Below are 55895 nucleotides of genomic sequence, written 5' to 3'. Positions count from 1 at the left end.
CGTGGCGGTCGGCATGGCGATCCCCTCCGGCGTTTCGGTGTTCACCGCCGAGCGCTCCCGCGTGATGCTCCAGCGCGGCACCGAATCCATGGTGATCGGCCCCAAAAGCGTGGTCGCGGTGGCGGAGCGTCCGGGCGAAGGCCTGTCGACGACCGTGCTGGAGAAGGCCGGCACGGTGTCGTTCGACGTCGAAAAGCAGAACGTCCAGCACTTCTCCGTGGAAACGCCGATGCTGGCCGCCGTCGTGAAGGGCACGCACTTCACCGTCTCGGTGGCGCAAACCGCCGGCGGGGTCGCTGTGCAGCGCGGCACCGTGCAGGTGACCTCGCTGAAGACCGGTCAGATGGCGGACGTGACGGCCGGACAGCACGCCAGCGTCGGCTCGCGAGGCCTGTCGGTCGCCGGGGCGGGTCGACATTCACCCGTCACCCTCGGGGCACCCAGGGCGGCCGTGGTGGGGGCGCTGTCGCCCGCAGCGCCGGTCGGGACGCCCGCCGCCGTGGCCAAGGCCGCCCCGGCTGCCGCGGCGAGTGCCGCCGCGAGTGCAGCCGCTGCGAGCCATGGCGCAGGGTCGGGAAGCAACTCGCCGATCGGCAACGGTTCGGTGTCTCCCACCGCGGCCGAAACCGCGGCGACGGGGACCACCGCGGGACAGGCGGCGAGCGCCACGGGCCCGTCCAACCCCGCCGCGGCCACGGGAGGGCCGGCATCCCCGACCGCACAGACGACCGCCGGAAGTAGCGCCGGCTCGAACACGGCCGCGTCTCCTAATACGGCAGGGACGGCCGCCACGGGCACCGCCTCCACGGGCACGGCAGGAACGGCGGCCACGGGCACGGCAGGAACGGCGGCCACGGGCACGGCAGGAACGGCGGCCACGGGCACCGCCTCCACGGGCACGGCAGGAACGGCGGCCACGGGCACCGCCTCCTCGGACACGGCAGGGACGGTCGCGACGGGCACCGCCCCCACGGGCACGGCGGGGACGGCGGCCACGGGCACCGCCTCCACGGGCACGGCGGGGACGGTCTCGACGGGCACCGCTTCCACAAGCACGGCGGGGACGGCCACTACGGGCACCGCGTCCACAAGCACGGCGGGAACGGCCGCGACGGGCACCGCTTCCACAAGCACGGCGGGGACGGCCATTCCGTCTGCTCCCTCGGTTCCCGCCCAGCCCACGACATCGCCGGCCCCAGCCGTCCCCGCGCAGCCTGCGACACCGCCGGCTCCGGCCGTCCCCGCGCAGCCCGCGACACTGCCGACCCCGGCCGTTCCCGCTCAGCCTGCGACCCCGCCGGCCCCGGCCGTTCCCGCCCAGCCCGCCCAGCCCGCCGCGGCGATCACGATTCCCGGGATCACCATCACGGTTCCTGGGATCACCGTCACGCTTCCTGGCATAACCGTCGCTGCTCCGCCGACGGCTAAGGCGACGCCTGAAAAGTCGAACGACGGCAATGACACCGGCAACAAAGGCACAGGGGACAACAAGAAGGGCAAGGGATTGAGCAGCAGAGTCGCCGCGCTCGGCGGCGGGACCGCCGACAACGCGTCGGCACGGGTTGCATCCCGCCAAACCGCCGCAGCCCCAGCGTCGAGACGGAGCGGCGAGGGGGATGGCACCACTGGTCCGGGCCGCCATTCGCGGGACGCTTCAGCCGGAAACAGCGGCCCGTCCAGCTTCGGTCACGCCGGCAGCGAGGACGGAGGGCAGGCCGGTCGCGGCATCGGTGGCCGGAACGGAAGGGCCCGTGATGGCGTCGTGGGCCGAACCCGCGGGGCCGAAAACCGCTCCGGCGAGGCCATGAGTCCTGCCGGAGGCGGTTCGCCCGAGGGACGGGCCGCGGCGGCAGACGCGGCGCGCGCCGGCGATGCCGCTTCCCAGGCCGGAGGACAGGCAGAGGCGGGCCAAGCGTCCGCCACCGCGGCGAATCCGGGTGCGACCGTCGGCAGGAGCGACCGCGGCACGCCGAACGGAGATGGCGCCCGTGGCGATGGCGGCAGAGGCTCGGCCACCCGCGGCGGCGAGTCCGGGAAGGCCGGCGAGGGCCGAGGCGGTGCGGCGGGCCATGGCAGAGGGGGCGGCGATGGGGCGTCCGGACATGGCGGCCACGGCATCGGCGGCGCCGGCAACGCAGGCGGAAACAGGGGAGCCGGCAACGCGGGCGGCAACGGCGGCGCCGGCAACGCGGGCGGAAACGGTGGCGGCGGAAACGCGGGCGGAAACGGCGGCGCCGGCAACGCGGGCGGAAACGGCGGCGCCGGCAACGCGGGCGGAAACGGCGGCGCCGGCAACGCGGGCGGAAACGGCGGCGCCGGCAACGCGGGCGGAAACGGCGGCGCCGGCAACGCGGGCGGAAACGGTGGCGGAGCGGGCAACGGTGGCGATGGCGGGCACGGCGGTGGACGCGGAGGTCACGGACACGGCCGCGGCCCGGGCGGCAGCGGAGGCGGCGGCAACGGGTCGGGCGGAGGCGGTGGGCACGGCCGATGAGGCCTGAGCGCCCTGCCGGCGTCGAACGGCGGCGGCCCCTGCGCCGGCACCGCGCCGCGCTGGCCCGGATGTCCGCGGTCGCCGTCGTGGCGGCGCTCTGGTCCTGCGGTGCCCTCACGACCCTCGACCATGCGGCCGGCGACATGCGCTTCGCGGCCTGGAGCCGGCGCCCGTCGGGCCAGCTCCTCATCGTCGACATCGATTCGGCGAGCCTCACGATCGACCGCAGCTGGCCGTGGAGCCGCAACCTCTACGCCGACATCGTCGACCGGCTGCGGGCGGCCGATGCCGCCGCCATAGCGCTCGACGTAGACCTGAGCACCCCGGGTGCGGCGGACGGCGACGCGGCCTTCGAGCGGGCGCTCGAGCGGGCCGACGGCTCGGTGATCCTGGCGTCCCTGCTGGACCCCATGGCGTCGGACGACGACGCGCGGCCGCTGCGCATTCCCATCCGGCGTTTCGCCGACCTGTCCTGGCCGGCCCTGGTGAACCAGGGCAACAGGAACCACGGCATCGTGCGCGACATCGCGCGCTTCGAACCGGTGTCGGACCCGCGCCTCCTGCCGCAGACGAGCCTGCCCGGCCTGTCGACGGCGCTGGTCGCTCCTCCCCCCAGCCCGGATCGAACGTTCACCATCGACTACGGCATCGACGCGGCGCGGATCGACCGCGTGTCGGCCGACGCGCTGCTCGGCGGGCGCGTGGACCGCGAGCGGATCGCTGGCCGCAAGGTGCTGATCGGCGCCACGGCGCCGGAGCTGGGCGACTTCGTGTCCGTGCCGCGCTTCGGCTTCGTGCCCGGCGTCACCCTGCACGCCCTGGCGGCGGAAAGCCTCGTCCAGGGCCGGGCGCTCCGCCCCGTCGCCCCCTGGCTGACGCTGCTCGCCTGCGGGCTGCTGCTCGCTGCGGCGAGCACCCTCGGGGGGCGTTTCAGGCTGGCCGGGCACCTGGCGACGCTGCTGGCCGCGGCGCCGCTCGGCGAAGGCCTGGCGCTCGCCCTACAGCACACCGTGCCGCTGCTCCCGGCCACGGCGCCCCTCCACGCGGGCCTGCTGTGCTTCGCCCTGATCGCGGTCGCGGTCGAGATCGACGACAGGCGGGTCGGCCTGCTTCGGTCCCGCTCCGAGGCCGAGCGGCTGCGCACCATCCTGGGCCGCGTCGTCGCGGACAACTTCGCCGGCATCGTCGTCGTGGACCACGACGGCGCCGTGCGGGCGATCAGCGCCGCAGCGGCGTCCATCATCGGCCTGCCGCCCGGCCTCGACGGCCAGATGCACTACGGCGCCGTCCTGCCGGGCCCGCTCGCGGCGGCCTGCGCGGAAGCGTTGGAGGGGGCCGCGGACGGCGGGCCGGGCGGGGTCCGCCCGGCCCCCATGCGCGAGATCCGCTGCACGGTGCGGGGCGGCGTCGGCGTCATCCTGAACTGCGTCGTCACGCCGTCGCGGGTGCCCGGGCCCGTGGGGCCGGACGGGCGGCTCGGGCCGGAGCGCAGCGCCATATGCCTGTCCTTCGCCGACGTGACGGAGGCGCGCGCCGCCGAAGCCCGCCTCATCACGATGGCGAAGGTCGACGCGTTGACGGGGCTCAGCAACCGCCGCGTGCTGGTCGAGGGCGTCGAAGCCGCGTTGGCGCGGCCGTCGCAGGGCGGCGTGACCGCCCTCCTGTTCTTCGACCTCGACCGTTTCCGGATCGTCAACGACCGGCTCGGCCACGCCGGCGGCGACCAGTTGCTCGTCGCGGTGGCGCAGCGGCTCGAAGGCTTCGCCGACGGGGGCGACCTGCCGGCCCGACTGGGCGGCGATGAATTCGCCGTGCTGGTCGCGCGCCCGTCCGAGGCCGAGGTGCGGCGCTTCGCCGACGAGCTCGTCGCCGCCGTGGGCGGGGTGCACGTGCTCGGGCCCTACGAGGCGTCGATCGGGATCAGCGTCGGCGTGGCCCTGGCGACCGGGGGCGGCGAGGCCGCCACGCTGATGCGGGAAGCGGATGCCGCCATGACGGCGGCGCGGGCCGCGGGCGGCGACCGGGCCGTCGTGTTCGATGCCGCCATGGAGCGGGGCGCCGAGGACGACCGCGCGCTCGAGCAGGATCTCCGCGACGGGCTGCGGCGGGGCGAGTTCCTCGTCTTCTACCAGCGGCAGGTCGACCTCGCGACGGACCTCATCACCGGCGTCGAAGCGCTCGTGCGCTGGCCTCACCCCGTGCGGGGCTTCGTGTCGCCGGCGAAATTCATCCCCATCGCGGAGCGCACGGGGCTCATCGAGGCGCTGGGGGCGTGGGTGCTGCGCCAAGCCTGCCACGACGCCGCGGGCTGGCCGGAACCCATCACGGTGTCGGTGAACCTGTCGGCGATACAGCTGTCGCGCGGCGACCTCGTCGCGACCGTCTTCGACGCGCTGACGGCCAGCGGGCTGCCGGCCGAACGTCTCGACCTCGAGCTGACGGAATCCCTCCTGATGGAGAACGACGGCGCCGCCCGCGACCGGCTCGACCGGCTGCGCGCCGCGGGCATCGGGCTGTCGCTCGACGACTTCGGCACGGGCTTCTCGTCGCTGAGCTACCTGCGCACCTTCGCCATCGACAAGCTGAAGATCGACCAGAGCTTCGTGCGCGGGCTGCCGGCGGACCGGCCTGCCGCGGCCATCATCGCGGCCGTGGTCAGCCTCGCCGGCAACCTCGGGCTTCGCGTCAACGCCGAAGGCTGCGAAACGGCCGAGCAGCTCGCGCAGCTGAAGGCTCTCGGCTGCGACGAAGTGCAAGGCTGGTTCCACGGCCGCCCGGAGCCGTCCGCCCTCATCGTGCAGAGCCTGCTGGAGCAGCGCGAGCGCGCCATGCCGGCCGTGGCCGAAGCTTGACGGGCCTGCCCGCCCGGCGCCGCGACGGGGTCGGACGGACCCGGCCGATGCCCGCAAAAGGGCCGGGGCCGCCCCGAACCGCCTTTCCGGCGGTCGGTCGCCACCCTATGCTCCCTCGTCTCGCATCCCAACGACGAGCCAGGACCAACGATGAACGATCCCGAAGCGGCCCGCCCCAAGCGCCGCACGATCACGGACCAGGAAGCGCTCCAATTCCACTCGCAAGGCCGGCCCGGCAAGCTGGAGGTCATCCCCACCAAGCCGATGGCCACCCAGCGCGACCTGTCGCTGGCCTATTCGCCCGGCGTCGCCGTGCCGGTGAAGGCCATCGCCGAGGACCCGTCCCGCGCCTACGACTATACCGCCAAGGGCAACATGGTGGCGGTGATCTCCAACGGCACCGCGATCCTCGGCCTCGGCAACCTCGGCGCGTTGGCGTCCAAGCCCGTGATGGAAGGCAAGGCGGTGCTGTTCAAGCGCTTCGCCGACATCGATTCCATCGACCTCGAAGTCGACACCGAGGACCCGGACGCCTTCATCGCGGCCGTGCGCTACCTCGGCCCGTCCTTCGGCGGCATCAACCTCGAGGACATCAAAGCACCGGAGTGCTTCATCATCGAGGAGCGCCTGCGCGAGCTGATGGACATCCCGGTCTTCCATGACGACCAGCACGGCACCGCCATCATCGCGGCGGCCGGCATGCTGAACGCCATGAAGCTCACGGGCCGCGACATCCGCGAAACCAGGCTCGTGTGCAACGGCGCCGGCGCCGCCGGCATCGCCTGCCTCGACCTCATCAAGGCCATGGGGTTCCAGCCGCAGAACGTGCTGCTCTGCGACACCAAGGGGGTGGTGTACCAGGGCCGCGAAAGCGGCATGAACCAGTGGAAGTCGGCCCACGCGGTCCACACCGACAAGCGCACGCTCGCCGACGCCATGGAGGGCGCCGACATCTTCTTCGGCCTGTCCGCGAAGGGCGCGCTGACGGCCGAGATGGTGCGCAGCATGGCGCCGAAGCCCATCATCTTCGCCATGGCCAACCCGGACCCCGAGATCACGCCCGAGGAGGCCCACGCGGTGCGCAACGACGCCATCGTGGCCACCGGCCGCTCGGACTACCCGAACCAGGTCAACAACGTCCTGGGCTTCCCCTACATCTTCCGCGGCGCGCTCGACGTTCGGGCCACCACGATCAACATGGAGATGAAGATCGCGGCCGTGCACGCGCTCGCCGACCTCGCCCGCGAGGACGTGCCGGACGAGGTGGCGGCGGCCTACGGCGGCGCACGCCCCCGTTTCGGGCGCGACTACATCATCCCGGTGCCCTTCGACCCGCGGCTGATCCACACCGTGCCGCCGGCCGTCGCCCGCGCCGCCATGGACACGGGCGTGGCCCGCCGCCCCATCGTCGACATGGCGGGCTATGCGGCGCAGCTTTCGGCCCGGCGCGATCCCGTGGCGGGCGCGCTGCAGCGCATCGTCGAGCGCGCCAAGCGCTTCCCCAAGCGCGTCATCTTCGCCGAAGGCGAGGAGGAGCAGGTGATCCGCGCGGCGCTCTCCTTCACCAACCAGGGGCTCGGCACCGCGCTGCTGATCGGCCGTGAGGACCGCATCGCCAAGACGGCGGCCGGCCTCGGGCTCGACATCGCCGAGCAGCGCGGCATTGAGATCCACAATGCCCGGCTGTCGCACCGCAACGCCACCTACGCGCAGTTCCTGTACCAGAGGCTGCAGCGCCGCGGCTTCCTGTTCCGCGACTGCCAGCGCCTCATCAACACGGACCGCAACCATTTCGCCGCCGCCATGCTGGCCAACGGCGACGCCGACGCCATGGTGACGGGCGTCACGCGCAACTTTTCCGCGGCGCTCGCCGACGTGGCGCGCGTGATCGACCCGAAGCCGGGCCACAGGCTGATGGGCGTGTCGCTGGTGCTGTCGCGGGGCCGCACCGTCTTGGTGGCCGATACAGCCATCACGGAGATGCCGGAAGCCGAGGACCTCGCCGCCATCGCGGTCGAGGCGGCCCGGGTGGCGCGGCGGCTCGGCTACGAGCCCCGCGTGGCCATGCTGGCCTTCTCGACCTTCGGCCACCCGCCGGGCGAGCGCTCGCAGCGCGTGCAGGACGCCGTGAAGCTGCTCGATGGGATGCACGTCGACTTCGAATACGACGGCGAGATCGCCGCCGACGTGGCGCTGAACCGCGAGCGCATGGCCGCCTACCCGTTCTGCCGGTTGAGCGACGTCGCCAACGTGCTGGTGATGCCGGCCTTCCACTCGGCCTCCATCTCCACCCACATGCTCCAGGAGCTCGGCGGCGCCACGCTGATCGGGCCGATGATCGTCGGGCTCGACCGGCCGGTGCAGATCGTGCCGCTCGGCGCGCGGGACAGCGACATCGTCAACATGGCGGCGCTGGCGGCCTTCAACATCGGGGGGTGAGGGGGTGGCGCTGGACACGTCGTCGTTCCGCCATGCCATGGGTCGGCTCACGTCCGGCCTCGCCGAGGCGCGGGCGGAGCCGGGCCCGGCCGCGAGGTGGTGCGCGACGGCGTGATCCAGCGCTTCGCCTACGAGCTCAGCCACGAGTTTCTGCGCCGGTTCCTCGAGGAAACCGAGCCGGCGCCGGAGGGCATCGGGGAGCGGAGCTTCCCCGCCCTGACCCGGCTCGGCTCGGAGCGCGGTCTGCTCCTCGACGGCTGGGACGTCTGGAGCGGCCATCGCGAGGCGCGGTGAACGACGAGCCACATTGACGACAGCGAGAAGGCAGCCGAAGTCTGCTCGGACGCCGTCCGCCGCGACGTCGAGAGCCACGCGGTGCCGTTCGCCACCCTCGCCGCCGCCACGCCGTCCGACCGGTGAGGCCCGATGGCGGTGAGGGATTCGGCAAGCTTTCTTCCCCACGCTCGGGCGCCATGACAGCCGCAGCGCCCCTCGCCGCCCCGACCTCCCCCGCGCCGCCCGACGCCGTCTCGGTGCGGATCGAGAGCGCGACCGATCACGCCGAAACGGCCGCGCTCGCCGCGGAGGCCTTCGCGGCCGAGGCCGGCCGTTTCACGCCGGAAGGGCTGCGCTGGCTCTACCGGGACGCCTATGGCGAAGGCGCGACCGTGCTGGCCGCCTATGCGGGGCCGCGCAAGGTCGGCCACCTCGCCCTGCTGCACCAGACCGTGACGGTGGACGGCCGGCCGGAGCCGGCCGTGGCGCTGGTCGACGTCTTCGTCCTGGAAGCCTTCCGGTCGCTGGCGACGCTGGTCGGGCTTTACCGCGCCGCCGAGGCGGCCTGCCGCGAGCGCGGCGTGCGCCTGATCCTGTCGGTCCCCAACGCCATGGCGGCGGACGTCAACGCCCGCATCCTGCGGCTCGCGGAAGCCGCGCGGCTCGACGTCCGGGTCGGCGTGGGCGGGCTCCCGGTCCCGGGCGTGCCCGTCGTTTCGCACCGGGTCGCCGACCTCGGGGCCGAGCGGGGCCGGCGGATCCTCGCCCCGTTCTGCGGCGGGACGCAGACGGGGCTCGGCTGGACGGCCGAACGGCTGTGGGGCCGGCTCGGCCGGCCGGGCGCCGGCTACGCGCTCCATGTCGGCGAGCGCCTGCTGGCGGTGTCGGCTCGGCGCCGGGCGCGGGGGGCGCCCCATGCCCTGATCTGCGCGCTGCTGCCCCGCCACGGCACGACCGTCGGGCGCCGCGACGTCGCCGCCGTCACCTCGGCGGCCTGCCGGCTCCAGCGCCGGCCGCTGTTCGCCTATGCCGGCATCAACGACGCGGTGCCGCTCCCCGGGCTGCTCCTGCCCGGCCGCCTGCGGCCGTCGCCGATGGTGCTGCAGATGCGCGACCTCCGGCGCGACGCGGCGCCGTTCCGGATGCAGCGCTTCGAAGCCATCGATTTCGACCTCGCCTGAGCGGGTCCGGACAACCGCGCCGCGGCGGGCCGTTCGAGCGCGCCGGCGACGCCGCCGGGCCCGCGTCGCCGCCACGGTTCCAGGGTCGCGTCCCGGCACGGCTGCCGCAGACCTCAGCGGTCCGCCCGACGGTCGCACGGTGGACAGCGGCGGCGCCCACCGTGCGTCCCGCGCCCGATCGCGGTATGGTGGCCCATGGCCGCCATCCGCTTCATCGATCGCCACGCCGACGCCGCAGCACCGGCCGAGCCGGTGCCCGCGCCGCCGGCGGCGAGCCTCGGGCCCGACGCCGCGCCCGACCGCGTCACGCCGATGATGGCGCAATACCTCGGCATCAAGGCGGACCACCCGGACGCCCTGCTGTTCTACCGCATGGGCGACTTCTACGAGCTGTTCCTGGAGGACGCCGTCGTGGCGGCCTCCGTGCTCGGCATCGTGCTGACCAAGCGCGGCAAGCACCAGGGCGAGGACATCGCCATGTGCGGCGTCCCCGTCGAGCGCTCCGACGACTACCTCCACACGCTCATCGCCCGCGGCCACACGGTGGCGGTCTGCGAACAGACCGAGGATCCCGCCGAGGCCAAGAAGCGCGGCTACAAATCCGTGGTGCGGCGCGCGGTGGTGCGCATCGTCACGCCCGGCACCATCACCGAGGAACGGCTGCTGGAGCCCGGCCGCGCCAACCTGCTCGCCGCCCTGTCGCGCGTGAAGGGGGCGGGCGACGCCTGGATCTACGGGGTCGCGGCGGTCGACATCTCTACCGGGGCCTTCGCGGTGGCCGAGGTGCCGGCCCCGAACCTCGCCGCCCACCTCGCCCGCATCGAGCCGCGCGAAACCGTGGTGCCGGACGGCTTCGCCGACGAGCCGGAGCTGCGCCACGTCCTCGACGAGGCGCCCGGCGCCGTGACCCGCGTGGCGCGCGACGCGGCGGACCCCGCCGCGGCGGAACGGCGGATCGCCGAATGGTACGGCGTGTCGACGCTCGACGGCTTCGGCGCCTTCACGCGCGCCGAGCTCGCCGCCGCAGCGACCGTCCTCCATTACGTGGCCCGCACCCAACTCGACGCGCGGCCGAACCTGCAGCCGCCGGCCCGGGCCGAGCGCGGCCTCGCGGTGGAGATCGACGCGTCCACCCGCGCCAACCTCGAGATGACGCGCACGCTCGGCGGCGAGCGGCAGGGATCGCTGCTCCACGCCGTCGACCTGACCTCCACGCCCGCCGGCTCTCGCCTGCTGGCCGAGCGGCTCGCCGGCCCGTCGACCGACCCGGACCGCATCGGGCGCCGCCTCGACGCGGTGGGCTTCGCGGCCGCCGACCGGCGGCGGCGCGCGGAGGTGCGGGCGACGCTGAAGCGCGCGCCCGACATGGCCCGCGCCCTGTCGCGCCTGAGCCTCGGCCGGGGCGGCCCGCGCGACCTCGCGGCCCTGCGCGACGGCCTCGCCGCCGCCTACGCGCTGTCGTGCCGTCTGTTGGACGAGCCTGAGCTTCCGGCCGAACTGGCCGAAGCCGCCGCCGGGGCCGGGCGCATCGACGCGTCGCTCAGCGTGCTGCTCGGCGCCGCGCTCGCCGACGACCTGCCGCTGCTGGCGCGCGACGGCGGGTTCATCCGGGCCGGGCACGACCTCGCGCTCGACGAGGCGCGCGAGCTGCGCGACGACACCCGCCGCGTCGTGGCGGCGCTCCAGGCCCGCTACGTCGAGCACACGGAAATCCGCACGCTCAAGATCAAGCACAACAACTTCCTCGGCTTCTTCATCGAGGTGACGGCGCAGGTCGGCGAAACCTGGCGCGTGCCGCCCCACAACGCGCTCTTCATCCACCGCCAAACCATGGCGGGCGCGATGCGCTTCTCGACGACCGAGCTCGCCGAACTCGAAAGCCGGATCTCGTCCGCGGCCGACCGCGCCCTGGCGATCGAGCGCACCCTGTGGGACGGGCTGGTCGCCTCCGCGCTGGCCGAGGCCGAAGGCATCCGCGCCGCCGGCGACGCTTTGGCGGCGATCGACGTCGCCTTCGCGCTCGGCGAAGTCGCCGACACGCGGGGCTGGACGCGGCCCGCGGTCGACCGGTCCCTCGCGTTCCGCATCGCGGGCGGGCGCCACCCCGTGGTGGAAGCGGCGCTGCGGGCCCGGGGCGTCGACTTCGTCGCCAACGGCTGCGACCTGTCGGGCACGGAGGGGCCGGCGCGGGCCAAGACCACGGGCGGCCGCATCGCCGTGGTGACCGGGCCCAACATGGCCGGCAAGTCGACCTTTCTGCGCCAGAACGCGCTGATCGCCGTGCTGGCCCAGGCGGGCTCCTACGTCCCGGCGGCGGAAGCGCATATCGGCGTGGTCGACCGGCTGTTCTCCCGCGTCGGCGCCGCCGACGACCTGGCGCGCGGCCGCTCGACCTTCATGGTCGAGATGGTCGAGACGGCGGCGATCCTCAACCAGGCGACCGGGCGCTCGCTCGTCATCCTGGACGAGATCGGCCGCGGCACCGCGACCTTCGACGGCCTGTCCATCGCCTGGGCGGCGATGGAGCACCTCCACGACCGCAACAGGTCGCGCGGGCTCTTCGCCACCCATTTCCACGAGCTGACCCAGCTCGGCCACAAGCTGCCGCGCCTCGCCAACCTCACCGTCAAGGTCACGGAATGGCAGGGCGACGTGGTGTTCCTGCACGAAGTGGTGCCGGGCGCGGCCGACCGGTCCTACGGGATCCAGGTGGCCAAGCTCGCCGGGCTGCCCGCCACCGCGGTGGAACGGGCGCGCACCATCCTGGCCGAGCTGGAGAAGGGCGCGCGCTCCTCGCCGGTCGAACGCCTGCTCGACGACCTGCCGCTCTTCGCCAACCTCAACACCCCCGCGCCGCCCCCGCCCGAGCCCGTGCGGGACGCCCTGCGCGACGCGCTGGCGGCGATCGACCCCGACGAGCTGACGCCGAAATCGGCGCTCGAAGCCCTCTACGCGTTGAAGCGCGCGGCCGGGGACGGCCGCCAGGACGGTTGAGGGCGCCGGGGCGCCACCAGGCGGCGCCGCGCTTCGACGACGGGCAGGAGGGTGAGGCCATGAACGATGCGCGGTCCCGGGCCCTCGTCGCCGCGCTGGCCGCCGCGCTGGCGGCCTCAGGGTTCGGCGCCGGGACTGCCGCGGCTCACCCGACGGCCGAGATCCTCGACTGGGGCCCGATCGTGGGGCGGCGCGCGCCAGAAGCCCCGTTGGGCACGGGCGGCACCGGCCTGGCGCCGGCCGTGCCGATGTCCCACCAGCGCTACCTCGACCGCACGGACGCCATCGAGGCCCGGCTGTGCCGCAGCTTCGGCGTGAAGCTGCGGATCCTGCCCGGCGCGGGCGAGCCGGAGCCCGGCGCGGTGGTGGTGCGTGTCCTCCACCCGACCTTCACGGGGCCGGACGGCGCCACCAGCGCGGAAGACGACTTCGCCAGCGCGATCGTCTTCGGGCAGACCCACGTGGGCTTCACCTTCGACCACGATTGGGAGATGCGCCCCGGCGATTGGACCTTCGTGGTCGCGGCCGGCGGGGCGATCGTCGCCACGAAACGCTTCCACGTCGCGCTGCCGCCGCCGGGATCCCCGACCTCGGACTGCGGCGGCGGCACCTCGTGAGGCGGCCGGCGAGGCTGGATCTCCCGCCCCCGGGAGGCTAGACAGCGCGACGCTCCCGAGAAGGACCCCTGCCGTGACCGTCCAGTTCCCCGACCGCCTGTCCGTCGACCCCAACAGCCCGCACTACGACGAAGAGGTGCTGTCCAACGACGTCGGCATCCGCTTCGACGGCAAGGAGAAGACCAACGTCGAGGAATATTGCATCAGCGAGGGTTGGATCAAAGTCGCCGCCGGCAATGCCAAGGACCGTTTCGGCCGCCCGATGACGATCCGGCTCCGGGGCGTGGTGGAGCCCTACGTGCGGGGTGGGGAAGCCGAAGCCTGAGGGTCGCGCGCCCGGAAGCGTGCCGGGCCGGCGCCTCGCCCCCGTCGGCATCGGCCGGAACGGCGACGCCGCCACGGCTCCTCCCCCGGCCCGACCGCCATTCCCGGAGGCTCCCTCGCCGCCCGACCTGCCGTCCCGCCTGCGCGGCACGCTCGCCGACCCGGCCGTGCTGGCCGGACGCGCCGCGGCGCGGGGTGCCCCCCATGTGGCGGCGCTGGAGCGCTTCGCCGCGGAGCTTCGCACCCGCCACGGTGAGGTGCCGGACGCCGACCCCTTCGACGGCGGCGTCGACGCCCGGCTCCTGCTCCTGCTGGAAACGCCCGGCCCCGGCGCTTCGCCCCTGCGCTTCGTGTCCCGCGACAACCCGACCGGCACGGGCGCCAACATCCGACGCTTCACCGGGGACGCCGGGATCGCGCGCGCCGACACGCTGGTGTGGAACGCCGTGCCCTGGGTCATCCACGCGCCCGGGGCCCGCAACCGCGCGCCGCGCCGGGGCGAGGTGGCGGCGGGCCTGGCCGAACTGCCGGCCTTCCTCGCCCTGCTCCCGCGCCTCGCCGTCGCGGTGCTGGCCGGGCGGGTCGCCGGCGGGGCACGGCCGGTCGTCGAGGCCGCCAAGCCCGGCCTGCGGGTGATCGAGATGCCGCATGCGAGCCCCACAATCGTCTGCACCAGCCCGGCGATCCCGGCCCGCATCCGGGCCGCGCTGGCCGAAGCCGCCGCGGCGCTGGCCACGGCGCCCTGAGGGGCGCAGCGAAGAATTTACCATCCGCGTGCCACGGTCGCCGGCGAGCCAAGGAGGCCCCCCCGGTCATGCCAGCGCAGATCCTCATCGCCGACGACGACGGGATCGTGCGCGACATCATGGCCGCCGTGCTGAGCGACCGGGGCCACGCCGTCACGGTGGCGGAGGACGGCGCGCTGGCGCTGGCCACTCTGCGGCGCGGGCGCTTCGACGTGGCGGTCCTCGACTACCACCTCCCCTTCATCGACGGCGCCACCGCGGCCCGGCGGATCTGCGCCGACGGCGGACCGGCGGCCGGAACGCGCTTCATCGGCGTCACGGCCGACCCCGGCGGGCTCGAGCTGCGCGACGCCGAAGGCATCGTCTTCGACGCCATTGTCCAGAAGCCGCTGAACCTGCCGGCCTTCGTCGACACCGTCGAGGGGTGCCTGTCCGACCTGCGCCGCGCCGCGGCCGAACGGCAGGTGCTCGACGCTTGGCGGGCCCACGGCTTCGAGCGCCGGCCGCGGGCGCGTTTCGCCGGGGATCCCGGGCACGATTGGCGCCTGCGGCTCGGCCGCGCCTTCGACCTGTCGCGACCGGGCAACCCGGACGTCGTGCTGCTGACCGAGGAGTTGCGCGTGGGCGAGCTGGCCGAGCTGCGCACGGCGGGCAACCTGTTCGCCCTGCCCATGGTCGACGTGACGGGGCGCTGGGGGCGCCTCGCCGACGCCGCCTTCGACGTCGAGGACCGGGCGGGGTGGGACGAGGTCGCCAGCGTGGCGCAGGGCTTCGCGGCCCGGCGCTCCCAGCTGGCGGCGCGGTTCCTGTCCGCCGCGACGCTCGCCGACCAGCTGCTCGCCTACGTGTTCGTTTCGGGGCGGGACCTCGTGCCGGTGGACCTCGACGCGGACGAGTGGACGCCGACCTATCCGGGCTTCTTCCCCCTGCGCCGCGTGCGCGACATCGCGGAGAAGCTCGTCCACCACGGCCTGCTGGCACGGGAGTCCCTCGACGACGAATGGCCCTTCGCGCCGCCGCGCTTCACGCTGACGACGGCGGCGCTCGCCTGCCTGACGGGCGGCGTTCCCGACGACGGGCGCCTGCGCCGCGGCCAACGCTGAGGCCGGCCGGCAGCGCGACGCCGTCGGGAGCGCCGGACATGGAAAAGCCGCGGGACCCTCACGGGCGCCGCGGCTCAAATCGTGCTCCGAAGAGCTAAAGCATTGTCAGCCGTTGTGCGGCCCAGAACTCGTTACGCGGACTTCACCGAAGAGAAGACCAGAGCCCCACACGGCGTGAAACAATGAGACACTAGATCACCTCCTTCCAGTTGGTTGACGATGACTTGATGATACACGGCTTTCGGCCTTTGGCAAGCGGCTCGTGACGAGACAAAATGCCGGAGCCCGACGCTTCGCGGGCGGGGTTGACAGGCCCCGGACTCGGACCGGGGCTTCCTTCACAGGAAGGTGAGCTGCCCGCCCGGCGCCGCCGTGATGGCCGGGGCGGGAAGGGGCTTCGGCTTGGCGGCGGCCTTCGGGCGGGGCTTGCGGACGGCGGCGGTGGCCTTCGGGCCGGCGGCGATGCGGGCCTTGGCCTTGTCGCGCGCCTTGGACTCTTCCGAGTTCGGGTCGTCGTTCAGCCACTTGCCGCGCTTGATCACCTCGTTCACGCGGCCCTGGTTCACCCCCACCTTGAAGGCGATCTCCTGCTGGGTCATGCCGGTCGAGCCGTGAAGCTCCAGGATGCGGCGCGCGAGCTCGGGCGTCATCTTCTGGCCGGTGAGGCGGCGGGCCGGCGCCACGGTGGAGCGGCGCGCGCGGTCCCGCTCCTTGAGGCCGGCCAGGATGGCCAGCGCCATCGACATTCCCTGCTCGCGCAGCGCGTCCTCGAATTCCTTCAGCGTCGCCATGGCGTGACCTCGTGCGGTTCCCTGTGGAGAACCTAGACACGTTCCCCTTCTGTTCAACAGTTCTCCACAGGTTATCCACAGGTTCGCGCGGAATCCGGCCTTGCCTGTGGCGCTGGTGCCGTCAGGGCAGCGGGGGCAGCGCCCCGCGGATGTCCTGCAGCGGGGTCAGCGGGATCTCGACGGTGCCGCGGTCCGGCCGCTGCAGGTCGAGCGTCACCGTGATGACGCAGGACAGCAGCAGCGCCATCACGGCGGCCGAAGCACGGCGGTTCGCCCCCGCGGCGCCGGCCCCGTAGCCGGCGAACCCCATGGCGACCAGGGCCGTGCCGGCCAGGATGCCGTAGATCGTCATGGGCACGTGGTTGCGGAGCGCCGTGGTGCGCCGCTCCACGGCGTCGTCGAGCGCCGTCAGCGCCTGGCTCATGCGGGTCGCCGGCAGGGAGCCCGGCTGCGCCGCGACCGCGGCGCCGAGGTGGCCCCACATGCGGGCCGACACGGTCGCGGATTCGGCCACGTCGGCGTCGAACTTCGCCGGGTCGTAGGGGACGCCCAGGCCGAGGGCGAGGTCCAGCGCCCGGCGCAGGTCGTTGACGATGGCGGCGCCGTCGTCGTCGGGCAGCAGCGGCGCCAGGCGCGCGGCGTTGCGCAGCGCGTTGGCCTCGTCGAGGACGACGGCGCGGCGCATGTCGTAGCGCATCAGCGCCATCGAGTAGGTGAAGGCGATCAGCAGCGCCAGGAGCGCGAAGGCCGCGGTGGCGATGGTGCCGGCCTCCTTGTCGCGCGGGCCGTCGTGGCGGGCGCCGAGCCGGTGGCCGGCCTCGCTCGCGGCGACCAGCGCCAGGAACAGCACCGCCAGCAGCGACGGCAGCGACAGGGACTGGACGAGTTCGAACACCGAGGCGGCTCTCCCGACGGGCGGCCCTGGCCCTCGGGCCGTCCGCGCGCCATCTCACAGGGAGCGGCGGGCGTGCAGGACGCATCGCCGCCGCCAAGCGCCGCGCCAGCGGGGACGCGCCGTCCGGCTGGCCGGAGGCCGCCGCTCCTGACCGCTGGTACCAGAACCCCTTTGTCCGCCGGAAGTCCACGTCCCCATGTCCGACCTCCGGTCCCTGCTCGCCATCGACACGATCTACCTGGAGCCGGCCGTCGAGGGCTACGGGCGCGGGCGCGAGATCCTGGCGCGGTTCCCCGCGGCCCGGCGCATCCCGGTCGAGTCGCATTGGCGCATCCCCGAACTGCACGGCAACGCCGGCTTGGCCGAGGACTGGCTGCGCACCAAGCGGTCCGCGCTGGTGCTGGGGGTTAAGAAGGGCCTGGCGATGCGCCCCAACGGACGCAGCGCCGACTTCATCGCGCCGTCCACGTCGAACGGCTGCGCCATGGCCTGCGCCTACTGTTACGTGCCGCGCCGCAAGGGCTACGCCAACCCGATCTCGCTCTTCGTCAACTGCGACGACGTTTGCACCGCCATCGCCCGCCACGCGCTGAAGCTCGGGCCGAAGCGCGAGCCGAACCAGATCGACCCGACGGACTGGGTCTACGACGTCGGCGAGAACGGCGACCTTTCCGTGGACGCCCTGCTCAGCGACAACGTGCGCGACCTCGTGGCCATGTTCCGCCGCACGCCCCACGCCAAGGGATCCTTCGCCACCAAGGCGGTGAACCGCGACCTGCTCGCCTTCGAGCCGGGCGGCAAGACCCGGGTGCGCTTCTCGCTGATGCCGGAGAAGGTCGCCCGGGTCGTCGACGTGCGGACGAGCCCGATGGCGGAGCGCATCGCCGCCATCGACGACTTCGTGCGCGCCGGCTACGAGGTCCACGTCAACTTTTCGCCGGTGATCCTGTACCCGGGCTGGGAAGGCGACTACCGCGCCCTGTTCGAGGCCGTGGACGCGGCGCTGTCGGAGCCGGCAAAACGCCAGCTCAAGGCCGAAATCATCATGCTCACCCACAATGCGGCGCTGCACGAGGTGAACCTGCAGTGGCACCCCAAGGCCGAGGACTGGCTGTGGACGCCCGACATCCAGGAAACCAAGACCAGCGAGGGCGGCGGGGTGAACCTGCGCTACCGCGCCGGCTGGAAGGGCCGCTGGCTCGCGCGGTTCAAGGCCCTGCTGGCCGAGGTGATGCCCTATTGCGAGGTGCGCTACGCGTTCTGACGCCCGCGGCCCCGAGCGCCGCTCGCTTCCATGGGCGGGGATGGGCGGGAACCGAAGAGGCGACTGGCCGGCCGGGCCTTCCCATCCGCCGCAGCACGGACCGGGAACCGAATCCGCCGAAAGCGCGTCGGATTTGAGCCACGCGGCCGAACGATGCCGCGCGGCATCGAGGGAACGGGGTTCATGGATCACAGCAAAGAGGCCGCCGTCAGGGCCCGCGCGTACCAACTTTGGGTGGAAAGCGGCTATGCCGACGGCTACCAGGACCAGCATTGGCGGCAAGCCGAGCGGGAAGTGGCCGAGAAGGACGGCGATGGCGCCGACGGGACCGGCGGAGCCGTCCGGGCCCCGCAGCCCCCGTCCGCCGGGGCCGGGCGCCACAGCGACGGCATAAGCCGGCACCCGTCCGTGCTGGATCCGGGGCCTGGCCGCTAGAACGTCGTGGCCTGAGGTCCTCCCCGACGATGGGGGAGGACCGTCCGCGTGGTTTCGGGGCACGTTCGGGCACGGATCCCGTCCCCGGGCTCCGGCCACGCCGCCCTCCGATCGTCGCCGTCGACCGAGGGAAGCGGAACCCTCCTTGGAACGGCACCGCCGGTGTCCCCGGCAGCGCCCTGGTCTCACGCCGTGGCGCGCGCGGCCTTCTTGGCGGCCCGCCGGCGCTCGTGCAGCACGAACTCCGTGTAGCCGTTCGGCTGCGCCCGACCCTTGAACACCAGGTCCGACGCGGCGCGGAAGGCTTCGCCGTCGAAGCCCGGCGCCATGTCGCGGTAGTCCGGGTCGGCGGCGTTCTGGCGGTCGACGATGGCCGCCATGCGGCGCAGCGCGTCGCGCACCTGCGCTTCCGTGACGATGCCGTGGGCGAGCCAGTTGGCGACGTGCTGGGCGGAGATGCGCAGCGTCGCGCGGTCTTCCATCAGGCCGACGTCGTGGATGTCCGGCACCTTGGAACAGCCGACGCCCATGTCGACCCAGCGCACCACGTAGCCCAGGATGCCCTGCAGGTTGTTGTCGAGCTCCTGCTGGACGGCGTCGGGGGCCCAGTTGGAATCGGACACCGGCACGGTCAGCAGGTCCTCGAGGCGGGCCGGGGCGCGGCTCTTCAGCTCGCCCTGCACCGCCGAAACGTCCGTCTCGTGGTAATGCATGGCGTGCAGCGTCGCGGCGGTGGGCGAGGGCACCCAGGCCGTGGTGGCGCCGCTCTTCGGGTGGCCGCCCTTCTGCGCCAGCATGTCGGCCATCCGGTCCGGCGCCGCCCACATGCCCTTGCCGATCTGGGCGCGGCCCGGCAGGCCGAGCTTCAGCCCGACGTCGACGTTGTTGTTCTCGTAGGCCTTGATCCAGGAGGTCGCCTTCATGGCGTCCTTCCGCACCATGGGGCCGGCCTCCATGTCGGTGTGGATCTCGTCGCCGGTGCGGTCGAGGAAGCCGGTGTTGATGAACACCACGCGCTCCTTGGCGGACAGGATGGCGCGGGCGAGGTTGGCCGAGGTGCGGCGCTCCTCGTCCATGATGCCCATCTTGACGCTGTTCTTGGGAATGCCGGCGAGCGCCTCGGCCCGCGCGAACAGCGCGTCCGTCAGCGCCACCTCGTCGGGACCGTGCATCTTCGGCTTGACGATGTAGATCGAGCCCGCGCGGCTGTTCAGCCTGAGTTCGAGGTCCGCCTTGGCGATCAGCACCGACACGGCGGCGTCGAGGAAGCCTTCGGGCGTTTCGGCGCCGTCCATCGTCACGATGTCGGTGAACATGTGGTGGCCGACGTTGCGGATCAGCATGAGGGAGCGACCCGCCACCGTCACGGCCGCGCCGTCCGGCCCCGTGTAGCTGCGGTCGCCGTTCATGCGGCGCTCGACGGTCTTGCCGCCCTTGGGGAAGGACGCCGACAGCGTGCCCTGCACCAGGCCGAGCCAGTTGCGGTACAGGTCGACCTTGTCGTCCGCGTCCACCACGGCGACCGAGTCCTCCATGTCCATGATGGTCGACACGGCGGATTCGAGCACGACGTCGCTGAGCCCCGCCGCGTCGCCGCGACCGACGGGCGTCGTGCGGTCGAAGGCGAGCTCGATGCCGAGGCCGTTGTGGCGCAGCAGCACCGCCTTGGGCTCGGACGCGTCGCCGGCATGGCCCACGAAGGCGTCGGGTTTGGCCAGCCCGACGGTGCGGCCGTCCTTCAGCTTGGCCTGGACGGCGCCGGACACGACCGAAAGGCCGGCGAGATCGGTGTAGGACGCGCCGGCGAGCGGCACGGCGGAATCGAGGAAGGCCTTGGCGTGGGCGATGACGAGCGCGCCGCGGGCTTCGTTGTAGCCCTTGCCGGTGATGGCGGCGTCGCCCTCGTGCGGCACGGCGTCGGTGCCGTAGAGCGCGTCGTAGAGCGAGCCCCAGCGGGCGTTGGCGGCGTTGAGCGCGTAGCGGGCGTTCGACATCGGCACGACGAGCTGCGGACCCGCCATGCCGGCGATCTCGGGGTCGACGCCCGTGGTCGACACCGTGCCGGCTTCGGCCTCGGGCAGCAGGTAGCCGATCTCGCGCAGGAAGCCGAGGTAGTGCGGCTGGTCGAGCGGCTGGCCGCGGCGGGACCGGTGATAGTCGTCGATCTTGGCCTGGAGCGCGTCGCGCGTCACCAGCAGCGCCTTCAGGCGCGGGCCGAGGTCGCGCAGCAGGGCGGCATAGCCCGACCAGAAATCCTGGCTCGCCACCCCGGCCCCGGGGAACACGTCCGCTTCCAGAAAGCGCGCCAGCGGCTCCGCGACGCTCAGACCCGCGATGTCCACCCTGCCCATACCGGCCTCCCCTGCTGTTGATCCCGTCCGCCCCATGTGACGCGGCGGAGGCCGAGACGCCAGGGGAGCGCCGCGCAAAAGTGATTTGCGGGCTGCACGCGCCCCGCGCTCCCGCCGCGGCGGCGCGCCGGCGTCACCGTCCCGGCAGGCTCACGTCGGCGAAGCCGGCCGCTTCCATGCGCAGGTGCACCCTGTTCTGCAGGTTCGTGTCCTGGCGCTTCGCCAGGAGCCCGACGTTGTCCGCCACCGCGTCGCACAGGGCCTCGACCCAGGCGCGCTCCCCGCGGCCGAAGTCGTTCAGCACGAAGCCGTGGACGAGGTTCTTGTCGCCCGGGTGGCCGATGCCGAGCCGCAGGCGGCGGTACTCGTTGCCGAGATGCGCCGTGATCGAGCGCAGCCCGTTGTGGCCGGCGTTGCCGCCGCCCGTCTTCACGCGCAGCCTGCCGGGGGGCAGGTCCAGCTCGTCGTGGAGCACGGCGACGTCCTCCAGCCCCAGCTTGAGGAACCGCGCCGCCGCGCCGACCGACTGGCCGGAATCGTTCATGAAGGTCGTGGGCTTGAGCAGGACGACCTTCTCGCCCTCGACGATGCATTCGGCCACGAGCCCCTGGAACCGCGCCCGGAACGGGGACGCGCGGTGGGCCCGCGCGATGGCGTCCACCGCCATGAAGCCGATGTTGTGCCGGTTGCCGGCATGGGAGCCGCCGGGGTTGCCGAGGCCGACGAGGAGCAGCATGGCGCGGGATCCGTTGTCCAGACACGAAAACGCCCGCCGGAGCGGGCGTCGTCCGAGGCAAAACGCCCGCCGGAGCGGGCGTCGTCCGAGGCAAAACGCCCGCCGGAGCGGGCGTCGTCCGAAGCGTGACGGGGTGGCGCGCGCCGCGTGTCGAGCAGCGCGCGCTGGCGGTCGGGCGCGCCGACCGCCGCCGTCCTCACTTCTTCGGGGGGGCCTTCTTGCCGCCCTTGGCGCCGGCAGCGGCCTTGGCCTCGGCGGCGGCCGCCGCGGCGGCGTCGGCGGCGTTGGCCTCGGCCAGGCCCGACGGCGCCACGATGGTGGCCAGCGTGAAGTCGCGGTCGCGCAGCACCGGCGCGCAGCCCTCGGGCAGCGTCACGGCGGAGATGTGCAGCGACCCGCCGATGTCGAGCGTCGACAGGTCGGCCGTGATGCTGTCCGGGATGTTGTCGGCCGGCACGAGCATCTCGATGGTGTGGCGCACGATGTTGATCGTGCCGCCGCGCTTCATGCCGGGCGACGCGTCGACGTTGACGAGGTTCAGCGGGATCTCGAGGCGCAGCTTCGAGCCCGGCTTCAGGCGCATGAAGTCGACGTGGAGCGGCTGGTCCTTGACCTTGTCGAGCTGGTAGTCGCGCGGGATCACGCGCTCCTTGCGGCCCTCGATGTCGACCTCGTAGATCGTGGTCAGGAAGTGGCCGGCGTAGATGGCCTTCTGGGCGTCGCGGAACGCCAGGCTGATCGCTTCGGGCGCGTCGCCGCCCCCGTAGATGACCGCCGGCACGCGGCCTTCGCGGCGGACGCTGCGGGAGGCCCCCTTGCCGAGCCCGCTGCGCGCCACGGCCGCGATGGTCTTGCTCGCTGCCATTGTTCTCAAGTCCTCGAAATGCGAAACGGCCGCCCGATGCGGCCGTGCTGTTTCGCGCCCGTGCCTCCAAGGGTGTCGGCGGGCGGAAGCCCGGTCCTTACGCGCCGTGGGCCGCGAAGGCAACCCGGGCGGGAGGTCCGGTCAGCCCGGCAGGTCCCCCAGGCGGATCGGCAGGCTCCTGAACCGCTCGCCCGTGGCGTTGAACACCGCGTTGGCGATGGCGGCGTTGACGCCGATGATGCCGAGCTCGCCGATGCCCTTCACGCCGGCCTCGTTGGCGGCGGGATCGTCGTCCTCGACCAGGATGGCCTCGACCTCGGCGATGTCGGCCGAAACGGGCACGTGGTACTCGGCGAGGTCGCGGTTGACGTAGGCGCCCGTGCGGCCGTCGACGACCGTGGCTTCCAGCAGCGTCCCGCCCAGCCCCCCCACCATGCCGCCGACGAGCTGGTCGCGGGCGAGGCGGGGGTTGAGGATGCGGCCGGCCGCGAAGGCGCCGAGGAGCTTCGCCACGCGGATCTCGCCCGTGACGGCGTGGACCCGGACCTCGGCGAACTGCGCCCCGAAGGCCCAAGCCAGCGCGGACGGCTGGCCGAGCGCGTTCCGGCCGCCCTTCAGGTTCTCCATCATGGCGGGCTTCAAGCCCGGCGGCAGGTGCTCGTGCTCCACCGCGACGCGCCCGCCGGCCGCCGCCGCGATCGCCGCCAGCGGTTCCGAGCGCCCGTCGGGCGAATGGAGCGCCCCGCCGGCGAGCCGGAGCGAGGCGGGGTCGAGGCCGCCGAGCGGCCCCCCGCCGGCTGCGGCGGCGCGGCCGAGCGCGAGCCGCAGGGCGTCGCAGGCCCGCTCCACGGCCGGCGCGAGCGCGGTGGTGGTGGAAGAGCCGCCCGAAACCGCGGCGGGCGGCAGGTCGGTGTCGCCGAGCCGCACCGTCACGTGGTCCGGCGTCAGGCCGAGGCCGTCGGCGGCGAGCTGGGCGAGGATCGTGCGAAGGCCGTTGCCGATCTCGTGATGCGCCGTCTCGACGGTGCCCGAACCGTCGGTCTCGATCGCCACGCGGAGGCAGGCCGGCGCCGTCTTCACCGGCCGGACCGTGCTGGCGCAGCCGAGGCCGACCAGCCAGTCCCCGTCGCGCGAGGTCCCCGGCGCGGACCGCCGCCGCCCCCAGCCGAAGGCCTCGGCCCCGATGTCGAAGCAGCGCATCAGCGGGTGGGTCGAGAAGCGCGCGCCGTCCTCCGGCCGCACGCGCGTCTCGTTGCGCCGCCTGAGCTCGATCGGGTCGAGGTCGAGCGTGGCCGCCAGCTCGTCCATGGCGGATTCGAGGGCGAACACGGAGGGGACCTCGGGCGGAGCCCGCATGGGGCCCGGCGTGTTGCGGTCGACCCGCAGCACCGTTTCCGCCGTGCGGATCGCCGGGCAGGCGTAGACCGCCGCGGTGACATCCGTACCCTCCATGGCGAAGTCGTCGAAGCGCGACGTCGCCATGGCGGCCTCGTGGATCAGGCCCCGCAGCCGGCCGTCGGCGTCGGCGGCCAGGGCCACGCGGTGGCGCGTTTCGGGCCGGTGGTTGGCGATGGTGAAGCAGTCGCGCCGCGTCGGCACCAGCGACACCGGCCGGCCGAGCCGCTTCGCCGCCAGCGCCACGAGGGCGGTGTGCTGGGACAGGGCGAATTTCGAGCCGAAGTGCCCGCCGATGAAGGGGCACACCACGCGCACGTCCGCGGGGTCGAGGCCGAGCTGCCGCGCCAACCCGTGCTTGACCGCGTCGATGTATTTCGAAGCCTCGTAGACGGTGAGCCGGTCGCCGTCCCAAGCGCAGGTCGTCGAGAACAGCTCGATCGGGTTGTGGTGCTGGATCGACGTCGCATAGCGGCCGTCGACGGCGATGTTGGACGACGCCAGCGCCGCGTCGGCGTCGCCGAGGGCGATGTCGTGGTGCTTGGCGGACAGGTCCGCCAGCGGCTCCGGCGCGCCCGACGCGAGGTCGAGGCGCGGCTCGGCCTCCTCCTCGGCGAAGGTGAAGCGGATCAGGGCCGCGGCTTCCTCGGCGGCTTCCACCGTGTCCGCCACCGCGAGGCCGATGATCTGCCCATGGTAGCGAACCTCCGGCCCGTCGAGGGGCCGGAACGTCGAGTTGGCGTGGCCGCCGCCCATCACGTAGTCGACGGGCCGGACGGCGCCGGCGAAGTCGCGGTGGGTGAAGACGCCGCGCACGCCCGGCACGGCTTCGGCGTCGCGCGCGTCGATGGCGAGGATGCGCCCCCTGGCAACGGGGCTGGTCGCCAGGGCCGCATGGGCGAGGTCCGGCGGGCGGATGTCGGACGCGTAGGCGGCGGAGCCCGTCACCTTGGCGCGGCCGTCGACCCGGCGGAGGGGCTGGCCCACGAATGTCGGTGCGTTCATCGGCAGTTTCCCCACGGTCGTCGCCTGACGCAATGTCCGGCGAAGCGGGGCCGTTCCCGGCCGGGGGTGCGCCGCGATGTCCGCCCTTGCGGCGCGGCACCGCCGGCGCCACACAGGGCGGATCACCCGAGGACCCCGCCATGGACCGACCCCGCAGGCCGCGCGACCCCTTCGCGGCGGCCGAAGCCGTCTTCAGCAAGGGCGCCGCGAAGCCGTCAGCCCCCGCTCCCGCCAAGCCGCCCGCCATCCCGGGCGCGCGCCAAAGCGTGACGCTGCGGATCGACGAGGACGTGCTGGAGCACTTCCAGGCCGAAGGCCCCGGCTGGCAGGACCGCATGAACGCCGCCCTGCGGGCCGCCGCGGGGCTGTGAACCGCGTCGGGGCCGGGCCGCGCGGCCGGGCTTTCCGCTCGGGGCCGGGATGGCCGGCCCGGCGGGGTCGAACCGGGCGCCTCAGCCGCAGGTGGCCCGCGCCCCGATCGGCTGCGGCTTGAAGCGCATCACCAGGAAGGGCGCGCGGGCCTTCATGTCGCCGTCGTCGAAGGGCGCCGCGAGCGGGAGCTGCGTGACGGTGACGTAGACCATCCCGTCCGGCCCCGCCGCCAGCCCGTCGGGCCACAGCATGTCGGGGCTGGTGGCGACCCGCCGGTAGCAGCGGTCGGCGGCGGGGATCACCCCCACGGCGCGATGCTCGATCTCGGTGAGGTACAGGTTGTCGTCGGCGTCCATCATCATGCCGCCCGCGTTGGGGCGCGCCGCGTAGCGCTCGACCCTCCCTTCGAGGTCGCCCGGCTTCAATGACGCGTCGGCGAGGTCAGCCATGCGGATGCGGTACACCGAGCTGCCGTTGAGCGGCCCGAAGTAGAGCCACTCGGACCTGGCGTCGAGGGCGATGCCGTCGGCCCCGACCCGCATGGGCGCGCGCTTGCCCGTCTTGGCGTCCAGCCGCTGCAGGTGGCGGCCGTCGACCACGATGTCCCGATCCTCGGGCACGACGCCCCGCGACCCCTGCAGGACGCGCCGCGCCTTCCCCGACGCGATGTCGACCACGATCAGCGCGCCCTGCGAGCCGTCGCCGCCCTGCCCGGTGGCCTCGTCGGCCAGCACGACGAGCCCGCGCGTTTCGTCGACGGCGAGGTCCTGCGGCTCGGACGCCGGGACCGTGGCGGGCGGGGGCAGCAGGATGGTCTTGACGAGCCTGTTCGCCTTGGTGTCCCAGCCGACGACCTTGGGCACAGCGGTTTCGCGCTCGCCCATGTCGCCCATCCACATCACGCCCTTCGAATCCGTGTGCATCCCCTGCACGCTGTCGAAATGGTCCGGGCCGGACGGGCCGGCGTTCCAGCCGGCGTCCGGGTACGGCTCCAGCCGGTCGGGCGCGGCGAAGACGCTGACGCGCTCGGCGGTGGCGAAGGCCGGATGGTGGCTGGTGACGAGGCGCCCGTCGGCCGCGAAGGCGGGATCGCCGAGCGGGATGGTGGACCGTCCCCACACTTCGGCGAGGGCGGGGGCGTCGGCGGCGCGGGACGCCGCGGGCAGGAGCGAGGCCAGGAGGGCGCCGGAAAGGGCGACGGAAGCGGCGAGCGAGGCGGGCAGGCGGGAACGGGTCATGCGGGCTCCATGGGGTGTGGAGCGTCAACGCCCGTCCACGGTCACCCGTCGCGCCCCCGGAGGCCGGGATGCGGCCGCCGCGACGGACGGCTCCCGCGGCGGCGCGGGATCGGCTAAGTCAGGCCGGTCCGTTTCCAGAACCCGGAGGAAGACGCGCCGTGATGGCCCTGATCTTCGCGACGCTCACCGCCGCGCTCGCGTGCCTGCTCTACGCCCCTCGGTGGATCGCGCTGTCGGCCGCCCTCGCCTGCCTGGCGCTGTCGGCGGGCCTGTTCCTGTTCGAGGTCCACAGCCCGACGGACGGCTTCGGCATGCCCTGGCTTCAGGTCCGGGCCGCGCCGGCCGTGCAGGGCCGCCCCGCATGAGGGCCGCCCGCCTCGACGACCTCGCCGCGCTCGCCATGCTGTTCGGCGTCGCCGCCGTGCTGGCGGCCGCGCTGGTGCTGCAGTTCGGCTTCGGCGAGGCGCCCTGCCCGCTGTGCCTGCTGGAGCGCGTCGGCATGTTCGGCGCCTGCTTCGGCCTGATGATGCATTTCCGGCCCGGCGACAGCGTCCGCGCCGCCGGGATCGGCCTGGTTTCGGCGACGTTCCTGCTCGTCGTGTCCACCCGCCAGGTGCTGCTCGACATCGTGCCCCGGCCCGGCCACGCCTATGTGGGCAGCGCGGTGCTGGGGTTGCACATGCCGGTCTGGGCCGTCGTGATCGCGGCGGCGCTGATCGCCGGCTTCGCGGGCCGCCTGGCGCTGTTCGGCGCGGCGCCGCGCGACGCGCGGCGGTCCCCGAGGGTCGCGAGGCTCGCCGGGTGGGCGGGCCTCGCCGTGGTCGCCCTGGCGGCGGTCAACCTCGCCGCCGTGCTCCTGCAATGCGGCTTCGGCGAATGCCGGGCCGCCGGGTGAGCGCATCGGAACCAGTGACAAACGGGCGAGCGGCACCGCTGCCATCGAACGATCGAGGTTGCACCTAGGGCCGAACGTTCCGAAAATGCAGAGCGGTCGGCAGAAGGCGGATCGCAACCGCGAAAGCAGTCCCATGTCCACCACGGATCTCCCGGATACAGCGGCTCTTCCGACGTTCGACGACATTCGCGCCGCAGCCAAGCGGATCGCTGGAATTTGCACGCGGACGCCACTGCTCGAATCGCCCTGGCTGAACCGTAAGATCGACGGGCGGCTTTTGCTGAAGGCGGAAAACCTCCAAGTCACCGGCTCATTCAAGCTGAGAGGGGCTGCGAATCGCGTCGCTGCCTTGACGGAGAACGAGCGCCGACGAGGCGTTTCTGCGCGATCCTCGGGAAATCACGGCCTGGCGCTCGCCCATTGCGCCGGGCTCATGGGGACGACCGCGACCGTGGTGACCCCAGACGACGCTTCGTCGGCGAAAGTCGAGCGGATCAAGGCTCATGGGGGCACCGTAGTCCAGGCTCCCGCCCATCGGATAGCTGCGGTCGCAGCGGAGATCACCGCACGCGAACACCGGGTATTCGTGCCCCCCGCGGACGACCCCTGGGTCGTAGCGGGTCAGGGCACCGCGGCGGTTGAGATCGTCGAGCAAGCACGATCAATGGGTCTGACCATTGATGTGCTGCTCGTTTGCTGCTCCGGCGGTGGACTGGCGGCAGGCTGCGCTCTGGCTCTCGAAGCCTTGTCTCCGCAGACGCGCCTCGTCGCTGTGGAAGCTCGGGGCTTCGAGAAGATGGCTCGGTCCCTGTCGGCAGGACGGCGGCTCGATCTGTCACCCGGCGGCCGGACGATCTGCGACGCGATCGGCGGTCTCCATACCGCAGCGATCCCGTTCGAGATCCTGAAAGGTCGCATCGCCGACACGATCGCGGTGACGGACGACGATGCCAGACTGGCTATGCAGGTCGCATTCAGCGAATTCGGGCTGGCGGTCGAACCGGGGGGAGCGGTGGCGCTGGCGGCAGCCCTCACCTGCCGACGATCACTCGCCGACAGGGTCATCGCGGTGACGATATCCGGCCGCAACGTCGACCTCGGGCTGGCGGCGGATGCCTTGTCGCCAGCCCGCATCGACAAGACCGCATGAGGCTCGATGGACCGTCGTCTGGGGCTCAGGTCGTGCCCTTGCCCCCCGTCGCCGCATAAACCTCGCCGGTCACGTAGCTCGCCTCCTGCGACGCCAGGAACACGTAGATGGGGGCGCATTCCACCGGCTGGCCCGGCCGCCCGAGCGGCACTTCGGCGCCGAACTTCGCCACCTTCTCCTGCGGCTGGCCGCCCGACGGCTGCAGCGCGGTCCAGAACGGGCCCGGCGCCACGGCGTTGACGCGGATGCCGTTCTCGATCTGCTGCTTCGCCAGCGCTTCCGTGAAGGCGATGATGCCGGCCTTGGTGGTGGCGTAGTCGACGAGGCCCTTCGACGGGCTGAAGCCCTGCACGGAGGCGGTATTGATGATGGAAGCGCCGGCCGGCATGTGCTTCAGCGCCGCCTTGGTGATCCAGAACATGGCGTAAAGGTTGGTTTTCATCGTCCGGTCGAACTGCTCGGAGGTGATGTCGTCCAGGTCCGCCTGGTTGGTCTGCTTGCCGGCGTTGTTGACCAGGATGTCGAGGCCGCCGAGGCCGGCCGCCGCCTTGGTGACGAGCTCCAGGCAGAAGGTTTCGTCCGTGATGTCGCCGGGCAGCAGGACGCAGATGCGCCCTTCGGCCTCGATCACCTTCCTGACCTCCTCGGCGTCGGGCCCTTCTTCGGCGAGGTAGCTCAGCGCCACGTCGGCGCCTTCCCGGGCGAAGGCGATCGCGGCGGCGCGGCCGATGCCGGAATCCGCGCCCGTCACCAGCGCCTTGCGGCCCTTCAGCCGGCCGTAGCCCGTGTAGCTCGCTTCCCCGTGATCGGGCTTCGGGTCCATCTCACGGGCGAGGCCCGGGGCGCCCTGCGGCTGCTTGGGGAAGGGCGGCTGCGGGTACTGCTTCCGGGGGTCCTGCATGCGCAGGCGGTCGACGGCGGCATCGGTCATGGCGAAACTCCGGGGTGCGGGATCGCCGTCCCAACGGCCCCGGACCGCGACGGGTCCGAACTTGCGACCCACCGCCGCAGCACGGTCCCGGCCACCCAGGCGGGCCCGCGGCCTTGATCCGCGCCCGCGCGGTTCCATCCTCCCCGTCGCGACACCGCGGAAGGACGACATGCCGACGATCAAGCTGTGGGGCTTCAACAACTCCACCTACGTGCGAACCGTGAAGATGCTGCTCGCCGAGAAGGGCGTCACCGATTTCGAGCAGGTCCCCGTCAACGTGCTCAAGGGCGAGCCGAAATCGCCCGAGCACCTGGAGCGCCATCCCTTCGGCAAGGTGCCGGTGGTCGACGTCGACGGGTTCCGCGTGATCGAGACGCCCGCCATCGCGGCCTACCTCGACGCCGTGCTGCCCGGCAGGAAGGTCGTGCCGGCCGAGCCCAAGTCGATGGCGCGCGCCGCCATGACGGTGAGCATCATCGACAGCTACGGCTACATGCCGCTCATCGGAGGCGTGGTGGCCTACCACCTGTTCCCCGATTTCGTCGGCGGCAAGAACGAGGAGATGCACCACAAGGGCATCGCCGACGGCAAGGCGGTGATCGCCGAGCTCATGAAGATCCGCGGGTCGGACCGCTTCATCGCCGGCGCGGAGCCGAGCCTCGCCGACCTGTATCTCGCGCCGATCTTCGCCTACGTGGTCCTGACGCCCCACAAGGACGAGTTCCTGGCGCTGCCCGGCGTGTCCGCGTGGTGGGACGCGGTGACGGCGCTCGAAAGCTTCAAGTCCACCGAATATTGAGGCCGGCGCCGGCGCGGGCGTCCGGCCCGCGCCGGGGCGCCGTCAACCCAGCAGGCCGTCGGCTTCGGCCTGCTCCGTCACGGCGTCCCAGGCGCGCAGCACCTCGGCCCGGTCCATCTCGGCCGGGTTGCCGGCGTGTTCGGGATGCACGCTCGTCAGCAGCACCCGGCCGCCCCTGACGTGGAAATGCGACACGGTCCCGTTGGGGTGGACGAAACGCTTCGTCACCACGGGTTCGCCGATGCTCTGGGTCATGCTCCGCCTTCCGTTGGGCCCGGCCGGGCCGGGCCAGACAGCGCTAGGCAACGCGCGTGCCATGCGGCAGAGTCGCGGCGATCCCGCCTTCCGGACCCGCCGATGACCCCTGCGAACCGCGTCGCCGTCACCCACGCGACGGTGATCCGCCTCGCGCTGCCGATGACGCTGGCCAACATGTCGACGCCCCTGCTCGGCTTCACCGACGCGGCCGTCATCGGGCGCCTGGGCGACCCGGCGTTGCTGGGCGCCATCGCGGCGGCGGCCGTGGTCTTCGACTTCATCTTCTGGGGGTTCGGCTTCCTGCGCCTCGGCACGGCCGGCCTGACTGCCCAGGCGGTCGGGGCCGGCGACGTCGGCGCCGAGCGCGCCACCCTGCTGCGCGCCCTGCTGCTCGCGGCCGGGCTCGGCCTCCTGGTGATCCTGCTCCAGGCCCCCATCGCCGCCGTCGCCTTCGCGGCGCTGGATGCCACGCCGGCCGTGACGGCGGCGGCGCGGAGCTACTACGACATCCGCGTCTGGGCGGCCCCCTTCACGCTGGTCAACTATGCCGTGCTCGGCGCCGTCATCGGCCGCGGCCGCACCGATGTCGGCCTCGTCCTCCAGGTGCTGATCAACCTGTCCAACATCGCGCTCAACGTGTCGCTGGTGGCGGGCTTCGGGCTCGGCGTGCGCGGCTCGGCGATCGGCACGCTGGTGGCGGAGGGCGTCGGCGCGGCGGTCGGCGTCGCCGTGCTGGCGCGGCTGCACGGCCGCTTCCGAGTCGATTGGGCGGGGCTGCGGGACCGCGCGGCGCTCGGCCGGATGCTCGGCGTCAACCGGGACATCATGATCCGCTCGGCCTCGCTGGTCTTCGCCTTCGCGTTCTTCACCGCCCAGGGGGCGCGCGGCGGCGACGTGGTCCTGGCCGCCAACGCGGTGCTGATGAACCTTTTCCTGATCTCGGCCTACTTCCTCGACGGCTTCGCCACCGCGGCCGAACAGATGTGCGGCCAATCGGTCGGCGCGCGCGACGGGGCCGGGTTCCGCCGCGCCGTCGCCATCACCAGCCTGTGGTGCGTGCTGTTCTCCGCCGGCGTGACGCTGCTCGCCTTCGCGGGCGGCGGCGCCTTCATCGACGTCGTGAGCACGAGCCCGGCGGTGCGCGCCGCCGCCCGCGCCTTCCTGCCCTTCGCGGCCCTGACCCCGCTCTGCGGCGCCATGGCGTTCGAGTTCGACGGCGTGTTCGTCGGCGCGACCTGGACGCGCGACATGCGCAACCTGATGCTGGCGGCGCTCGCCGTCTACCTCGCCCTCTTCGTCGCGCTGCGCCCCTTCGGCAACGCCGGCCTGTGGGTGGCGCTGCTCGGCTTCCTCCTGGCGCGCGGCGCCCTCCAGGCTTGGCGGTTCCGCGCCCTGGAGCGCGCCACCTTTCCGCGGGCCACGGCCGCGGGGTGAAGCGGCTCCGGGGGATGCGCGGGACTTTCGCGGGCGGCGGGACCCGGGAACACCATCCGCGGGTTGATCCCCGGATCGACACGAGGGACACCGTCATGGAACAGCGCATCGAAGCCGCCGCCCGCGCCCTCTGCGCCGTCGACAAGCTCGACCCCGACGCCATGGTGGCGACGCCCGACTATTCCGGCGAGCTCCGCTCCGGCAACCACCGCGACGTGCCGCAATGGCAGACCAAGGCCCGCGAAGCGGCCCGGTTCCTCGCCATGCTGGACGCCGTCCAGCCGTCGGGCCTGCTGCCGCCCGGCCGCGCCGGCGACACCCTGGTGGCGTGATCGCGGGACGACCGCGGTTCGGCAGGAGGGCTTGGGCGGGAGCCCGCGCGCTCCTGCTCAGTCCCACCGCACCGGCAGGCTCCTGAGCCCGCGCAGGGCGCCTGGGTCGCGCCAATCCACGGCGTCGCGCGGGCCCTCGAGCCTGAGCCGCGGGAAGCGTTCGAGCAGGGACTCGAAGGCCACCCGGGCTTCGAGCCGGGCCAGGCTGGCGCCGAGGCAGTAATGCGCGCCGGCGCCGAGGGCGAGGTGGCCCCGCCCCTGGCGGCGCAGGTCGAGCCGGTCGGGGTCGGGAAAGGCTTCGGGGTCGCGGTTGGCGGCCGAGATCAGCGCCATCACGGTGGCGCGCGCCGGCAGCGCCACGCCCCCGATCGTCACCGGCTCGCGGGTGTAGCGCATCGCCGCGGCCTCGACGGGGTTGGTGAAGCGCAGCAGCTCCTCGACCGCTCCCGCCATCAGCGACGGATCGGCGCGGAGCGCCGCCATCTCGCCGGGGAAGTCGAACAGGGCCAGCGTGCCGTTGCCGATGAGGTTCACGGTGGTCTCGTGCCCGGCGAAGAACAGCAGGAACACCATGGCGACGAGTTCGACCGGGGTGAGCCGGTCTCCCTCGGCTTCGGCGGCCACCAGCGCGGTGACGAGCGCGTCGTCCGGCACGCGGCGGCGGTGCTCCACCAGGCGCTCGAAAAAACCGACGAAGCGGATCAGCTGCGGGAGCCACACGGCGACCCTCAGCGCCAGCGAGCGCGGCGGCGCCATGATGCGGCGCACGCGGGTGCGGAACTCGCGGCGCATCTCCTCCGGCACGCCGAGCAGTTCCGCGATGACGGTGAAGGGGAGCGGCAGCGCGAAATCCGCGATCAGGTCCATGCGGCCCCGCGGCGCGGCGCGGTCGAGGAGGTCCGCCGCGATGGCGCGCACCTGCCCGTCCAGCCCGGCGACGCGCTTCGGCGTGAAGGCCCGGCCGACGAGGCCGCGCAGCCGCGCGTGGACGGGATCGTCGGCGCCCACCATAGTCGAGGACAGCGCCCGCACGGCGCGGGGCAGCGGCAGCCCGCCGAAGAAGGGCGAGGGCACGCCCGAGCCGCGGCGGTCGTTGGAGAACCGCGGGTCCTTCAGCAGCGCGGCCGCGTCGGCGTAGCGCGAAACGACCCACACGGCGCCGCGTCCCGGCACGGTGGCGCGCGCGACGGGCCGGTCGCGCCGGAGCTCCGCGTAGAACCCGTAGGGGTCGGCGCGGCGCTTCGCGTCCCACAGCGGAAAGGGTTTGTCGGCGGCGAAGGCGGGCATGGTTCGGCTCCGGGGTGGCGCCCCGCATCGCGGCGCCCGGATGCGGCGCGGGCGGGGAACGGAGGCGGCCTTCGACCGTCGGTCTGGACGAGGGCCGGGACACCCTCCCCTACCACGCGACGGGCCCGCCGACGCGCCCCCGCCGTGTCGCACGGGCTGCAGCGCTCGTTCGCGCTTGCCAGCCGTCACGACTTCTGACCGATGGTGGGACGGTCCCGACGGCGCGGGCATCCGCCGCGCGGGGATCGACGAGGGAGCGTGCGATGAAGGGCCTGCTGCTGGGAGTCCTGTGGATCGGCTGGGCGTCGGCCGCGTCGGCGGCGACGAGCGAGATCCCCTACGAGCCGAACCTCGCGGGGCAGACCGTGAAATGCGCCGACTTCAAGCCCGGCCCCGGCGGCACCTGGACGACGCTCCACGCCATCACGGTGCAGCGGCAGAACGAATACACGACGATCGCGGCCGACTCGACCTTCAAGGCCGGCGGCCAGCCGACGGTCGGCATCGACGTCGGCGCCGTGCTGGACAAGCTTTGCCCGCGCTGACGGCCCGTGCCGGGGCGTGAGCCGCAACATTCGCGGCACGGGGGGATTGGCCAGGACCAGACCGGAGCCCCGCCCATGTCCCCTGCCGAACGCCGCCGCGCACCCCTCTGGCCGGCGCTGATCGGCGTCCCGCTCGCCGCCGCGGCGGGCTGGATCGCCTACAGCGGCCTCGCGGTCGACCACGACCGCGACCTGCCGCCCGCCCTGCCCGGCGACGTGCTGCCGCTGCAGACGGGCGCGGGCCGGGCGGCCCTCTACGCCGATGGGCCGCGCGAAGGCGTGCCGCTCCTGCTGATCCACAGCGTCAACGCCGCCGCCAGCGCCTACGAGGTGCGGCCGCTCTACCTGCACTACCGCGCGACCCGGCCCGTCTACGCCCTGGACCTGCCGGGGTTCGGCCTGTCCGAGCGGCCCGACCGGGTCTACACGCCCCGCGTGATGGCGGATGCCGTGCATGCCGCGCTCGCCGCGATCGCGGAACGGCACGGGGGCGTGGCGAGCGACGCGATCGCGCTGTCGCTGTCCTGCGAGTACCTCGCCCGCGTGGCGATCGAACGGCCGGGATCCCTGCGCAGCATCGGCCTGATCAGCCCCACGGGGTTCGACGCGCGGCTGTCGGGCGCGGGCCGGGCGCAGTCGGACCGCGGCCACGGGGCGGCCCTCACGGCGCTGTCGGCGCCGTTGTGGAGCCGGCCGCTGTTCGACCTCGTCGTGACCCGGGCGAGCATGCGCTTCTTCCTGGAGAAGACCTGGGGCGGCAAGGGCATCGACGAAGGGCTGCTCGACTACGGCCACGCGTCGGCGCACCGGCCCGGCGCCCAGCACGCGCCCTGGTCGTTCCTGACGGGCTACCTCTTCGCCGGCGACGTGTCGCGCTTGTACCGCCTGCTGTGCCTGCCGGTGTGGACGGTGAGGGGCATGCGCGGCGACTTCGTCGACTACCGCTTCGAGGGCGAGGTCGGCGGCCGGCCCAACTGGATGCTGGAAGCCTTCGACACCGGCGCCTTCCCGCAGTTCGAGGCACCCGGGCGCGTCGTCGCCTCCTACGACAGGTTCGTCGAGCGGCTGTGACGCGCGGCGCGGGGGCAACACCCGCCCGCGGAATCGCTGCCCGACATCCTTTGTCGGACGAATGCCGCATTTCCGCCCGCTCGCGCCGGACAGCGTCGCGCCGCGGCCCACACCGAGGCCGCGCCCGACACGGACGCGTGATGACGACCCTCGACCTGCCCGCCGCCCCGCGCGCCGCGGACCGCCTGCCCCATTACGACCGCGTGCAGCGCGCCTTCCATTGGAGCATGGCGGCCGTGATCATCGCCGCGATGCTGATCGGCCTCTACTGCGCCTACCAGCCGCCGGGCCAGGCGACGCGGCGCTTCCTGCTGGAATGGCACAAGTCGCTCGGCATGACGGCGCTCGTGCTGGTCGTGCTGCGCATCGCCTACCGGGTCGCCGTCGCGGCGCCCCCCTATGCCGAGCGGATGAGCCGGCTCAACCACGCCGCCGCGGCGGGAGCCCACCTCGGCCTCTACGCGCTGATGCTGCTCATGCCGCTCACCGGCTACTGGAACTCCGCCGCCGGCGGCTATTCGCTGCCCTTCTTCTGGCTGTTCCAATGGCCGCGCGTGCTGCCCATCGACAAGGCGTCGTCGCGCGTCGGGGAAGAGCTGCACCTGTGGGGGGCCTGGGCGATCTACGCCGTGGTGGGCGTGCACGTCGCCGCGGTGGCGTGGCACCACCTCGTCAAGCGCGACAGCGTGCTGTCCCGGATGCTGCCCGGCATCCGGTGAACGCCGGGGCGGCACCCGGCCTAAGGCTTCGGGGGCCCGGCGGGCGCGGGAGGGTCGAAGGCGATGCCGAACCAGCGCCGCTGCATCTCCGCCAGGCGCCCGTCGGCCTTCAACCGGGCCAGCGCGGCGTCGAGCCGCGCCGCGAGGTCGGGCCGGTCGGCGCGGACCAGCGGGGCGAGCCGGACCCCGCGGCCCAGGACGGGCCCCACCACCTCGTAGGCGTCGGGCCGGGCCAGCGCAGCCGCGGCGACGTCGGGAAGCGACCCGACCAGCGCCGCGACGCGCCCGGTCGCGAGGTCCCGCATCGGGTCGGCGAAGGCCGGGGTCCGTGCGGACACGCGGGCGTGCAGCGCCGCCGCGGCGCTCCGGAGCCGCGCCGCCGCGGGCGGCGGGCCCAGCACCCCCAGCACCTTGCCGGCCGCATCGGCGGGCGCCGCGAGGCTTCCGTCCCCCCGGCGCTTCAGCAGGGCGTCGCCGTCGCCCGCCACGGGCGCGAGCGGACGGCGGCCGATCGCCGCATCGGGCGGGAACGGCCCGGCGGCGGCGTCGACCCGGCCCGCGTCCAGCTCCGCCGGCGCGTCCCCGGGCCGCACCACGGTGAAGCTCACGCCGAGGCCCGCTTCGCGCGCCGCGGCGCCGAAAAGGTCGCGATCGAAACCCGCGGTGGCACCGGGTTCCGCCGGCACGCCGACCCGGAGCGTGTCCGACGCCGGCGCGGGGCCGGCATCCTCCGCCCGCGCCGCGCCCGCGAGGGCGACCGCCATGGCCAAAATCGCGATCCGTCCCATGTACCGGGTCCCGCCTCCTCGGCGGCGCGGCCGCCCCTGGCCTCCACGGCGTGCGACGCGACGGCAGACCGGCGACGTGACACGCCCACGCCGCCTTGGTAAGATCGCATATGTTACCCAGTCCTTCGACCGCCACCGGTTTCGACGCCGGAAGCGTGTGCGGCTCCGCGCGTCGGACGTCCAGGCATGGCTGAGGCCGAGATCGACGCCCTTCGCCGGCGCGTGGCGGAGCTGGAAGCCGCCAACGCCCGCCTCGAAAGCGCCCCCCGCACCGCAGACCACCTCCGCGACGCCGCCCGCATCGTCGACGAGATCACCGGCCGGGACGCCGGAACGGATCCCTTCGCGGCGGCGGTGCGGGCCACCCGCATGCCGATGGTCATCTCCAACCCCCGGCTGCCCGACAACCCCATCGTCTTCGTCAACGACGCCTTCTGCCGCCTGACCGGTTATCCGCGCGAGGAGATCGTGGGCCGCAACTGCCGGTTCCTGCAGGGGCCGGACACCGACCGCGACACGGTGGCCCGGCTCCGCGCCGGCGTCGACAACCGGGAACCGGTCCGGATCGACATCCTGAACTACCGCAAGACGGGCGAAACCTTCTGGAACCGGCTGCTGATGGCGCCGGTGCGGGACGCGACTGGCGAGGTCGCCTATTTCTTCGCCAGCCAGGTCGACGTGACGTTGGAGCGGGAGCGCCTGGCAGGGCTCGAAACCCACAATGCCGCCCTGATGGCCGAAGTGTCGGACCGCCTCCACACCGAGGAGGAGAACACCGCCCGCCTGCATTTCGCGGCCGAAGCGGGGCGCCTCGGCATCTGGGAGCAGGATCTCAGGACGGGCGAACTGATCGCGTCCGGGATCACCAAGGAGAATTTCGGCCGCGACCGGGCCCAGGACTTCACCGTCCACGACCTCGAAGCCAGCGTGCACCCCGACGATCGGGCGAGCCGCCATGCCGCGCGGATGCGCAGCGTCGAGGACGGCGCGGATTACGACGTCGAATACCGCGTCGTCACCGCCGAAGGCGCCACGCGCTGGGTCAACATGCGGGCGCGCGTCACGCGCGACAGCACCCGGGCGCTGCGCATGGCGGGCGTGTCGCTCGACATCACCGCCCGCAAGCTCGCCGACATCCGGCGCGTCGCCATGGTGGAGCTCAGCGACGCCATCCGCGATTTCGACGATCCCGACGACCTCGCCTCGGCGGCGGGACACATCCTGGGGCGCACGCTGGGCGTCGGGCGCGCCGGATCCGGCACGGTGGACACCGTGGCCGAAACCCTGACGATCGCGCGCGACTGGACCATGCCGGGGATCCGGAGCCTCGCCGGCGTGTGGGACCTGCGCGCCCTCGGCTCCCACATCGACGACCTCAAGCGGGGAAAGGTCGTCGCCATCCCGGACGCGCGGTCCGATCCCCGCACGGCCGCGAGCGCGTCCGCCCTCGACGCCATCTCGGCACGCGCCGTCGTCTACCTCCCGCTGACCGAGGGATCGCGCTTCGTCGTTGTGCTGTTCCTCAACGATGCCGCGCCCAGGCCCTGGACCGCGGACGAGCTGTCCCTGATCCAGGACGTCGCCCAGCGCGCGCGGATCGCGATCGAGCGGCGACGGGCCGAGCTCCAGCTGCGCTCGCTGACGGCCTCGCTCGAGCGGCAGGTCGTGGAGCGCACGGCGGACCGAAACCGGCTGTGGGAGCTTTCGACCGACCTCATCCTCGTGACCGATTTCGAAACCACCATCACCGCCGTCAACCCCGCCTGGACTGCCGTGCTGGGGTGGCGCGAAGCCGACCTCGTCGGCCAGAAGTTCGGCGGCTTCATCCATCCCGAAGACCTCGCCCACACCGCCGACGGCGTGGAATGGCTGGGCCAGGGGCGGCCGTTGCGGGGGTTCGAGGCGCGCTACCGGCACCGGGACGGCGGATATCGCTGGATCAGCTGGACGGCGGTGCCGGACGGTCCCACCATCCTGGCGATCGGGCGCGACGTGACGGCCGAGAAGGACCAGGCGGAAGCCTTGAGCCGGGCCGAGGAACGGCTGCGCCAGTCGCAGAAGATGGAGGCCGTCGGCCAGCTCACCGGCGGCCTCGCCCACGACTTCAACAACCTGCTCGCCGGCATCTCGGGCAGCCTGGAGATGGTGGGCACGCGGGTGCGCCAGGGCCGCACGGGCGAGATCGAGCGCTACGTGGTGGCGGCGCAGGGCGCGGCCAAGCGCGCCGCCGCCCTCACCCACCGCCTGCTGGCCTTCTCGCGCCGGCAAACGCTCGATCCGCGCCCCACGGACGTGAACCGCCTCATCCACGACATGGCGGACATGGTCCGCCGCACCGTCGGCCCCGCCATCACCCTGGAGGTGGTCGGCAGCGTCGGGCTGTGGACCGCGCTCGTCGACCCGAACCAGCTCGAGAACGCGCTGCTCAACCTCGCCATCAACGCCCGCGACGCCATGCCGGACGGCGGACGCCTGACCGTCGAGACGGGCAACCGCTGGATGGACGAGCGCGCCGCTCACGAGCGCGACCTGGCTCCCGGCCAGTACCTGTCGATCTGCGTGTCCGACACGGGCACGGGCATGCCGCCCGACGTGATCGCGCGGGCCTTCGACCCCTTCTTCACCACCAAGCCGCTCGGCCAGGGCACGGGGCTGGGCCTGTCGATGATCTACGGCTTCGCGCGGCAATCGGGCGGGCAGGCCCGCATCTATTCCGAGGTGGACCTCGGCACCATGGTCTGCATCTACCTGCCCCGGCACTACGGCGACGGCGACCGTCCCGAGGACGCGGGCCATCGCGAAGCCGAAACGCCGCGCGCCGTGGCGGGCGAAACCGTGCTGGTGGTGGACGACGAACCCACGGTCCGCATGCTCGTCGCCGACGTGCTGTCCGACCTCGGCTACGCCGCCATCGAGGCCGAGGACGGCCCGTCGGGGCTGCGGGCGCTGCAGAACAGCGCCCGGGTCGACCTGCTCGTCACCGACGTCGGCCTGCCGGGGGGCATGAACGGGCGGCAGGTCGCCGACGCGGCCCGGGCCCTGCGGCCGGACCTCAAGGTGCTGTTCATCACCGGCTATGCCGAGAATGCGGTGGTGGGCAACGGCCACCTCGATCCCGGCATGGAGGTGCTGACCAAGCCCTTCGCCATCGACGACCTCGCCGCGCGCATCCGCCGCCTGATCGGCTGAACGCGAAAGGGCCCCGCCATGGCGGGGCCCCGGAGTCGATACCATGGACGGACCGCCCGTCCGCGCCTTCGCGCGGGCGGGCGGGGCCGGCGGTCAGACGCGGCGGAGGGTGCCGCGCCGCGCGACCGCGACCGAGCCACCGATGCCGGCGAAGATGGCGCCCAGCAGCAGGTCGACGAAGACCGCGAACCCGGTCTTGGAAGCCGCCGACGCGGTCGCGTCCGCCGCCGCCTTGGCGGTCTGCTCGGCCTGGGCCTTGGCCTGGGCGATCTTGGCCTGGGCGTCGTCGAACTTCTTTTCTGCGTCGGCCTGGCTGATCTTCAGCTGCGCGGCCGTGATGGCCACGATCCGCTGCTTCGCCGCGGGGGCGTCCGCGCCGCCCTTCTCGTAGGTGACGAGGTTCGACGCGACCTCCTTCTGGGCATCCTGCGGGCTCATCGCGGCCGGGTCGGTCGCCGTGGTGGGCGACAGGAAGGCCTGGGCCTGCTGGCGGATCATGTCGGGCGAGATGCCGGCGGCATCGGCGATGGGCGCCGCGGCGCTCTTGATGCCGCTGCCGAGCGTCGACGTCAGGCCGCCCAGCGCGGAGAAGCCGCCGCCGATGAGGCCGCCGACCGCCGAGGTGAGGAGGTACAGGGTCAGCAGCGTGGCGATGCCCCAGGTGACGAGGCCGTGCAGGAAGCCGTCGAAGCGGATCTCGACGCCGGCGAGCCAAGCCGACGCGTAGCCGCCGATGAACAGCGAGACGCAGCCCGACACCACCCACCAGATCCCGGCACCGGTGCCGAAGGTCGAGGCGCTCGGCGTGTTCCCGGCGTTGACGTCGACCGTGGAGAAGCCGATCGCGGCCCCGAGCAGGCTCAGCAGGAGCTGGATCGACACGACGAGCACGACGCCGCCGAACAGTGCCGACCAGGACACCCGCTTGTGGGTGTGGCGACCTTCCACCATGTCGGTCGCGCTCGGCACCGGACGGGCCGCATAAACATCAGTCATTTCGAACGATCTCCAGGCACCAGAGATGGAAAGTGTGCCACCTGCGGCAAAGAGCGCCCGAGGGCCAAAAGTTTCGCAAACCGCGCAGTTTCCATGGCTTTTTCTTGAGCTCGATAAAATTTATTCCTTCTCGGCAATGAATACGCGATGTTTAAGCTCAGAACGGTCGAAAAATCCGCGACGAAGCTGGACCGCGTGCCCTCGAACCTCGCCGCAGCGCCGACGGGGACCGAACCGGCTCTGCCTGCGGAGCGTTCATCCGGCGTTAACCCAGGGCGAAAGCCGCCGCGAAGGATCGTTCATGCTGCAGGGTCAGGTCAAACCACGGCGTCATTTCACCGAAGCCGCGCGGCAGGCCGCGCTGGCCCGCCGCCGCGAGATCGCCGCCATGCCGAAGGATCCGACCGGGACCCTCGCCCTGTTCATCGTCCGCGGTGCCGAGCGCGGCAACGATTACGGGTGGGAGATCCGCCGCTTCGGCGCCATCGTGGTGGCCCGCAGCGGTTGCGGCTTCCCGGGCGCCGTCGCGGCACGCCAGGCGGGCGAGGAAGCGCTGCGGGGCATCGAGGCTCCTTGACGGCGGGACGGGCGGGACGCGCCAGCGATCGGCTCGGCGTGCCCCCCGCCGTGTCCCGCCCGCCGGTCCTCACCGGCCTCGCGCTCGGCTTCGGCGGCTATTCGCTGTTCGCCCTGCAGGACGCCGCCGTGAAATGGCTGGTCGTGCGCTACCCCGTGGCGGAAATTCTGTGCCTGCGCTCGCTGGTGATCCTGGGCTTCGTGCTCGCCGCCGGGCGGGGGCGCCGCGCCGCGGGCCGGCTCGCGCGGAGCCGCAGCAAGCCGGCCCTCCTGCTGCGCGGCGGGCTCGTCCTGCTCGCCTGGTGGCTGTTCTACTCGGCGTCGGCGCACCTCGCCCTCGCCGACATCACCACGCTGTATTTCGCCGCGCCGGTGCTGGCTGTGATCCTGTCGGCGCTGCTCCTGCGCGAGCGGGTCGGGGCCGCGCGTTGGGCCGCGGTCGGCACGGGGTTCCTGGGCGTCGCGGTGGCGGCCGGCCCTATGGCGGGCCTGTCGCCCGGCCCGGCCGCGGCGGCGCTGGCGGCGGCAGCCTGCTGGGGCACCAGCACCGTGCTGGTGCGCTGGATCGGCCGCACGGATTCGACGCTGGTCCAGATGCTGTCCGCCAACGCGATCTTCGTCCTGGGCTCGCTGCCGCCGCTGGTCTGGCTGTGGCGGACGCCGGACGCCTTCGACCTCGCCCTGATGCTCGGGATCGGGGTCGCGGGCGGGCTCGGCCAGCTCCTGCTGCTGGAAGGCTTTCGACACGCGCCCGCGTCGGCCCTGGCGCCGATCGAATATACCGGGCTTGTGTGGGCCGGGATCTATGGCTACGCGATCTGGGCCGACGTGCCGGGGCCCGGAACCCTCGCGGGTGCCGCCATCATCCTGTGCGGCAGCCTGGGATTGGTCTGGTCCGAAAGCCGGATGCGGCACGCGACATAGACCGGGGAGGATCGTCGATGGCGGCAGGCAAGGGGATCGCGCTCGTGACGGGCGCGGGGTCGGGCATCGGCGAAGCCGTGGCGGTGGCGCTGGCGGCCGCCGGCTTCACGACCGTGCTGACGGGGCGGCGGCGCGAACCGCTCCAGCGGGTGGCCGAGGCCATCGGCACCGCGGCCCACGTGGTCACGTCCGACCTCACCGACCCGACCTCGGTGGCGGCGTTGTTCGCCACCGTCAAGGCTGAGCACGGCCGGCTCGACCTGCTGTTCAACAATGCCGGCACCAACGCGCCGCAGATCCACCTCGAGGATCTCACCCTGGAGCAGTGGCGGGGCGTCATCGACACCAACGTCACCGGCGTGTTCCTGTGCATCCAGGAAGCGTTCCGCCTGATGAAGAGCCAGGACCCGCGCGGGGGCCGCATCATCAACAACGGGTCGATCTCGTCCACGGTGCCGCGGCCGAACTCCTCGCCCTACACGGCCTCCAAGCACGCCGTCACGGGGCTCACCCGCTCGGCCTCGCTCGATGGCCGGAAATACGACATCGCGGTGGGCCAGATCGACATCGGCAACACCCTGACGCCGATGGCGTCGCGCATGCCGGGCGGCGTGCTGCAGGCGGACCTGTCGATCAAGCCCGAGCCGACCTTCGACGTGAAGCATGTCGCCGATGCGGTGGTCTACATGGCCGGCCTTCCGCTCGACGCCAACGTGCAGTCGATGACGATCCTGGCCACCGCCATGCCCTACGTGGGCCGCGGCTGAACGCCGAAGCGCCCCGGACGAGGTCCGGGGCGCTCCGCCGCGATCGCTCGGATGCGATCAGTCGAGCACTTCGACGACCTGGCGCGTGGCCGGGTCGACGATCACCGGGCGCTCGTTGACCACCGTGTAGCGGTAGCCCGGGCGGGTGACGTATTCGGACGGCACCTCGTAGTAGGTCACGCCTTCGCGCGGCAGGACGGCGCCGACGCGCAGCGGATCGGCGTAGCGGTAGGACGGGCGGTGCTCGCGGACGACGTATTCGCGGAAGCGGGGGCGCTCGCCCGCGCCGAGCACGTCGCCGACGATGCCGGTCGCGGTCCCGACGGCACCCGTCACGGCACCGACGCCGGCGCCGATCGCGCCACCCACCACGCCGCCGACGGGGCCGGCCGCGTTCTCGCCCTGAGCGGCGCCGCGCTGCGCGCCGTTGACCGTCCCGTTCACGACCTGCGCCTGAGCGGCCAGGGGAGCCACCAACGCGGCGGCGAAGACGGTGGCGATGATCTGATTGCGCATGAAATTCTCCTTGTTACGCCCGGACCAGCAACGTTTCGCCGAATATCTGGTTCCGCCCCGCCCGAGATGCGTGCAACTGCCTCGAATGTTAGCACCCTCGCTGCGCGCCGGTTCAGGCTTGCGTGGGATTTATTCCCACGCTAAAGACGGGGCGTCGCGCCGCGCGCTCCGCCCGTGCCGCGACGTGACCGTTCGGGGAGGGCCGTGCCCCCACTCTGCCCTCCCCGGCGTCCGGGCGTCCCTGGCCGCACCCCGCGCCGCCATGGTAGACCGCCGCCATGCCCAAGCCTTCCCCCCGCCTCGCCGGCCTCCTGTTCGACAAGGACGGCACGCTGGTCGATTTCGACATGACCTGGGGCCGCGCCGGCCGGGACGTGATGCTCGACCTCGCGCACGGCGACGCAGACGCGGTGGCGCGGCTCGCCGCGGCCCTGCATTACGACATGGCCGACCGCCGCTTCGCCGCATCCTCGCCGCTGATCGCGGGTGCCCCGGACACCTACGTGCACCTGTGGGCCGAAGCGCTGGGCCGGATCGGGGATCCCGCGCTGCTCGACGAGATGAACGGCGCCTTCACGCGAGCGACGCTGCACTGGCTGGCGCCGATCGGCGACCCCGGCGCCGTGCTGCGGGCCCTGGCGTCGCGGGGCTTGAAGCTCGGCCTCGCCACCAACGATGCCGAAGCCAGCGCCCGCCGGCAGCTGGCCGCGCTGGACCTCGACTCCCACATGGATTTCGTCGCCGGATACGACACCGGCCACGGCGGCAAGCCCGACCCCGGCATGGTGCTGGCCTTCGCGGACAAGCTCGGCGTCGCGCCGGGCCGCGTCGCCATGGTGGGCGACAGCCCGCTGGACCTCGCCGCCGCGCGCGCCGCCGGGGCCGTGGCGATCGGGGTGCTGAGCGGCCCGGCCCGGCGCGGCGAGTTGGAGCCCCTCGCCGACCACATCCTCAACGACATCGGGGGCCTGCCCGCGCTGGTCGACGCCCTGCACGGATGAGCGGGCGCGGCGGCGCGCGGCGGCGTGCTCCCCGCTACCCCGGGAGCCGCTCGACACCGGACGCGTCTGCCCGCGCCGCGGCGTCCGACACCGTGACGCCGCGGATCACCTTGCCGGGCCGCAGGTGCGCCAGCGGCACCAGCACGAAGGCGCGCTCCAGCATGTGACGGTGCGGCAGCGTCAGGTCCGGCGACAGGATCGCGTCCTCGCCGCGGTACAGGATGTCGATGTCGATGGCGCGCGGCCCCCAACGCACGCCCTCGACGCGGCCGAGCGCGACCTCGGCGGCCTTGATGCGGCGCAGCACCGCGAAGGCATCGAGCGCCGTGACACCCACCGCGCAGGCGTTGACGAAGCTGTCCTGGGCGACGGGCCCCCAGGGGGGCGTCGCGTAGAACGGCGAGCACACCAGGTCGCGGGCGATCCCGGCGGCTTCCAGCACCGCGACGGCCCGGCGCAGCGTTTCGGCCTTGTCGCCGAGGTTGCTGCCGAGCGAGAAGGCGATCTCGACGGCGCTCACCGCCGACGCTCCGGGCGATGCACGGCGTCGAACACCTTCAGCGCCGCGACATGTTCGGCGACGTCGTGGACGCGAAAGATGGACGCGCCGGCAGCCGCCGCGGCGAGGTTGGCCGCCACGGTTTCGACGCCGCGCCGCTCGACCGGCGCGCCCGTGATGGCGCCGAGGAAGCGTTTCTTCGACAGGCCCACCAGCACCGGCAGGCCGAAGCGTCGGCGCAGGCGGCCGACGGCCCGGATCGCCTCCACCTGCTGCGCCGGGGTCTTGCCGAAACCGATGCCGGGATCGAGCGCGATCCGCCCCGGCGCGACCCCGGCCCGCTCGGCGCGGGCGAGCGCGCGCTCGAAGAACGCGACCATGTCGTCGCCGACGTCGAGCGAGGGGTCCACGGCGTCGCGGTTGTGCATCAGCACCGCGCCCGCACCGAACTCCGCCACCACATCGGCCATGGCGGGATCGCCGAGGAAGCCCCAAACGTCGTTGATCACCGCCGCGCCCGCCGCCAGCGCGCGGCGGGCCACCTCGGATTTCGTGGTGTCGATGGACAGCGGCACGGGCAGGCCGTCCGCCAGGGCCTCGACGACGGGGGCGATGCGGCGCCATTCGACCTCGGCCGGCACGGGGACGAAGCCGGGCCGGGTCGATTCGCCGCCGATGTCGACGATGGCGGCCCCCTCCCCGGCCAGCGCCGCCGCGCGGGCGACCGGCGCCGTGTCGTGGCGGCCCCCGTCCGAGAACGAGTCCGGGGTGACGTTGAGGATGCCCATCACGGGCCAGGCGGCGTCGGCGTCGCGGAACAGGCTGTCGAGGCGGGCGGCGGTGGCGGGGGTCACGTCTTCACTTTCGGGCGGGGACGAAGCCGGCCATGCCGGCCGGGCGAGGACAAGCCCCGGCACGGGCGACGGGACCGCCCGGGGCGGTGGCGGTGGCGATGGCGCAGGCCATGCCGCCGCGGGCGGATGCCGCCCTCACGGCGCGAGCCGGGCTCGAAGGGCCGCTTCGACGGCGGCCCAGGCTGTCGGGCGGCTCCACCCGGCCCCGGCCCGCTTCACCGCCCCGCCAGCGCCATCACGGATTTTTCCCGCCGGCGCTCAACCGAGGACGGGATGCGCAGGCTTTCGCGATACTTCGCCACCGTGCGCCGCGCGATGTCGATCTGGGCGGATTTGAGCCTGGCCACGATGGCGTCGTCGGACAGCACGTCGGACGGCGTTTCGGCGTCGATCATCTGCTTGATGCGGAAGCGCACCGCTTCCGCCGAATGCGCGGCGCCGTTCATCGTCGAGGCGATGGACGCGGTGAAGAAGTATTTCAGCTCGAAGATGCCGCGCGGGCTCGCCATGTATTTGTTGGATGTCACGCGCGACACCGTCGATTCGTGCATGCCGATGGCGTCCGCCACGGCCTTGAGGTTCAGCGGGCGCAGGTGCTGGACGCCGTGGGCGAAGAAGGCGTCCTGCTGGCGCACGATCTCGCTCGACACCTTCAGGATGGTGCGGGCGCGCTGCTCCAGGCTCTTGGTGAGCCAGTTGGCGGTCTGCAGGCAGTTGTTGACGAAGCTCTTGTCGGCGTCGCTGGCGCCGCGCACCACGCGCGCCCGGTAGGTCTGGTTGACGAGCACGCGGGGCAGCACGTCGGTGTTGAGATCGATCAGCCAGGAGCCGTCGGGCGCGGCGCGGACATACACGTCCGGCACGACGGTCTGCACCGGTCCGCCACCGTAGGACCGGCCGGGCTTGGGGTCGAGGCGACGGATCTCGCCCACCATGTCGGCGAGATCCTCGTCGTCGACGCCGCAGATGCGGCGCAGGGCGGCGTGGTCGCGCCGCGCCAGGAGGTCGAGATGGCCGATCAGCGCCGCCATGGCGGGGTCGAAGCGGTCCCGCTCCTTGAGCTGCAGCGCCAAGCATTCCGCCAGCGAGCGCGCCCCGATCCCGGTGGGATCGAAGCCATGCACCACGCCGAGGACGGCGTCGACGCGGTCGAGGTCGACGCCCAGGCGCTCCGCCACCGCGTCGAGCGGCTCGGACAGGTAGCCGGCCTCGTCGATCGCGTCGATGAGGCTCAGGCCGATCAGGCGGTCGACCGGGTCCGGCACGGCGAGATGGAGCTGGTCGGCCAGATGGTCGTGGAGCGAGGGGCGGGACGCGACGTAGCGCTCGAGGCTCGACGCTTCGCCCTCGGCCGAAGGCGGCGCGCCCGTCCAGGAGGTGGCGGACAGGCCCATCATGTCGCCGGCGGGATCGGCCGCGGGGCCGGCGCGCTCGCCGTCGAAGCTGTTCTCGAGTTCGGTGCCGAGCCCGGCTTCGAGCGCGCCGCGGTCCGTCGCGAATTCGTCGCTGGTCCAGTCGGATTCGACCGGGTCGCCGCTCGGAGCGGCCTCGGCGGGCGGCTCGTGCTCGCGCGGGTCGTGCGAGTCCTCGGCGCGCTCGAGCAGCGGGTTGCGCTCGAGTTCCTCCTCGATGAAGGAGGCCAGCTCGAGATTCGACAGCTGCAGAAGCTTGATCGCCTGCATCAGCTGCGGCGTCATCACCAGGGCTTGGCCCTGGCGCATCACGAGCTTCGCCGAAAGCGCCATCCGGTCCCGTATCCCACGCCACGCCGCGCCGGCGCATCCCGCGGGGGGCCGCCGTCACCGACGACCATACCACGCTTTCGGGTAAAGGAACTCCCTCGTGGCAGTTCGGCCCCGAATTTGCATCCACGACCGGCCTCGCCGTCCCGACCTCCCTCCCGACCCGGCGCCTCGGCGGCCCGGCCCGTGCGGCCGGATCCCGCGTCACATGCGGAAGTCCTGGCCGAGGTACAGGCGGCGCACGTCGGGATGGGCGACGATCTCCTCGGCCGACCCTTCGGTCAGGACGTGGCCCGAGTGGATGATGTAGGCGCGGTCGATCAGGCCCAGCGTTTCGCGGACGTTGTGGTCCGTGATGAGCACGCCGATGCCGCGCTGCTTCAGGTGGCGCACGAGGTCCTGGATGTCGCCGACCGCGATCGGGTCGATGCCGGCGAAGGGCTCGTCGAGCAGCATGAAGGACGGGTGTCCGGCCAGCGCACGGGCGATCTCGCAGCGCCGCCGCTCGCCGCCCGACAGCGCGATGGAGGGGGCCTTGCGCAGCCGAGTGATGGAGAACTCGTCGAGCAGTTGGTCGAGCTCGCGGTCCCGCTGCTTGCGGTCCGGCACCGTGATCTCCAGCACGGAGCGGATGTTGTCCTCGACGTTGAGGCCGCGGAAGATCGAGGCCTCCTGCGGCAGGTAGCCGATGCCGAGCCGCGCGCGCCGGTACATCGGCAGGCCGGTCACGTCGTGCCCTTCGAGCTGGATCATCCCCTTGTCGGGCTTCACCAGACCGGTGATCATGTAGAACACCGTGGTCTTGCCGGCGCCGTTGGGGCCGAGGAGGCCCACGGCTTCGCCGCGGCGCACGTTGATCGACACGTCGTGGACCACCTTGCGGCCCTTGTAGGCCTTGCCGAGGTTGAACACGCCGAGCATGCCCTCGGGCGACAGGTCGCGCCGCGTGCCCGGCGCCATGTCCCAGGCGGGATCGCGCGCGTAATCGTCGTCGGGCGCCTGCCCGTCCGCGTAGCCGTCCGCGTCGTCCAGGCCGTCGGCGAGGGCGGGGTCGGGCCAGGCGCCGTCGGCGAGATCCTCGGCGGAGGGTCCCGGCATCGCGCCGTCGGCGCCGTGGCGCGGGGGCTGCGCCGCGGCGGGATCGAACCCCGGCTCGTGCCGCGGGGCGCCGCCCGCCGCGGGCGCGGCGGGCCCATCCGGAGGGGTGCGGGCGAACAGGCGCTTCAGCCCGCGCGGCTTCGAAACGTGCTCCGACACGCTTCAGCCGCGCCCGCCGGCCCCGGACCGGGCCCGGTTCACTGCATCGCCTCCGCGTCGCGTGCCGCCGCGCCCTCGCCGCCGCGCTTGGCGGTGCGCTGCTTGCCCTTGGACGGCGCGGGGGCCGGCGCGGCGCCCGGCTTCGCCGCTCCGGCGGGGGAGCCGCTTCCGGGCGTGAAGACGCTCGACACGCGGCCGTTGTTGGTTTGGCCGGAGAACACCTGGGCCTGGCCGGAGGTCATGTTGTAGACGAGCCGGTCGCCGGTCGTGACGTTGGTGCCCTGGCTCAACGTGACATTGCCGTTGAGGTAGACCTTGTTCTCGCCCTTGTCGTAGGTGGCGTGATCGCCGGTCCCGACCTGGTCCTTGGAGATCAGCGTCACGGGGCCTTCCGCCTCCATGTGCCGGACGGAGCTGTTGCCCCCGGCCTGTGCCGCGCCGTCGGCGGGCGAGGGCGTCGCCGGAGCGGTGGCGCCGCCCGCCGCGTCCTTCTGGAGGTCGATGTTCAGCACCGACGCCTTCATGGTGGACTCGCCCTGCACCACCACGACGTTGCCGCTGTAGATCAGCTTGTTCTCCTTGTTGAGGAAATCGAGCTTGTCGGCGGAAATGTTGACGGGCTCCTTGGAGCCGCTGCCGGGCAGGAGCGGCACGCCCGCGGCGGCCTTCTTCGGCGCCGCGTCGGCGGCGGGCGCGGGCTTCTTCGCGGCGTCGTCCACGAAGGGGATGGACGCGGGGTTCTTCGGCCGCTTCTGCGCGGAAGCCGGCCCCGCGGCGAGGAGGGCCGAGGACGCCAGGATCAGCGCCGCGGAAGCGGCGAAGCGGCTCGCGTGGTGGTTCACTGGCCGGTCCCCTTCAGGCTGGCGGTCGTGGTGGCCGCGGCCGCGGCCGGCAGCACGGTGGTGTGGACGTGGCCCTCGAAGACGATGTGGGCGCCGTTGTCGGTCATGTGCATGCTGTCGGCCGTCACGGTGCCGGTGCCGTTGACCACGGTGAGGGGCTCGCGCGTGTCGACGTCGCCCGTCTTGAACGCGATGAAGGCGCTCAGCATGTGCGCGTCCAGCCCCTTGTCGCTGGTCAGGTGGATGGCGCTCTTCAGCTGCATGGTTTCCTTGGAGCTGTCGTAGAGGCCCGAGTCGGACACGATATGGACCACGCTCTGGTCCGCCATGGTGACGTGGGCGTCGATGTCGTGCAGCTCCAGCTGGCTCGGCGTCTTGGCGTCCTGCACGGCGGAGCTCGCCACGAGGTCGTAGGGGCGCCCGTCGCTGCGGAAGCCCGTCAGCTTCGGATGCTGCATCGTGACCTTGCTGCCGTTGAGGCCCATGCCGTCGACCGACACGCCCGGGATGGCGATCCGGAACGGGTTGAAGAACGCGAAGGCGATGACGGCCGCGGAGCCCAGCACGGCCCCGGCCAGCACGACGCGCCGCAGCACCCGCACCCGCGCGGTGTGGCGGCCGGCGGCCCGGAACGCGTCGCGCCGCGGCCCGACGGCGTCGAGCGGGTTGTTTCCCGCGTCGCGCGCGTCCGGTCGCGGCGGTCGCCCGGGGGCGGTGGCGATGTCTGTCATGCGCTCGCAACACAAGAGGATGGCGACCGATACCCGGCCGCGGTGGCGGAGTTGTGGCCGGCGGCACGGGTTTCGCCTGCGGGACGCGCGCGGGGAGCGTGCGCGCGCTACTCGTGCGCGAAGATGTCGTTCTCGGCCCAGCCCATCAGGTCGAGCCGGCAGCGGGTGGGGAGGAAGTCGAAGCAGCTCCGCGCCACCGCGTCCCGCCCTTCCCGCTCCAGCATGGCGTCGAGCTTCGCCTTCAGGGCGTGGAGGTGCAGCACGTCCGAGGCGGCGTAGCTCACCTGCGCGTCGGTGAGCGTGTCGGCCCCCCAATCGGAGGATTGCTGCTGCTTCGACACGTCGACGCCGAGCAGCTCCCGGCACAGCTCGCGCAGCCCGTGGCGGTCCGTGTAGGTCCGCACGAGCTTGGACGCGATCTTGGTGCAGTAAAGGTTCTGCGTCATGGTGCCGAAGGCGTTGAACATGACGGCGACGTCGAAGCGGCCGAAGTGGAACAGCTTCAGCACCGCCGGGTCGGCGAGCAGGCGCTGCAGGTTCGGCGCCGCCGTCTGGCCCTTGGCGATCTGCACCACCTCGGCCGAACCGTCGCCCGTCGACAGCTGCACCACGCAGAGCCGGTCGCGGTGCGGCTTCAGCCCGAGGGTTTCGGTGTCGATGGCGACGCTGGCGCCGGCCCGGAAGCCGGGCGGGAGGTCGCCCTTGTGCAAGCGGATGGCCATGGCGTCCTTCGGGTGGGGGCAAGCGGGATCCGGCGAAAGCCGGCCACCCTCTCCTTAGAACAGGTTCCCGACGCCGTGGAAGCGCGCCGCGTCACTTGCCGTGCCGGGCGGGCCGGCCCGCGGCGGCGCTGGGGCCCGGCCGGTCCCGGCGACGAGCCTGAGCGGACGCGCGGGGCGCGCCGGCGGGGGCGCGGGGCGCGGGGTCTCGAGCTCTCCGAGGCGGAACCGCGCGACGAGCCGCATCAGTTCCTCGGCATCGCCCACCAGGGTGTGGACGGCGGCACTGGTTTCTTCCGCCATGGCGGCATTGCGCTGCGTCACTCCGTCGGCCTCGACCAGCGCGGCGTTCACCTCCGCCAGGCGGCCGGACTGCCCTTCGGCGTCGCCCGCGATGGCGGCCGTCAGGGCGTCGAGCGCGCCCACGCGCTCCACGATGCGCTCGAGCGCCGCGCCGGTGCGGCGCACGAGTTCGACGCCGGCCGAAACCTGCCCGGTCGAGCCCGAGATCAGCGCCTTGACCTCCTTGGCGGCCGTGGCGGAGCGGTGCGCGAGCGCCCGCACCTCGGCGGCCACCACGGCGAAGCCGCGGCCCGCCTCGCCGGCCCGCGCCGCCTCCACGCCGGCGTTCAAGGCCAGGAGGTTGGTTTGGAACGCGATCTCGTCAATCACGCCGACGATCTGGCCGATCTCGCGCGCCGAAGCCTCGATGGCCCCGACGGCGTCGACGGCCTCGCCCACCACGCCGGCCGATCGGTCCACCTCGCGGCGGGCGTCGCGGGCGAGGTCCCGCATGGCGACAGCGGACTGCGACGTGCTGCGCGCGCCGGCCGTCACGGCGTCGAGCGACGCCACGGTGCCGACGAGGCTGGCGGCCTGCTGTTCGGTGCGCCGCGCCAGCCCGTCGGCCGCCTGGGCCAGGGCGTCGGCGTTGGAGCGGATGCCGGACGCGGTCTGCAGCACCCCGACGAGCGTGCCGCCGAGCCCCGCCACCGCGTCGGCGTAATCGGTCCGCAGACCGGCCGCCTTGGCGGGCAGGTCGTCGGGCACCGCGGCCCCGAGGTCGCCCGCGGCGAGCCGGCTCAGGGTGGCCCCCAGCGCCGACAGGATGCGCTGGTCCTCCTCGGCCGTCCGCAGCCGCAGGTCGTCGCTGCCGCGGCGGGCCTCGTCGGCCTCGCGCGCCGACGCTTCGGCGCGGTCGCCGCTCCGTTCGGCCGCCGCCAGGGCCGCCCCGGCCTCGTCCATGCGCTCCTGCACGGTCCCGAACATGCGCTCGACCGTGTGGGCGATGCCCATCAGCGCGCCCGCCTCGATCACCACCACGACGGCGTGGACCGACAGGCGCACGAGGTCGCCGCCGCCCGGGTAGACCAGGTCCGGCAGGGTGAAGTTGAGCGCGACGTGGTGCACCGCCACGGTGGCGGCGCCGGCCAGCACCACCTTCCAATCGCAGAAGGCCACGAGCAGGGCGAGGCCGGCGAAGTAGTACATGTGCGCGTCGACCTGCATCTTGCTGCCGCTCAGCACGGCGACGAGAAGCGAGATCGCCACCATGAAGGCGACGCCGGGGATGACGCGGGCCCGCACCGTGGCCCGGTCGCCGATGCAGCTCGCCTGGGCGGCGGCGGCGGTCAGCGCCGCGCAGATGCACGGCAAGGCCCAGGGCGCCCCGACCGCCCAGGCCACGGCGGCCACGAGCCCGACCTGCAGCCACAGCAGGATCAGCATGGCGCGGGCGGCCCGCCGGCGCAGGTCGTCCAGCGGAAACGAAGCGTGGGTCATCGCGCGGGCTCCGGGGAAAGGGGGGAACGGCAGCCGAACGGGCCGTCGGCGGCCACCACCAGCAGGGCGCCGGCGGCGCGGAGGCGCTCGGCCAGGGCCGGCCGATCGGAACGGACGATCAGCACCGAGCGCAGGGCGCCCGTGGCGGCCACCGCCCCCGCCGAAGACGCGGACGCGAAGGCGCGCGAAGCCGCCCACCAGGGCGGGAACAGGGCGGCGACCTCGCCGTCGCCGGGCGGCAGCGACAGAACGGCGGCCAGCAGGCCGGCCGCGGCCATGCCCGCCGCCGCGACGAACGGGACCGCGGCCGCGGGCCAGCCTGCCGCTCCGCGCCGGATCGCGGCGGCCGAGACACCGTCGCCGCGGCTCAGCGATATCGCGTCGGGATTATGCATACGACCTCAAAAAGACCACAACCTTCACGATCAACCCGCCGTTCTGGATCGACAACGCCGGCCGGCGCAGGGCTTTGTAGGCGCCTTTCTGTTGCCGTCGTCTTACTGCCGAACCGAACATTCTCACCTTCCGTCCGTCCGTATTTGACCTCGACCTGACGCTTCTCGAAAATATCCGAACTGCAGGCAACCGATCTTGCCGGAGCCGCGTTGGGTTCCCCTCCGCGGCGGCGAGAACCGGCTTGTCGGGATGGGTCCGCGTCATGTTAAGGAGGGCGCGGACGGCGCCGGGGCGTCGGACGGGCGCGACGGCCCTCCACCGGGATGATCTCCACCTCATGCGCCTCACCTTCGTCATCGCCAGCGCCTTGGGGGTCGCGGCCGCGGTCGCGCTCGTGGGGTTCTACGGCTGGCAGCCGATCGTGCAGGCGGTCGAAGCGGTGGGCTGGGGCGTGGTGCCCGTGTCGCTCGTGCGCGCGGGCGAGGCGGCCGGCGCGGGCCTGTGCTGGTGGCTGCTGCTCGACCGGCAGAATGCGCGCACGCTCCGGGCGACCCTGCTGCTGCGCTGGGTGCGCGAATCCGTCAACGCGCTGCTGCCGGTGGCGCAGGTCGGCGGCGAGGTGGTGGGCGCGCGGCTCATCACCTTCTGGGGCGTGTCCCGAAGCCTCGCCGCCGCGTCCGTGCTGGTCGACCTCCTGGCGCAGACCGCCACGCAGTTCGTGTTCACGTTAATCGGCGTGGCGCTGCTCGCGGGCCACGAGGGCGGCGGCGCGATCGCGCGCTGGGTGGGCCTTGGGCTGGCCCTGCTCGGGCCGGCGCTCGCGGGCTTCTACGCGGCACAGCGCTTCGGCGGCGCGCGCCTGCTCGACCGCGTGCTGCGCCACTTCACCGACGACCCGCAATGGACCGCGGTCGGCGGCGGGCTCAACGCCATCAACGCCCAGCTCCTCGCGCTCTACGGGCGCCGTGGCCGGCTGTCGGCCGTGTTCGCCCTCCACTTCGCCATCTGGTTCTTCGGCGTGCTCGAAGTCTGGACGGCGCTGCGCTTCATGGGCCACCCCGTGCCCTACGGCACCGCTCTGGTGCTGGAGAGCCTCGGCCAAGCGGTGCGCGGGGCCGCCTTCGTGGTGCCGGGCGGCATCGGCGTCCAGGAGGCCGGTTTCGTCGCGCTCTGCGCCGTCTTCGGCATCCCGGCGCCGGCCGCCATCGCGCTGTCGCTCGCCAAGCGCTTCCCCGAGGTGGTGCTGGGCCTGCCCGGCCTGCTGGTGTGGCAGGGGCTGGAAAGCCGCCGCATTCTGGTGCGACGAGGCGCCGAGCGGGCGCTCGGGGCCGGCGACGACGGCGCGCGGCCCGCCCCCGCGGCGGTCCGCCGGCCGTGACGCCGCGACACCAAACCCTGCAAGAGATGCCATGCTGAACGCGACACGATGGGGCGCACGCGCCGCCCTGGCCGCCTTCCTGACCGCCGGGCCGGCGCTCGCCCCCGCGGGCGCGCAGACGGCGCCCGCCGTCGCCGCCAAGCCCGCCGCCGACCCGGCCGCGCTGGTGGTGCAGGATTTCTACGACGCCCTGTTCGACGCCATGCGCCACGCGGGCGAGTGGCACATGCAGGGCCGCTACGACCGGCTGTACCCGGTGATGGTGAAGCTGTTCGACGTTCCCGCCATGACGCGGATCGCGGTGGGGCCGGACTTCGCCAAGTTGACGCCGGACCAGCAGTCGGCCTTGCGCGACAGCTTCGGCAAGCTGCTGGCCGCCACCTTCGCCAGCACCTTCGACGACTTCAAGGGCGAAACCTATGCGGTGGACGGCGACGTGGCGATGCGGGGCACCGACAAGTTCGTGAAGTCGCGCTTCAACGGCGAAGGCGCGCCGGTGGACATCAACTTCCTGCTGCGCGGCCGGGGCACCGACTGGCACGTCGTCGACATCTACCTCAACGGCACGATCTCGCAGCTCGCCACCTGGCACTCCGAATACGGCTCGACCTTCCAGGACGCCGGCTTCGACGGCCTGATGGCGGCCGTGAAGAGCCAGACCGACAAGGACATGAAGGCATTCTGATCGTCGTCCTCCTCCTGCTCGTCCTGGCGGGGGCGGGCTGCCTCTACGCCTGGCTGGCCGCCGGGCTGGTAACGCGCGGCATCGGCACCCCGGCGCCGCCCCGGGCCGCCGGGCCGCGGCCCGGCGTCAGCCTGCTGAAGCCGCTCCACGGCGACGAGCCCGACCTCCACCGCAACCTGCGCTCCGCCTGCCTGCAGGACTATCCGGGGCCGGTGGAGGTGATCTTCGGCGTCGCCCGCGCCGACGACCCCGCGGTGGCGACCGTGCGGCGGCTGCAGGCGGAGTTCCCCGCGCGCGACATCCGCCTCGTCGTCGACGAGCGGCGCCACGGCACCAACGGCAAGGTGTCGAACCTCGCCAACATGGCCGAGCGCGCGCGCCATCCCGTGGTGGTCTTCGCCGACAGCGACATGCTGGTCGAGCCGGACTGCCTGGACCGGGTCGTGGCCGCCCTGGCGC

The 55895-nt window shown here is 73.1% G+C and carries 52 protein-coding genes (2 of these 52 cut by a window edge); 30 read left to right on the top strand and 22 right to left on the bottom strand.

Going from position 1 to position 55895, the window contains the following annotated elements; translation table 11 throughout:
* The 10 genes from D3273_RS06795 to D3273_RS06750 all read left to right on the top strand — a co-directional run.
* Positions 1 to 2494, top strand: partial view of a FecR domain-containing protein gene (locus tag D3273_RS06795; protein ID WP_129224813.1) — the 3' portion only. It extends 152 nt beyond the left edge of the window; 2494 of the gene's 2646 nt are visible here — the last part of the coding sequence; its start codon lies beyond the left edge, outside the window; the stop codon is at positions 2492 to 2494.
* Complete coding sequence (locus tag D3273_RS06790; protein ID WP_129224811.1) at positions 2491 to 5346, top strand: EAL domain-containing protein; 2856 nt, start codon at positions 2491 to 2493, stop codon at positions 5344 to 5346. Before D3273_RS06795 ends, D3273_RS06790 begins: the two co-directional genes overlap by 4 nt.
* Before the next feature lie 150 nt (positions 5347 to 5496).
* Positions 5497 to 7785, top strand: a complete 2289-nt coding sequence (locus D3273_RS06785; RefSeq protein ID WP_129224809.1) for an NADP-dependent malic enzyme — start codon at positions 5497 to 5499, stop codon at positions 7783 to 7785.
* A gap of 99 nt (positions 7786 to 7884) precedes the next feature.
* A complete protein-coding gene (locus D3273_RS06780; RefSeq protein WP_165359403.1) occupies positions 7885 to 8079 on the top strand; it encodes a nucleotidyltransferase substrate binding protein in 195 nt (64 codons plus the stop codon).
* 179 nt (positions 8080 to 8258) lie between these two features.
* Positions 8259 to 9242, top strand: a complete 984-nt coding sequence (locus tag D3273_RS06775) for a GNAT family N-acetyltransferase (RefSeq protein ID WP_129224805.1) — start codon at positions 8259 to 8261, stop codon at positions 9240 to 9242.
* Positions 9243 to 9437: 195 nt separating this feature from the next.
* Positions 9438 to 12236, top strand: coding sequence for a DNA mismatch repair protein MutS (gene mutS / locus D3273_RS06770; RefSeq protein ID WP_129224803.1), 2799 nt, complete (start codon positions 9438 to 9440; stop codon positions 12234 to 12236).
* Positions 12237 to 12295: 59 nt separating this feature from the next.
* Positions 12296 to 12853 (top strand): DUF3859 domain-containing protein, encoded by a 558-nt coding sequence (locus D3273_RS06765; protein WP_129224801.1) that lies wholly within the window; start codon positions 12296 to 12298, stop codon positions 12851 to 12853.
* Between the two features lie 73 nt (positions 12854 to 12926).
* Positions 12927 to 13178 carry a DUF3297 family protein gene (locus tag D3273_RS06760; protein WP_129224799.1) on the top strand — a complete coding sequence of 84 codons (252 nt, stop codon included), beginning with the start codon at positions 12927 to 12929 and terminating at the stop codon, positions 13176 to 13178.
* 127 nt (positions 13179 to 13305) lie between these two features.
* Positions 13306 to 13923 carry a uracil-DNA glycosylase gene (locus D3273_RS06755; protein ID WP_129224972.1) on the top strand — a complete coding sequence of 206 codons (618 nt, stop codon included), beginning with the start codon at positions 13306 to 13308 and terminating at the stop codon, positions 13921 to 13923.
* 68 nt (positions 13924 to 13991) lie between these two features.
* Positions 13992 to 15026 carry a response regulator gene (locus D3273_RS06750; protein ID WP_129224797.1) on the top strand — a complete coding sequence of 345 codons (1035 nt, stop codon included), beginning with the start codon at positions 13992 to 13994 and terminating at the stop codon, positions 15024 to 15026.
* Positions 15027 to 15364: 338 nt separating this feature from the next.
* On the opposite strand, the gene D3273_RS06745 is transcribed toward D3273_RS06750, so the two are convergent.
* On the bottom strand, positions 15365 to 15817 hold the full coding sequence (locus tag D3273_RS06745; protein ID WP_129224795.1) for an RNA polymerase subunit sigma-70: 453 nt from the start codon (positions 15815 to 15817) through the stop codon (positions 15365 to 15367).
* 121 nt (positions 15818 to 15938) lie between these two features.
* Positions 15939 to 16712, bottom strand: coding sequence for a bestrophin-like domain (locus D3273_RS06740; RefSeq protein ID WP_129224793.1), 774 nt, complete (start codon positions 16710 to 16712; stop codon positions 15939 to 15941).
* Between the two features lie 196 nt (positions 16713 to 16908).
* Here D3273_RS06740 and D3273_RS06735 point away from each other — a divergent pair, with 196 nt between their 5' ends.
* Positions 16909 to 17976, top strand: coding sequence for a spore photoproduct lyase family protein (locus tag D3273_RS06735; protein ID WP_129224791.1), 1068 nt, complete (start codon positions 16909 to 16911; stop codon positions 17974 to 17976).
* Positions 17977 to 18159: 183 nt separating this feature from the next.
* Entirely contained in the window at positions 18160 to 18411 is a 252-nt protein-coding gene (locus D3273_RS28120) for a DUF2934 domain-containing protein (protein ID WP_165359402.1), read from the top strand.
* A 185-nt stretch (positions 18412 to 18596) separates the two neighbouring features.
* On the opposite strand, the gene D3273_RS06725 is transcribed toward D3273_RS28120, so the two are convergent.
* The 4 genes from D3273_RS06725 to D3273_RS06710 form a co-directional block, all read right to left on the bottom strand.
* Complete coding sequence (locus D3273_RS06725) at positions 18597 to 20762, bottom strand: malate synthase G (protein WP_129224787.1); 2166 nt, start codon at positions 20760 to 20762, stop codon at positions 18597 to 18599.
* 133 nt (positions 20763 to 20895) lie between these two features.
* Positions 20896 to 21498, bottom strand: a complete 603-nt coding sequence (pth, locus tag D3273_RS06720) for an aminoacyl-tRNA hydrolase (RefSeq protein ID WP_129224786.1) — start codon at positions 21496 to 21498, stop codon at positions 20896 to 20898.
* 196 nt (positions 21499 to 21694) lie between these two features.
* Positions 21695 to 22363: a 50S ribosomal protein L25/general stress protein Ctc gene (locus D3273_RS06715; RefSeq protein WP_129224784.1), complete on the bottom strand. Its 669-nt coding sequence runs from the start codon at positions 22361 to 22363 to the stop codon at positions 21695 to 21697.
* A gap of 141 nt (positions 22364 to 22504) precedes the next feature.
* Entirely contained in the window at positions 22505 to 24763 is a 2259-nt protein-coding gene (locus D3273_RS06710) for a xanthine dehydrogenase family protein molybdopterin-binding subunit (RefSeq protein WP_129224782.1), read from the bottom strand.
* A 140-nt stretch (positions 24764 to 24903) separates the two neighbouring features.
* Between D3273_RS06710 and D3273_RS06705 the strand changes: the two genes are divergently transcribed.
* Positions 24904 to 25134, top strand: coding sequence for a BrnA antitoxin family protein (locus tag D3273_RS06705; protein WP_129224780.1), 231 nt, complete (start codon positions 24904 to 24906; stop codon positions 25132 to 25134).
* An 81-nt stretch (positions 25135 to 25215) separates the two neighbouring features.
* On the opposite strand, the gene D3273_RS06700 is transcribed toward D3273_RS06705, so the two are convergent.
* The gene (locus tag D3273_RS06700; RefSeq protein WP_129224778.1) at positions 25216 to 26373 is read right to left on the bottom strand and encodes an L-dopachrome tautomerase-related protein; all 1158 of its coding nucleotides are present in this window, start codon (positions 26371 to 26373) and stop codon (positions 25216 to 25218) included.
* Between the two features lie 161 nt (positions 26374 to 26534).
* Here D3273_RS06700 and D3273_RS06695 point away from each other — a divergent pair, with 161 nt between their 5' ends.
* The 3 genes from D3273_RS06695 to D3273_RS06685 all read left to right on the top strand — a co-directional run bounded on the left by D3273_RS06695 (position 26535) and on the right by D3273_RS06685 (position 28418).
* Positions 26535 to 26738 carry a hypothetical protein gene (locus tag D3273_RS06695; RefSeq protein WP_129224776.1) on the top strand — a complete coding sequence of 68 codons (204 nt, stop codon included), beginning with the start codon at positions 26535 to 26537 and terminating at the stop codon, positions 26736 to 26738.
* Positions 26735 to 27268, top strand: coding sequence for a disulfide bond formation protein B (locus D3273_RS06690; protein ID WP_245501042.1), 534 nt, complete (start codon positions 26735 to 26737; stop codon positions 27266 to 27268). The genes D3273_RS06695 and D3273_RS06690 overlap by 4 nt, the downstream gene beginning before the upstream one ends.
* Positions 27269 to 27401: 133 nt before the next feature.
* Positions 27402 to 28418: a threonine ammonia-lyase gene (locus tag D3273_RS06685; RefSeq protein ID WP_129224774.1), complete on the top strand. Its 1017-nt coding sequence runs from the start codon at positions 27402 to 27404 to the stop codon at positions 28416 to 28418.
* Between the two features lie 25 nt (positions 28419 to 28443).
* Here the strand turns inward: D3273_RS06685 and D3273_RS06680 are convergent, their stop codons facing one another.
* The gene (locus D3273_RS06680; protein ID WP_129224772.1) at positions 28444 to 29349 is read right to left on the bottom strand and encodes an SDR family oxidoreductase; all 906 of its coding nucleotides are present in this window, start codon (positions 29347 to 29349) and stop codon (positions 28444 to 28446) included.
* 169 nt (positions 29350 to 29518) lie between these two features.
* Here D3273_RS06680 and D3273_RS06675 point away from each other — a divergent pair, with 169 nt between their 5' ends.
* On the top strand, positions 29519 to 30148 hold the full coding sequence (locus D3273_RS06675; RefSeq protein WP_129224770.1) for a glutathione S-transferase family protein: 630 nt from the start codon (positions 29519 to 29521) through the stop codon (positions 30146 to 30148).
* 42 nt (positions 30149 to 30190) lie between these two features.
* Here D3273_RS06675 and D3273_RS06670 read toward each other — a convergent pair whose 3' ends face one another.
* The gene (locus D3273_RS06670; RefSeq protein WP_129224769.1) at positions 30191 to 30403 is read right to left on the bottom strand and encodes a hypothetical protein; all 213 of its coding nucleotides are present in this window, start codon (positions 30401 to 30403) and stop codon (positions 30191 to 30193) included.
* A 102-nt stretch (positions 30404 to 30505) separates the two neighbouring features.
* Between D3273_RS06670 and D3273_RS06665 the strand changes: the two genes are divergently transcribed.
* Positions 30506 to 31840 carry an MATE family efflux transporter gene (locus tag D3273_RS06665; RefSeq protein ID WP_129224767.1) on the top strand — a complete coding sequence of 445 codons (1335 nt, stop codon included), beginning with the start codon at positions 30506 to 30508 and terminating at the stop codon, positions 31838 to 31840.
* A gap of 95 nt (positions 31841 to 31935) precedes the next feature.
* A complete protein-coding gene (locus D3273_RS06660) occupies positions 31936 to 32172 on the top strand; it encodes a hypothetical protein (protein ID WP_129224765.1) in 237 nt (78 codons plus the stop codon).
* Between the two features lie 57 nt (positions 32173 to 32229).
* Here D3273_RS06660 and D3273_RS06655 read toward each other — a convergent pair whose 3' ends face one another.
* Entirely contained in the window at positions 32230 to 33459 is a 1230-nt protein-coding gene (locus D3273_RS06655) for a cytochrome P450 family protein (RefSeq protein ID WP_129224763.1), read from the bottom strand.
* Between the two features lie 263 nt (positions 33460 to 33722).
* Between D3273_RS06655 and D3273_RS06650 the strand changes: the two genes are divergently transcribed.
* The 3 genes from D3273_RS06650 to D3273_RS06640 all read left to right on the top strand — a co-directional run bounded on the left by D3273_RS06650 (position 33723) and on the right by D3273_RS06640 (position 35794).
* On the top strand, positions 33723 to 34004 hold the full coding sequence (locus D3273_RS06650; protein WP_129224761.1) for a hypothetical protein: 282 nt from the start codon (positions 33723 to 33725) through the stop codon (positions 34002 to 34004).
* Between the two features lie 75 nt (positions 34005 to 34079).
* Entirely contained in the window at positions 34080 to 35075 is a 996-nt protein-coding gene (locus D3273_RS06645; RefSeq protein ID WP_129224759.1) for an alpha/beta fold hydrolase, read from the top strand.
* Positions 35076 to 35215: 140 nt separating this feature from the next.
* Positions 35216 to 35794, top strand: a complete 579-nt coding sequence (locus D3273_RS06640; RefSeq protein WP_129224757.1) for a cytochrome b — start codon at positions 35216 to 35218, stop codon at positions 35792 to 35794.
* A 20-nt stretch (positions 35795 to 35814) separates the two neighbouring features.
* On the opposite strand, the gene D3273_RS06635 is transcribed toward D3273_RS06640, so the two are convergent.
* Positions 35815 to 36558, bottom strand: a complete 744-nt coding sequence (locus tag D3273_RS06635) for a transporter substrate-binding domain-containing protein (protein WP_165359401.1) — start codon at positions 36556 to 36558, stop codon at positions 35815 to 35817.
* A 210-nt stretch (positions 36559 to 36768) separates the two neighbouring features.
* On the opposite strand from D3273_RS06635, the gene D3273_RS06630 reads away from it, so the two are divergent.
* A complete protein-coding gene (locus tag D3273_RS06630; protein ID WP_129224753.1) occupies positions 36769 to 39771 on the top strand; it encodes a PAS domain S-box protein in 3003 nt (1000 codons plus the stop codon).
* 93 nt (positions 39772 to 39864) lie between these two features.
* On the opposite strand, the gene D3273_RS06625 is transcribed toward D3273_RS06630, so the two are convergent.
* Positions 39865 to 40767, bottom strand: coding sequence for a hypothetical protein (locus D3273_RS06625; protein WP_129224751.1), 903 nt, complete (start codon positions 40765 to 40767; stop codon positions 39865 to 39867).
* A gap of 301 nt (positions 40768 to 41068) precedes the next feature.
* On the opposite strand from D3273_RS06625, the gene D3273_RS29070 reads away from it, so the two are divergent.
* The 3 genes from D3273_RS29070 to D3273_RS06615 are packed head-to-tail and all read left to right on the top strand — an operon-like array spanning position 41069 to position 43034.
* Positions 41069 to 41344: a hypothetical protein gene (locus D3273_RS29070; RefSeq protein WP_245501041.1), complete on the top strand. Its 276-nt coding sequence runs from the start codon at positions 41069 to 41071 to the stop codon at positions 41342 to 41344.
* Positions 41341 to 42267 carry a DMT family transporter gene (locus D3273_RS06620; RefSeq protein WP_245501040.1) on the top strand — a complete coding sequence of 309 codons (927 nt, stop codon included), beginning with the start codon at positions 41341 to 41343 and terminating at the stop codon, positions 42265 to 42267. The genes D3273_RS29070 and D3273_RS06620 overlap by 4 nt, the downstream gene beginning before the upstream one ends.
* Positions 42268 to 42284: 17 nt before the next feature.
* Positions 42285 to 43034, top strand: a complete 750-nt coding sequence (locus D3273_RS06615) for an SDR family oxidoreductase (protein ID WP_129224747.1) — start codon at positions 42285 to 42287, stop codon at positions 43032 to 43034.
* Positions 43035 to 43091: 57 nt separating this feature from the next.
* Here D3273_RS06615 and D3273_RS06610 read toward each other — a convergent pair whose 3' ends face one another.
* Positions 43092 to 43550 (bottom strand): DUF1236 domain-containing protein, encoded by a 459-nt coding sequence (locus D3273_RS06610; protein WP_129224745.1) that lies wholly within the window; start codon positions 43548 to 43550, stop codon positions 43092 to 43094.
* Positions 43551 to 43828: 278 nt separating this feature from the next.
* On the opposite strand from D3273_RS06610, the gene D3273_RS06605 reads away from it, so the two are divergent.
* Positions 43829 to 44551 (top strand): HAD family hydrolase, encoded by a 723-nt coding sequence (locus D3273_RS06605; RefSeq protein WP_129224743.1) that lies wholly within the window; start codon positions 43829 to 43831, stop codon positions 44549 to 44551.
* Positions 44552 to 44585: 34 nt separating this feature from the next.
* Here the strand turns inward: D3273_RS06605 and folK are convergent, their stop codons facing one another.
* The 9 genes from folK to D3273_RS06560 form a co-directional block, all read right to left on the bottom strand.
* Positions 44586 to 45071: a 2-amino-4-hydroxy-6-hydroxymethyldihydropteridine diphosphokinase gene (gene folK / locus D3273_RS06600; RefSeq protein ID WP_129224741.1), complete on the bottom strand. Its 486-nt coding sequence runs from the start codon at positions 45069 to 45071 to the stop codon at positions 44586 to 44588.
* Positions 45068 to 45904: a dihydropteroate synthase gene (gene folP / locus D3273_RS06595; RefSeq protein ID WP_245501039.1), complete on the bottom strand. Its 837-nt coding sequence runs from the start codon at positions 45902 to 45904 to the stop codon at positions 45068 to 45070. Before folP ends, folK begins: the two co-directional genes overlap by 4 nt.
* A gap of 215 nt (positions 45905 to 46119) precedes the next feature.
* Entirely contained in the window at positions 46120 to 47649 is a 1530-nt protein-coding gene (rpoN, locus tag D3273_RS06590) for an RNA polymerase factor sigma-54 (protein WP_129224739.1), read from the bottom strand.
* Between the two features lie 201 nt (positions 47650 to 47850).
* On the bottom strand, positions 47851 to 48744 hold the full coding sequence (gene lptB, locus D3273_RS06585; RefSeq protein WP_428977760.1) for an LPS export ABC transporter ATP-binding protein: 894 nt from the start codon (positions 48742 to 48744) through the stop codon (positions 47851 to 47853).
* Positions 48745 to 48941: 197 nt separating this feature from the next.
* Complete coding sequence (gene lptA / locus D3273_RS06580) at positions 48942 to 49745, bottom strand: lipopolysaccharide transport periplasmic protein LptA (RefSeq protein WP_245501037.1); 804 nt, start codon at positions 49743 to 49745, stop codon at positions 48942 to 48944.
* Positions 49742 to 50476: an LPS export ABC transporter periplasmic protein LptC gene (gene lptC / locus D3273_RS06575; protein ID WP_129224737.1), complete on the bottom strand. Its 735-nt coding sequence runs from the start codon at positions 50474 to 50476 to the stop codon at positions 49742 to 49744. The genes lptA and lptC overlap by 4 nt, the downstream gene beginning before the upstream one ends.
* Before the next feature lie 107 nt (positions 50477 to 50583).
* Positions 50584 to 51198, bottom strand: coding sequence for a ribonuclease D (locus D3273_RS06570; protein ID WP_129224735.1), 615 nt, complete (start codon positions 51196 to 51198; stop codon positions 50584 to 50586).
* Positions 51199 to 51252: 54 nt separating this feature from the next.
* Positions 51253 to 52977 (bottom strand): methyl-accepting chemotaxis protein, encoded by a 1725-nt coding sequence (locus tag D3273_RS06565; protein ID WP_129224733.1) that lies wholly within the window; start codon positions 52975 to 52977, stop codon positions 51253 to 51255.
* The gene (locus D3273_RS06560) at positions 52974 to 53372 is read right to left on the bottom strand and encodes a hypothetical protein (RefSeq protein WP_129224731.1); all 399 of its coding nucleotides are present in this window, start codon (positions 53370 to 53372) and stop codon (positions 52974 to 52976) included. The genes D3273_RS06565 and D3273_RS06560 overlap by 4 nt, the downstream gene beginning before the upstream one ends.
* A 338-nt stretch (positions 53373 to 53710) precedes the next feature.
* Here D3273_RS06560 and D3273_RS06555 point away from each other — a divergent pair, with 338 nt between their 5' ends.
* The 3 genes in view from D3273_RS06555 to hpnI are tightly spaced (at most 31 nt apart) and all read left to right on the top strand, a layout consistent with a single transcriptional unit that may run on beyond the window.
* Positions 53711 to 54751, top strand: a complete 1041-nt coding sequence (locus tag D3273_RS06555) for a lysylphosphatidylglycerol synthase domain-containing protein (protein ID WP_165359400.1) — start codon at positions 53711 to 53713, stop codon at positions 54749 to 54751.
* A 31-nt stretch (positions 54752 to 54782) separates the two neighbouring features.
* Positions 54783 to 55436, top strand: a complete 654-nt coding sequence (locus D3273_RS06550) for an ABC transporter substrate-binding protein (RefSeq protein ID WP_129224727.1) — start codon at positions 54783 to 54785, stop codon at positions 55434 to 55436.
* On the top strand, positions 55430 to 55895 hold the 5' end (the start) of the coding sequence (hpnI, locus tag D3273_RS06545; RefSeq protein WP_129224962.1) for a bacteriohopanetetrol glucosamine biosynthesis glycosyltransferase HpnI. The gene runs 689 nt beyond the window's last position; 466 of the gene's 1155 nt are visible here — the first part of the coding sequence; the start codon lies at positions 55430 to 55432; its stop codon lies beyond the right edge, outside the window. Before D3273_RS06550 ends, hpnI begins: the two co-directional genes overlap by 7 nt.

Origin of the sequence: Lichenibacterium minor, assembly GCF_004137685.1 — a bacterium.
In the GTDB taxonomy this organism is placed as follows: Bacteria; Pseudomonadota; Alphaproteobacteria; order Rhizobiales; family Beijerinckiaceae; genus Lichenihabitans; species Lichenihabitans minor.
This window is presented reverse-complemented; position numbering and strand designations above follow the sequence as displayed.

Bases quoted from the DNA above. Each gene is read 5' to 3' on its own strand.
- D3273_RS06570 (WP_129224735.1), bottom strand. From the start codon at position 51,198: ATGGCCATCCGCTTGCACAAGGGCGACCTCCCGCCCGGCTTCCGGGCC.
- D3273_RS06680 (WP_129224772.1), bottom strand. From the start codon at position 29,349: ATGACCGATGCCGCCGTCGACCGCCTGCGCATGCAGGACCCCCGGAAG.
- lptC (WP_129224737.1), bottom strand. From the start codon at position 50,476: ATGACAGACATCGCCACCGCCCCCGGGCGACCGCCGCGACCGGACGCG.
- D3273_RS06725 (WP_129224787.1), bottom strand. From the start codon at position 20,762: ATGGGCAGGGTGGACATCGCGGGTCTGAGCGTCGCGGAGCCGCTGGCG.
- D3273_RS06775 (WP_129224805.1), top strand. From the start codon at position 8,259: ATGACAGCCGCAGCGCCCCTCGCCGCCCCGACCTCCCCCGCGCCGCCC.
- D3273_RS06555 (WP_165359400.1), top strand. From the start codon at position 53,711: ATGCGCCTCACCTTCGTCATCGCCAGCGCCTTGGGGGTCGCGGCCGCG.
- D3273_RS06625 (WP_129224751.1), bottom strand. From the start codon at position 40,767: ATGACTGATGTTTATGCGGCCCGTCCGGTGCCGAGCGCGACCGACATG.
- rpoN (WP_129224739.1), bottom strand. From the start codon at position 47,649: ATGGCGCTTTCGGCGAAGCTCGTGATGCGCCAGGGCCAAGCCCTGGTG.
- D3273_RS06675 (WP_129224770.1), top strand. From the start codon at position 29,519: ATGCCGACGATCAAGCTGTGGGGCTTCAACAACTCCACCTACGTGCGA.
- D3273_RS06560 (WP_129224731.1), bottom strand. From the start codon at position 53,372: ATGCATAATCCCGACGCGATATCGCTGAGCCGCGGCGACGGTGTCTCG.
- D3273_RS06665 (WP_129224767.1), top strand. From the start codon at position 30,506: ATGACCCCTGCGAACCGCGTCGCCGTCACCCACGCGACGGTGATCCGC.
- D3273_RS29070 (WP_245501041.1), top strand. From the start codon at position 41,069: ATGCTGCAGGGTCAGGTCAAACCACGGCGTCATTTCACCGAAGCCGCG.
- D3273_RS06615 (WP_129224747.1), top strand. From the start codon at position 42,285: ATGGCGGCAGGCAAGGGGATCGCGCTCGTGACGGGCGCGGGGTCGGGC.
- D3273_RS06785 (WP_129224809.1), top strand. From the start codon at position 5,497: ATGAACGATCCCGAAGCGGCCCGCCCCAAGCGCCGCACGATCACGGAC.
- D3273_RS06715 (WP_129224784.1), bottom strand. From the start codon at position 22,363: ATGGCAGCGAGCAAGACCATCGCGGCCGTGGCGCGCAGCGGGCTCGGC.
- D3273_RS06640 (WP_129224757.1), top strand. From the start codon at position 35,216: ATGACGACCCTCGACCTGCCCGCCGCCCCGCGCGCCGCGGACCGCCTG.
- D3273_RS06695 (WP_129224776.1), top strand. From the start codon at position 26,535: ATGGCCCTGATCTTCGCGACGCTCACCGCCGCGCTCGCGTGCCTGCTC.
- D3273_RS06765 (WP_129224801.1), top strand. From the start codon at position 12,296: ATGAACGATGCGCGGTCCCGGGCCCTCGTCGCCGCGCTGGCCGCCGCG.
- D3273_RS06630 (WP_129224753.1), top strand. From the start codon at position 36,769: ATGGCTGAGGCCGAGATCGACGCCCTTCGCCGGCGCGTGGCGGAGCTG.
- D3273_RS06650 (WP_129224761.1), top strand. From the start codon at position 33,723: ATGAAGGGCCTGCTGCTGGGAGTCCTGTGGATCGGCTGGGCGTCGGCC.
- D3273_RS06550 (WP_129224727.1), top strand. From the start codon at position 54,783: ATGCTGAACGCGACACGATGGGGCGCACGCGCCGCCCTGGCCGCCTTC.
- D3273_RS06610 (WP_129224745.1), bottom strand. From the start codon at position 43,550: ATGCGCAATCAGATCATCGCCACCGTCTTCGCCGCCGCGTTGGTGGCT.
- D3273_RS06705 (WP_129224780.1), top strand. From the start codon at position 24,904: ATGGACCGACCCCGCAGGCCGCGCGACCCCTTCGCGGCGGCCGAAGCC.
- D3273_RS06750 (WP_129224797.1), top strand. From the start codon at position 13,992: ATGCCAGCGCAGATCCTCATCGCCGACGACGACGGGATCGTGCGCGAC.
- D3273_RS06645 (WP_129224759.1), top strand. From the start codon at position 34,080: ATGTCCCCTGCCGAACGCCGCCGCGCACCCCTCTGGCCGGCGCTGATC.
- D3273_RS28120 (WP_165359402.1), top strand. From the start codon at position 18,160: ATGGATCACAGCAAAGAGGCCGCCGTCAGGGCCCGCGCGTACCAACTT.
- D3273_RS06745 (WP_129224795.1), bottom strand. From the start codon at position 15,817: ATGGCGACGCTGAAGGAATTCGAGGACGCGCTGCGCGAGCAGGGAATG.
- D3273_RS06685 (WP_129224774.1), top strand. From the start codon at position 27,402: ATGTCCACCACGGATCTCCCGGATACAGCGGCTCTTCCGACGTTCGAC.
- D3273_RS06710 (WP_129224782.1), bottom strand. From the start codon at position 24,763: ATGAACGCACCGACATTCGTGGGCCAGCCCCTCCGCCGGGTCGACGGC.
- D3273_RS06690 (WP_245501042.1), top strand. From the start codon at position 26,735: ATGAGGGCCGCCCGCCTCGACGACCTCGCCGCGCTCGCCATGCTGTTC.
- D3273_RS06605 (WP_129224743.1), top strand. From the start codon at position 43,829: ATGCCCAAGCCTTCCCCCCGCCTCGCCGGCCTCCTGTTCGACAAGGAC.
- mutS (WP_129224803.1), top strand. From the start codon at position 9,438: ATGGCCGCCATCCGCTTCATCGATCGCCACGCCGACGCCGCAGCACCG.
- D3273_RS06635 (WP_165359401.1), bottom strand. From the start codon at position 36,558: ATGGCGGTCGCCCTCGCGGGCGCGGCGCGGGCGGAGGATGCCGGCCCC.
- D3273_RS06670 (WP_129224769.1), bottom strand. From the start codon at position 30,403: ATGACCCAGAGCATCGGCGAACCCGTGGTGACGAAGCGTTTCGTCCAC.
- D3273_RS06660 (WP_129224765.1), top strand. From the start codon at position 31,936: ATGGAACAGCGCATCGAAGCCGCCGCCCGCGCCCTCTGCGCCGTCGAC.
- D3273_RS06655 (WP_129224763.1), bottom strand. From the start codon at position 33,459: ATGCCCGCCTTCGCCGCCGACAAACCCTTTCCGCTGTGGGACGCGAAG.
- D3273_RS06735 (WP_129224791.1), top strand. From the start codon at position 16,909: ATGTCCGACCTCCGGTCCCTGCTCGCCATCGACACGATCTACCTGGAG.
- D3273_RS06565 (WP_129224733.1), bottom strand. From the start codon at position 52,977: ATGACCCACGCTTCGTTTCCGCTGGACGACCTGCGCCGGCGGGCCGCC.
- D3273_RS06790 (WP_129224811.1), top strand. From the start codon at position 2,491: ATGAGGCCTGAGCGCCCTGCCGGCGTCGAACGGCGGCGGCCCCTGCGC.
- pth (WP_129224786.1), bottom strand. From the start codon at position 21,498: ATGCTGCTCCTCGTCGGCCTCGGCAACCCCGGCGGCTCCCATGCCGGC.
- D3273_RS06700 (WP_129224778.1), bottom strand. From the start codon at position 26,373: ATGACCCGTTCCCGCCTGCCCGCCTCGCTCGCCGCTTCCGTCGCCCTT.
- lptB (WP_428977760.1), bottom strand. From the start codon at position 48,744: ATGCCGGGACCCTCCGCCGAGGATCTCGCCGACGGCGCCTGGCCCGAC.